Origin of the sequence: Staphylococcus sp. FSL W8-0056, assembly GCF_037963075.1 — a bacterium.
GTDB lineage: Bacteria > Bacillota > Bacilli > Staphylococcales > Staphylococcaceae > Staphylococcus > Staphylococcus aureus.
The window spans coordinates 1,730,140-1,785,466 of sequence record NZ_CP150142.1; the positions used below are offsets into that span (position 1 = coordinate 1,730,140).

General features: G+C 32.4%; 68 protein-coding genes and 6 pseudogenes (2 of these 74 running past the window's edge). 23 read left to right on the plus strand and 51 right to left on the minus strand.

Annotation, left to right across the window (positions count from 1 at the left end):
- From NSS86_RS08740 to NSS86_RS08885, 30 genes and pseudogenes are all read right to left on the minus strand, one after another.
- Window positions 1-528, minus strand: the start of a protein-coding gene (locus NSS86_RS08740) for a phage portal protein (protein WP_000025274.1). The gene continues 660 nt to the left of window position 1, outside the view; only the first 528 of its 1,188 coding nucleotides appear in the window; the start codon lies at window positions 526-528; its stop codon lies off the left edge, out of view.
- Between the two features lie 15 nt (window positions 529-543).
- A pseudogene (locus NSS86_RS08745) lies at window positions 544-2,204 on the minus strand (terminase large subunit).
- Window positions 2,201-2,545, minus strand: a complete 345-nt coding sequence (locus NSS86_RS08750; RefSeq protein WP_000402904.1) for a hypothetical protein — start codon at window positions 2,543-2,545, stop codon at window positions 2,201-2,203. Before NSS86_RS08750 ends, NSS86_RS08745 begins: the two are co-directional and overlap by 4 nt.
- A gap of 129 nt (window positions 2,546-2,674) precedes the next feature.
- A complete protein-coding gene (locus tag NSS86_RS08755) occupies window positions 2,675-2,974 on the minus strand; it encodes an HNH endonuclease (protein ID WP_000988336.1) in 300 nt (99 codons plus the stop codon).
- Window positions 2,975-3,205: 231 nt separating this feature from the next.
- Entirely contained in the window at window positions 3,206-3,622 is a 417-nt protein-coding gene (locus NSS86_RS08760; protein WP_000590122.1) for a hypothetical protein, read from the minus strand.
- A gap of 27 nt (window positions 3,623-3,649) precedes the next feature.
- Entirely contained in the window at window positions 3,650-3,850 is a 201-nt protein-coding gene (locus NSS86_RS08765; RefSeq protein ID WP_000265043.1) for a DUF1514 family protein, read from the minus strand.
- Window positions 3,850-3,999, minus strand: a complete 150-nt coding sequence (locus NSS86_RS08770) for a transcriptional activator RinB (RefSeq protein ID WP_000595264.1) — start codon at window positions 3,997-3,999, stop codon at window positions 3,850-3,852. The genes NSS86_RS08765 and NSS86_RS08770 overlap by 1 nt, the downstream gene beginning before the upstream one ends.
- On the minus strand, window positions 3,996-4,382 hold the full coding sequence (locus NSS86_RS08775; protein WP_000592207.1) for a hypothetical protein: 387 nt from the start codon (window positions 4,380-4,382) through the stop codon (window positions 3,996-3,998). Before NSS86_RS08775 ends, NSS86_RS08770 begins: the two co-directional genes overlap by 4 nt.
- Window positions 4,379-4,585, minus strand: coding sequence for a DUF1381 domain-containing protein (locus NSS86_RS08780; RefSeq protein WP_000195803.1), 207 nt, complete (start codon window positions 4,583-4,585; stop codon window positions 4,379-4,381). Before NSS86_RS08780 ends, NSS86_RS08775 begins: the two co-directional genes overlap by 4 nt.
- Window positions 4,582-4,827, minus strand: a complete 246-nt coding sequence (locus NSS86_RS08785; protein WP_001282074.1) for a hypothetical protein — start codon at window positions 4,825-4,827, stop codon at window positions 4,582-4,584. The genes NSS86_RS08780 and NSS86_RS08785 overlap by 4 nt, the downstream gene beginning before the upstream one ends.
- 36 nt (window positions 4,828-4,863) lie before the next feature.
- Window positions 4,864-5,400, minus strand: a complete 537-nt coding sequence (locus NSS86_RS08790) for a dUTP diphosphatase (RefSeq protein WP_001066448.1) — start codon at window positions 5,398-5,400, stop codon at window positions 4,864-4,866.
- Entirely contained in the window at window positions 5,393-5,563 is a 171-nt protein-coding gene (locus NSS86_RS08795; RefSeq protein ID WP_000714403.1) for a hypothetical protein, read from the minus strand. Before NSS86_RS08795 ends, NSS86_RS08790 begins: the two co-directional genes overlap by 8 nt.
- A complete protein-coding gene (locus NSS86_RS08800) occupies window positions 5,550-5,804 on the minus strand; it encodes a DUF1024 family protein (protein WP_001065097.1) in 255 nt (84 codons plus the stop codon). Before NSS86_RS08800 ends, NSS86_RS08795 begins: the two co-directional genes overlap by 14 nt.
- A 14-nt stretch (window positions 5,805-5,818) precedes the next feature.
- Window positions 5,819-6,061, minus strand: coding sequence for an SAV1978 family virulence-associated passenger protein (locus NSS86_RS08805; RefSeq protein ID WP_000131370.1), 243 nt, complete (start codon window positions 6,059-6,061; stop codon window positions 5,819-5,821).
- A 3-nt stretch (window positions 6,062-6,064) separates the two neighbouring features.
- Window positions 6,065-6,433: an SA1788 family PVL leukocidin-associated protein gene (locus tag NSS86_RS08810; RefSeq protein WP_000101288.1), complete on the minus strand. Its 369-nt coding sequence runs from the start codon at window positions 6,431-6,433 to the stop codon at window positions 6,065-6,067.
- Window positions 6,434-6,445: 12 nt separating this feature from the next.
- Window positions 6,446-6,848: pseudogene (locus NSS86_RS08815) on the minus strand (RusA family crossover junction endodeoxyribonuclease).
- 8 nt (window positions 6,849-6,856) lie between these two features.
- Entirely contained in the window at window positions 6,857-7,075 is a 219-nt protein-coding gene (locus NSS86_RS08820) for a hypothetical protein (RefSeq protein WP_000338530.1), read from the minus strand.
- 6 nt (window positions 7,076-7,081) lie between these two features.
- A pseudogene (locus NSS86_RS08825) lies at window positions 7,082-7,976 on the minus strand (DnaD domain-containing protein).
- A gap of 29 nt (window positions 7,977-8,005) precedes the next feature.
- Window positions 8,006-8,476, minus strand: a complete 471-nt coding sequence (ssb, locus tag NSS86_RS08830; protein WP_000934760.1) for a single-stranded DNA-binding protein — start codon at window positions 8,474-8,476, stop codon at window positions 8,006-8,008.
- Window positions 8,477-9,094: an MBL fold metallo-hydrolase gene (locus NSS86_RS08835; RefSeq protein WP_071665632.1), complete on the minus strand. Its 618-nt coding sequence runs from the start codon at window positions 9,092-9,094 to the stop codon at window positions 8,477-8,479.
- 80 nt (window positions 9,095-9,174) lie between these two features.
- On the minus strand, window positions 9,175-10,095 hold the full coding sequence (locus tag NSS86_RS08840; protein WP_000138475.1) for a recombinase RecT: 921 nt from the start codon (window positions 10,093-10,095) through the stop codon (window positions 9,175-9,177).
- A 1-nt stretch (window position 10,096) separates the two neighbouring features.
- A complete protein-coding gene (locus NSS86_RS08845; RefSeq protein WP_000700555.1) occupies window positions 10,097-12,040 on the minus strand; it encodes an AAA family ATPase in 1,944 nt (647 codons plus the stop codon).
- 8 nt (window positions 12,041-12,048) lie between these two features.
- On the minus strand, window positions 12,049-12,312 hold the full coding sequence (locus NSS86_RS08850; RefSeq protein ID WP_001205732.1) for a hypothetical protein: 264 nt from the start codon (window positions 12,310-12,312) through the stop codon (window positions 12,049-12,051).
- A gap of 8 nt (window positions 12,313-12,320) precedes the next feature.
- Window positions 12,321-12,581, minus strand: a complete 261-nt coding sequence (locus NSS86_RS08855) for a DUF1108 family protein (RefSeq protein ID WP_000291510.1) — start codon at window positions 12,579-12,581, stop codon at window positions 12,321-12,323.
- Window positions 12,582-12,585: 4 nt separating this feature from the next.
- A complete protein-coding gene (locus NSS86_RS08860; protein ID WP_000165371.1) occupies window positions 12,586-12,888 on the minus strand; it encodes a DUF2482 family protein in 303 nt (100 codons plus the stop codon).
- A 92-nt stretch (window positions 12,889-12,980) separates the two neighbouring features.
- Entirely contained in the window at window positions 12,981-13,142 is a 162-nt protein-coding gene (locus NSS86_RS08865) for a DUF1270 domain-containing protein (protein ID WP_000066025.1), read from the minus strand.
- Entirely contained in the window at window positions 13,139-13,459 is a 321-nt protein-coding gene (locus NSS86_RS08870; RefSeq protein WP_339302207.1) for a DUF771 domain-containing protein, read from the minus strand. The genes NSS86_RS08865 and NSS86_RS08870 overlap by 4 nt, the downstream gene beginning before the upstream one ends.
- Before the next feature lie 149 nt (window positions 13,460-13,608).
- Window positions 13,609-13,707, minus strand: a pseudogene (locus NSS86_RS08875) (hypothetical protein); the annotation flags it as partial.
- Between the two features lie 30 nt (window positions 13,708-13,737).
- Window positions 13,738-13,932, minus strand: a complete 195-nt coding sequence (locus NSS86_RS08880; RefSeq protein WP_000388066.1) for a hypothetical protein — start codon at window positions 13,930-13,932, stop codon at window positions 13,738-13,740.
- A 16-nt stretch (window positions 13,933-13,948) separates the two neighbouring features.
- Complete coding sequence (locus NSS86_RS08885) at window positions 13,949-14,701, minus strand: phage antirepressor KilAC domain-containing protein (protein WP_001148606.1); 753 nt, start codon at window positions 14,699-14,701, stop codon at window positions 13,949-13,951.
- 50 nt (window positions 14,702-14,751) lie between these two features.
- Between NSS86_RS08885 and NSS86_RS08890 the strand changes: the two genes are divergently transcribed.
- Complete coding sequence (locus NSS86_RS08890) at window positions 14,752-15,081, plus strand: hypothetical protein (RefSeq protein WP_000128907.1); 330 nt, start codon at window positions 14,752-14,754, stop codon at window positions 15,079-15,081.
- On the opposite strand, the gene NSS86_RS08895 is transcribed toward NSS86_RS08890, so the two are convergent.
- The 3 genes from NSS86_RS08895 to NSS86_RS08905 are packed head-to-tail and all read right to left on the minus strand — an operon-like array spanning window position 15,070 to window position 15,734.
- On the minus strand, window positions 15,070-15,285 hold the full coding sequence (locus NSS86_RS08895) for an MW1434 family type I TA system toxin (RefSeq protein WP_001025404.1): 216 nt from the start codon (window positions 15,283-15,285) through the stop codon (window positions 15,070-15,072). The two genes, NSS86_RS08890 and NSS86_RS08895, sit on opposite strands and share 12 nt — an antisense overlap.
- A gap of 15 nt (window positions 15,286-15,300) precedes the next feature.
- The gene (locus NSS86_RS08900; RefSeq protein ID WP_000854072.1) at window positions 15,301-15,564 is read right to left on the minus strand and encodes a helix-turn-helix transcriptional regulator; all 264 of its coding nucleotides are present in this window, start codon (window positions 15,562-15,564) and stop codon (window positions 15,301-15,303) included.
- Window positions 15,561-15,734 carry a hypothetical protein gene (locus tag NSS86_RS08905; RefSeq protein ID WP_001801500.1) on the minus strand — a complete coding sequence of 58 codons (174 nt, stop codon included), beginning with the start codon at window positions 15,732-15,734 and terminating at the stop codon, window positions 15,561-15,563. Before NSS86_RS08905 ends, NSS86_RS08900 begins: the two co-directional genes overlap by 4 nt.
- Between NSS86_RS08905 and NSS86_RS08910 the strand changes: the two genes are divergently transcribed.
- The 7 genes and pseudogenes from NSS86_RS08910 to sph form a co-directional block, all read left to right on the plus strand.
- Window positions 15,697-16,410, plus strand: a complete 714-nt coding sequence (locus NSS86_RS08910) for an XRE family transcriptional regulator (protein ID WP_001031454.1) — start codon at window positions 15,697-15,699, stop codon at window positions 16,408-16,410. The two genes, NSS86_RS08905 and NSS86_RS08910, sit on opposite strands and share 38 nt — an antisense overlap.
- Window positions 16,411-16,425: 15 nt before the next feature.
- Window positions 16,426-17,358 carry an exonuclease domain-containing protein gene (locus NSS86_RS08915; RefSeq protein WP_000759682.1) on the plus strand — a complete coding sequence of 311 codons (933 nt, stop codon included), beginning with the start codon at window positions 16,426-16,428 and terminating at the stop codon, window positions 17,356-17,358.
- 5 nt (window positions 17,359-17,363) lie between these two features.
- The gene (locus tag NSS86_RS08920) at window positions 17,364-17,705 is read left to right on the plus strand and encodes a hypothetical protein (protein ID WP_000591749.1); all 342 of its coding nucleotides are present in this window, start codon (window positions 17,364-17,366) and stop codon (window positions 17,703-17,705) included.
- A gap of 203 nt (window positions 17,706-17,908) precedes the next feature.
- Window positions 17,909-18,091, plus strand: coding sequence for a hypothetical protein (locus tag NSS86_RS08925; RefSeq protein ID WP_000705248.1), 183 nt, complete (start codon window positions 17,909-17,911; stop codon window positions 18,089-18,091).
- A gap of 99 nt (window positions 18,092-18,190) precedes the next feature.
- Complete coding sequence (locus NSS86_RS08930) at window positions 18,191-18,655, plus strand: hypothetical protein (RefSeq protein ID WP_000825947.1); 465 nt, start codon at window positions 18,191-18,193, stop codon at window positions 18,653-18,655.
- A gap of 58 nt (window positions 18,656-18,713) precedes the next feature.
- Window positions 18,714-19,751, plus strand: a complete 1,038-nt coding sequence (locus tag NSS86_RS08935) for a site-specific integrase (protein WP_000857191.1) — start codon at window positions 18,714-18,716, stop codon at window positions 19,749-19,751.
- Between the two features lie 56 nt (window positions 19,752-19,807).
- Window positions 19,808-20,632, plus strand: a pseudogene (gene sph, locus NSS86_RS08940) (sphingomyelin phosphodiesterase); the annotation flags it as partial.
- Between the two features lie 237 nt (window positions 20,633-20,869).
- Here the strand turns inward: sph and lukG are convergent.
- Window positions 20,870-21,886 (minus strand): bi-component leukocidin LukGH subunit G, encoded by a 1,017-nt coding sequence (gene lukG, locus NSS86_RS08945; RefSeq protein WP_000595392.1) that lies wholly within the window; start codon window positions 21,884-21,886, stop codon window positions 20,870-20,872.
- A gap of 21 nt (window positions 21,887-21,907) precedes the next feature.
- Entirely contained in the window at window positions 21,908-22,963 is a 1,056-nt protein-coding gene (lukH, locus tag NSS86_RS08950; RefSeq protein ID WP_000791411.1) for a bi-component leukocidin LukGH subunit H, read from the minus strand.
- A gap of 435 nt (window positions 22,964-23,398) precedes the next feature.
- Between lukH and NSS86_RS08955 the strand changes: the two genes are divergently transcribed.
- Window positions 23,399-24,622, plus strand: a complete 1,224-nt coding sequence (locus NSS86_RS08955; RefSeq protein WP_000206625.1) for an ArgE/DapE family deacylase — start codon at window positions 23,399-23,401, stop codon at window positions 24,620-24,622.
- 443 nt (window positions 24,623-25,065) lie between these two features.
- The gene (locus NSS86_RS08960; protein WP_001045079.1) at window positions 25,066-26,373 is read left to right on the plus strand and encodes a TrkH family potassium uptake protein; all 1,308 of its coding nucleotides are present in this window, start codon (window positions 25,066-25,068) and stop codon (window positions 26,371-26,373) included.
- Between the two features lie 539 nt (window positions 26,374-26,912).
- Here NSS86_RS08960 and groL read toward each other — a convergent pair.
- Window positions 26,913-28,529 carry a chaperonin GroEL gene (gene groL, locus NSS86_RS08965; protein ID WP_000240642.1) on the minus strand — a complete coding sequence of 539 codons (1,617 nt, stop codon included), beginning with the start codon at window positions 28,527-28,529 and terminating at the stop codon, window positions 26,913-26,915.
- A 75-nt stretch (window positions 28,530-28,604) separates the two neighbouring features.
- Window positions 28,605-28,889 carry a co-chaperone GroES gene (gene groES, locus NSS86_RS08970; protein ID WP_000917289.1) on the minus strand — a complete coding sequence of 95 codons (285 nt, stop codon included), beginning with the start codon at window positions 28,887-28,889 and terminating at the stop codon, window positions 28,605-28,607.
- Between the two features lie 174 nt (window positions 28,890-29,063).
- Between groES and mroQ the strand changes: the two genes are divergently transcribed.
- Window positions 29,064-29,807 (plus strand): CPBP family intramembrane glutamic endopeptidase MroQ, encoded by a 744-nt coding sequence (gene mroQ, locus NSS86_RS08975; protein WP_000197635.1) that lies wholly within the window; start codon window positions 29,064-29,066, stop codon window positions 29,805-29,807.
- Between the two features lie 24 nt (window positions 29,808-29,831).
- On the opposite strand, the gene NSS86_RS08980 is transcribed toward mroQ, so the two are convergent.
- Window positions 29,832-31,091, minus strand: a complete 1,260-nt coding sequence (locus NSS86_RS08980; protein WP_000120301.1) for an SdrH family protein — start codon at window positions 31,089-31,091, stop codon at window positions 29,832-29,834.
- Between the two features lie 196 nt (window positions 31,092-31,287).
- Between NSS86_RS08980 and NSS86_RS08985 the strand changes: the two genes are divergently transcribed.
- Window positions 31,288-31,914 (plus strand): nitroreductase family protein, encoded by a 627-nt coding sequence (locus NSS86_RS08985; protein WP_000522381.1) that lies wholly within the window; start codon window positions 31,288-31,290, stop codon window positions 31,912-31,914.
- Between the two features lie 360 nt (window positions 31,915-32,274).
- A complete protein-coding gene (locus NSS86_RS08990) occupies window positions 32,275-33,060 on the plus strand; it encodes a carbon-nitrogen family hydrolase (protein ID WP_000867951.1) in 786 nt (261 codons plus the stop codon).
- Between the two features lie 599 nt (window positions 33,061-33,659).
- Here the strand turns inward: NSS86_RS08990 and NSS86_RS08995 are convergent.
- A complete protein-coding gene (locus NSS86_RS08995) occupies window positions 33,660-33,794 on the minus strand; it encodes a delta-lysin family phenol-soluble modulin (protein ID WP_001549197.1) in 135 nt (44 codons plus the stop codon).
- 235 nt (window positions 33,795-34,029) lie between these two features.
- Between NSS86_RS08995 and NSS86_RS09000 the strand changes: the two genes are divergently transcribed.
- The 5 genes and pseudogenes from NSS86_RS09000 to NSS86_RS09020 all read left to right on the plus strand — a co-directional run bounded on the left by NSS86_RS09000 (window position 34,030) and on the right by NSS86_RS09020 (window position 36,968).
- A complete protein-coding gene (locus NSS86_RS09000; protein WP_001105696.1) occupies window positions 34,030-34,593 on the plus strand; it encodes an accessory gene regulator ArgB-like protein in 564 nt (187 codons plus the stop codon).
- A 2-nt stretch (window positions 34,594-34,595) separates the two neighbouring features.
- Window positions 34,596-34,739 carry a cyclic lactone autoinducer peptide gene (locus NSS86_RS09005; RefSeq protein ID WP_001094921.1) on the plus strand — a complete coding sequence of 48 codons (144 nt, stop codon included), beginning with the start codon at window positions 34,596-34,598 and terminating at the stop codon, window positions 34,737-34,739.
- A 29-nt stretch (window positions 34,740-34,768) separates the two neighbouring features.
- Window positions 34,769-36,052 carry a sensor histidine kinase gene (locus NSS86_RS09010; RefSeq protein ID WP_000447888.1) on the plus strand — a complete coding sequence of 428 codons (1,284 nt, stop codon included), beginning with the start codon at window positions 34,769-34,771 and terminating at the stop codon, window positions 36,050-36,052.
- Between the two features lie 18 nt (window positions 36,053-36,070).
- Window positions 36,071-36,787, plus strand: a complete 717-nt coding sequence (locus NSS86_RS09015; RefSeq protein WP_000688492.1) for a LytTR family DNA-binding domain-containing protein — start codon at window positions 36,071-36,073, stop codon at window positions 36,785-36,787.
- Between the two features lie 71 nt (window positions 36,788-36,858).
- A pseudogene (locus NSS86_RS09020) lies at window positions 36,859-36,968 on the plus strand (hypothetical protein).
- A 187-nt stretch (window positions 36,969-37,155) separates the two neighbouring features.
- Here the strand turns inward: NSS86_RS09020 and NSS86_RS09025 are convergent.
- The 7 genes from NSS86_RS09025 to NSS86_RS09055 form a co-directional block, all read right to left on the minus strand.
- Entirely contained in the window at window positions 37,156-38,115 is a 960-nt protein-coding gene (locus NSS86_RS09025) for a carbohydrate kinase (RefSeq protein WP_001253312.1), read from the minus strand.
- Entirely contained in the window at window positions 38,112-39,596 is a 1,485-nt protein-coding gene (locus NSS86_RS09030; RefSeq protein WP_000141431.1) for a glycoside hydrolase family 32 protein, read from the minus strand. The genes NSS86_RS09025 and NSS86_RS09030 overlap by 4 nt, the downstream gene beginning before the upstream one ends.
- Before the next feature lie 148 nt (window positions 39,597-39,744).
- Window positions 39,745-40,695: a LacI family DNA-binding transcriptional regulator gene (locus NSS86_RS09035; protein ID WP_000790331.1), complete on the minus strand. Its 951-nt coding sequence runs from the start codon at window positions 40,693-40,695 to the stop codon at window positions 39,745-39,747.
- A gap of 182 nt (window positions 40,696-40,877) precedes the next feature.
- Window positions 40,878-42,128: an ammonium transporter gene (locus tag NSS86_RS09040; protein WP_001052270.1), complete on the minus strand. Its 1,251-nt coding sequence runs from the start codon at window positions 42,126-42,128 to the stop codon at window positions 40,878-40,880.
- A 207-nt stretch (window positions 42,129-42,335) separates the two neighbouring features.
- Window positions 42,336-42,560, minus strand: a complete 225-nt coding sequence (locus tag NSS86_RS09045) for a sulfurtransferase TusA family protein (protein ID WP_000581076.1) — start codon at window positions 42,558-42,560, stop codon at window positions 42,336-42,338.
- A gap of 59 nt (window positions 42,561-42,619) precedes the next feature.
- Window positions 42,620-43,699 carry a YeeE/YedE family protein gene (locus NSS86_RS09050; protein WP_000266884.1) on the minus strand — a complete coding sequence of 360 codons (1,080 nt, stop codon included), beginning with the start codon at window positions 43,697-43,699 and terminating at the stop codon, window positions 42,620-42,622.
- 303 nt (window positions 43,700-44,002) lie between these two features.
- The gene (locus NSS86_RS09055; protein WP_001283612.1) at window positions 44,003-44,638 is read right to left on the minus strand and encodes a redox-sensing transcriptional repressor Rex; all 636 of its coding nucleotides are present in this window, start codon (window positions 44,636-44,638) and stop codon (window positions 44,003-44,005) included.
- 252 nt (window positions 44,639-44,890) lie between these two features.
- Here NSS86_RS09055 and abc-f point away from each other — a divergent pair, with 252 nt between their 5' ends.
- Window positions 44,891-46,819, plus strand: coding sequence for an ABC-F type ribosomal protection protein (gene abc-f, locus NSS86_RS09060; protein WP_000602057.1), 1,929 nt, complete (start codon window positions 44,891-44,893; stop codon window positions 46,817-46,819).
- Between the two features lie 144 nt (window positions 46,820-46,963).
- On the opposite strand, the gene NSS86_RS09065 is transcribed toward abc-f, so the two are convergent.
- Entirely contained in the window at window positions 46,964-47,092 is a 129-nt protein-coding gene (locus tag NSS86_RS09065) for a hypothetical protein (protein WP_001792272.1), read from the minus strand.
- Window positions 47,093-47,180: 88 nt separating this feature from the next.
- On the opposite strand from NSS86_RS09065, the gene NSS86_RS09070 reads away from it, so the two are divergent.
- The gene (locus tag NSS86_RS09070; RefSeq protein WP_000106332.1) at window positions 47,181-48,791 is read left to right on the plus strand and encodes a MutS family DNA mismatch repair protein; all 1,611 of its coding nucleotides are present in this window, start codon (window positions 47,181-47,183) and stop codon (window positions 48,789-48,791) included.
- Window positions 48,792-49,105: 314 nt separating this feature from the next.
- Here NSS86_RS09070 and tsaD read toward each other — a convergent pair whose 3' ends face one another.
- Genes tsaD through tsaE form a run of 4 tightly spaced genes read right to left on the minus strand, consistent with a single transcriptional unit; the run spans window position 49,106 to window position 51,665 of the window.
- The gene (gene tsaD, locus NSS86_RS09075; RefSeq protein ID WP_000159042.1) at window positions 49,106-50,131 is read right to left on the minus strand and encodes a tRNA (adenosine(37)-N6)-threonylcarbamoyltransferase complex transferase subunit TsaD; all 1,026 of its coding nucleotides are present in this window, start codon (window positions 50,129-50,131) and stop codon (window positions 49,106-49,108) included.
- Window positions 50,124-50,588, minus strand: a complete 465-nt coding sequence (gene rimI, locus NSS86_RS09080) for a ribosomal protein S18-alanine N-acetyltransferase (protein ID WP_000372758.1) — start codon at window positions 50,586-50,588, stop codon at window positions 50,124-50,126. The genes tsaD and rimI overlap by 8 nt, the downstream gene beginning before the upstream one ends.
- A complete protein-coding gene (tsaB, locus tag NSS86_RS09085) occupies window positions 50,561-51,223 on the minus strand; it encodes a tRNA (adenosine(37)-N6)-threonylcarbamoyltransferase complex dimerization subunit type 1 TsaB (protein WP_001086737.1) in 663 nt (220 codons plus the stop codon). Before tsaB ends, rimI begins: the two co-directional genes overlap by 28 nt.
- Window positions 51,204-51,665 carry a tRNA (adenosine(37)-N6)-threonylcarbamoyltransferase complex ATPase subunit type 1 TsaE gene (gene tsaE / locus NSS86_RS09090; protein ID WP_000590805.1) on the minus strand — a complete coding sequence of 154 codons (462 nt, stop codon included), beginning with the start codon at window positions 51,663-51,665 and terminating at the stop codon, window positions 51,204-51,206. Before tsaE ends, tsaB begins: the two co-directional genes overlap by 20 nt.
- A 37-nt stretch (window positions 51,666-51,702) precedes the next feature.
- On the opposite strand from tsaE, the gene NSS86_RS09095 reads away from it, so the two are divergent.
- From NSS86_RS09095 to ilvB, 3 genes are all read left to right on the plus strand, one after another.
- Window positions 51,703-51,858, plus strand: a complete 156-nt coding sequence (locus NSS86_RS09095; RefSeq protein ID WP_001789600.1) for a hypothetical protein — start codon at window positions 51,703-51,705, stop codon at window positions 51,856-51,858.
- A 317-nt stretch (window positions 51,859-52,175) separates the two neighbouring features.
- Window positions 52,176-53,864 carry a dihydroxy-acid dehydratase gene (gene ilvD, locus NSS86_RS09100; RefSeq protein ID WP_001255780.1) on the plus strand — a complete coding sequence of 563 codons (1,689 nt, stop codon included), beginning with the start codon at window positions 52,176-52,178 and terminating at the stop codon, window positions 53,862-53,864.
- Window positions 53,865-53,891: 27 nt separating this feature from the next.
- Window positions 53,892-55,327, plus strand: the 5' portion of a protein-coding gene (gene ilvB, locus NSS86_RS09105) for a biosynthetic-type acetolactate synthase large subunit (RefSeq protein WP_000047811.1). The gene runs 334 nt beyond the window's last position; the window shows 1,436 of its 1,770 coding nt (coding positions 1-1,436); its start codon is at window positions 53,892-53,894; the stop codon falls past the right edge of the window.

Genomic DNA, 55,327 nt, shown 5'->3' on the forward strand with positions numbered 1-55,327 from the left:
TTGTGCACCTATCATTCTTCCGAATATTTTCCCGTAATCTTCGAATAGACTTTCTACAAAGTGTGTCACTTTATTGTTGTTGTACTTTAAATATATGACCTCTTGCATTGTGAAAGTACGTTGATAAGTATAATCTTTAACCGTTACATCTTTGAATATATCATCATACAAAGCGTACTCTTCTCTGTAAAAGCTATCTGCGATAAGTAATTCTTTGCTGTCACTTACTACGATTAAAACCTCGTTATCATAAATTAGTTTATATATAACTTGTTGCCAAAAACTATCGCTTGATAAGTCAGTATTTGGTTTTATATTTAACTTGTAGTAAACATCATTCTTTTGAATTCTATTACCTTCCAATACTTTAAAATGACTTTGAGCGACAGCTCGCGCAACAAATTCAATACAACTATCAATCGCTAAACGTTTCACATACGCTTGTTGTGATAGATCTTCTATCATATCTAAATCAAGCATATATGTTATATCTTTCCTAGTTTTAAATATCTTTTCTAGAATACTCATGTCTCACCTCCTCTATTAGAAATCTATACTCATTAATGCATCAAGCGCTTTAGACATGTCTTTGTCTACTATATCGTCTGCTCTATATAATGCGTGAACAAAAGCCATGAACCCATCGGTTTTTCTTCTATTTTCATCTTTTTTAATATATTCTTTATTACCATCGGGTTTAACCTTTACTGCAACATTATTAGTAAACCAACGCATCAAAGGATTGTCTCCATATATTACGTTATGTTTCGCAAACATTGTATCGATACGTGGTGCAAGTAATCCATGTATTGCTTTTGGATTTCTAAGTACTTCAAGTTTTATGCCAGCATCCTCAAACGCACGTCTTACAATATCAGTTCTATAATTATCAGCTATGACTTTTTCAAGCCCATATTTTTCTCTAGCCTTTAAAAACCAATCAACTATATATTCAATTTCAATGACATCATCATCGACAATGGTCAATAATCCCATTTTTCCCATTCTTTAATAGGAGGTTCTAATTTGACATCATCCAAAAACCCTTGTCTTACAAACGAATGTCCTAACCAAATGTAATCATCGTTTTTTCGGAATAATAGCCCTACACTTGCAAAATCTCGAATGTTTGCAAAGTCTAAACCACCAATACACATTTGATTATCTAAATTTGGTATCTCTCTATTAGTCGCTAGTATTTCTTTCCATGGTGCTATTACTTTTTCAAGGTCAACTTCAGGCAAATTCATTCGCTTAGTCATGAATTCGGGCTTATTTGAACGGTTGAATGGTAAATCGTTATATTCTTCTTCAATCGTGCTTAGCAGTGTTTTAGCGTATTCTGATAACGGTTTATGTAACATTGGGTTCGCCTTTTCCCACGTCTGTCTGTCATCAACTTCTTTTGGATCGTCTAACTTACAATAAAAAGCAAACAATCTACTATTTTTAACCTTGCCACTTAATACACTTGCAATTTTGTGCTTCATTGCATCGATATAACCCTCTCTAACAAAACCATCAGTACTTATATAAAACGTTCTTCTATTTTTCTTTTTACCTAATCCACCACGTTTGACGTTTACCATTTCAGGACCAAAGAAATAATGAATTTCATCAAAAATAACACACCCCTCACGTCCACCGTCTTTGGTTTTTGTGTTTGATGTGTTATATCGAATAACCGATTTAGTTGCACGGTTTATTATTTTTGCTTTACTAACTTCATAAGGAGCTTTTGGCGTTTTACCCGTCTTATTTCGTTTGTTATCCATTAAAACGGTTCTGATTTCATCAAACGATGTTTTTGCTTGATCTTCACTATTAGCAACAATGGAGATGTGATATTCTTTAACTCCGTGTAAGGGCGTAGAAAGAAAATCACTAATAGCACTTATTAGACCGTTTTTCCCGCCTCCACGTCCCATGAAAATAGCAAATTCTGTAAAGAAAGCTTCATCTGTATTTTTATCTATAAGAAATATATTAGCTATGATAAACCTTTGAAATGGTAATGTTGGAAAATACCATTTTTCAATAAATTTGATACAATCCTCGATTTTCTGTTCATCAAAATATACATCATCTCGTGAATATATATGTTTTTGTAGATAATTAAAGAGATCAATTCTTTCTTTATTTAAAATTATCTTTCCTTGTTTCCACAAATTTATATATTCATCAACGTATTTATTACTAATCATAGGTAATCATCAGATGGCGTTTCTGTGTCTTCTTTCTCTTCGGGCAATAAATCCGATAATTGTTTGATTATTTTTTGATATGCAGCATCTCTAGCATTAAATAGTTTGGCTACTGGTCTTTCCCTTTCATATGGTGGCGCCTTTTCAGATTGAGTAAATAAATCATAGTCACCTTTTTCTTTTATGTCTTCCCACATGTAATCAAGCATTACACGTAGCCTTGCTGCTTGAATAATTAAACCATCAACTACTTTTAATTTATTGCTAGGTATGTCTTTATATAATACTTGCAGCCTTTCTTTTTCTTTAAGCACTAAGTTTTCATCAACTATAATCTCCATTTCATCACCTGCCTTAAAATGGTTATAAGAGGGGGGTTATACATGGATTTTTAAAATTATCGCGAAGTCGAGCCCCTGCCCGTTCCCCAAGTATTTTGATCGCTTTTGATTTTTTTGACCCGGGGGTATTTACCATTTTTCGTCTTTCCATTTATTTTCTTTTTTTATAAATCTCTTTTCTTTTTTGTTGTGACATTTAATACACAGTGTTTCTAAATTGTTTAAGTCATGAGCAAACTCCGGATGATGTTCTAGCGATAATATATGATCTACATCCAACGACTTACGCTTGCTTTTGTCATATGTCGTTAACTTGCCGTCTCTCTTACATTGTTGACATTCATAATTATCTCTTTCTAGCACTCTTTTTCTTGTTGTTTGCCATTCTTTAGACTTATAGAATCGTATGCGTTCGTCTTTAGTCATCATAATGTTTCACCTTATATAACTTAAGTAGTATCAAGACTCATCTATACTTGATGTGTAGTAATGTATTTACTATTAGTTTGAACATGTTCATACCTCATAAATAAAAAGACACATCACATAGTGATGCGCCTCTTGTTCATGCGTCGTATTAGCATTTAATAACTTTAAATATTAATCTGATACTAACATAATAAACTGTTTTAATGCGGACTTACATAGGGTAAAAGTCCGCTACACATAACCAATATACTTTGCTAACTTATCGATCAGTGCATTCCTTCTACGTAATATACTTGTCTTACTTGTACCAAAGTAATGTGCTATATCTTCCCATTCATAACAACCAATAGGACAATCCCAATATCTAAACCTTAATAACTCAAGCGTATCCTCATCACTTTCATCTATCAATCTATCTACACCGTTAACTATATTTCTTAATGTATTGTACCTGTTATCACTAAACTTCTTTATTGCACATCGTTCAATCGGGTTACCCGGCAAATTACTTTTGCCAGCTCCCGCATTATCTGGTTCATGACTTTCAAGTAATTCATATTCTCGCATCTTCAACTCTCTTCGATAGTTATCGATGTGCTGAATGTATTCTTCAAGCTTTTTGATATCGTGTTTCTCAATCTTTATCATTCAATGCAATACCTCCGATAATATAAATTACTTTTTAATATCGTTATTCATTCGCTTTAATTCAATCCTGTATTCTTTTAACCCGTTGTATCCTTTAGTTTTAACTACTTCATCAAGTAGATAATCATTCATATATCTGAGCGCTTGTATCTCCCTTGCACGATCACTATTAATACTGATACAAACTAATAGCAATATAGCAAATACAATAGTCATAGTAATCCACATCACTCACTTAACTCCGCTCGAAAGACGTAATCACTCGGCGCCTCTACATCATCATTAGCCGTCATCATAATATATACTTGCTCAGTTACATACTTACCTAACTCATACATCGCTAGTAAGAATAATAATCTTAGTATTTGCTTAATCATTTTTTATCTACCTTCTTTACTTCGTATAAGACCGGATATAAATTTAAAAAGTGTATTCTATATCCAATCGTCTTAACTTTTACTTTATCACCTACTTTTAACCTAGCTTGTATGTCTGCGCTATCAAACTTTCCTTTGAAGAATAAGTCTGAGTTTTCGATGACTTGTTTATCATCTAATACAATATAGAATTTGTCCTCTTTATCTTGTCTTTTGTTATATTTATCTGTAATTGTCCCTTGATGTACTTCTTTGTTTTGGTAACTAGCCACTGTATAGATAGGCAATGCGACAACAAGTAGCAATGCGGTTATACCGAATAATGACAGTATTCCAACAATAAAGATGTCGAACCCATCCATATTTTTAAGTTTTTTAATCATTTCCCACACTCCCTTATATTTTCAAACAACTGACCCACTTTAATAACTGCATCCCTTTTAACTTGTTTCTCGTACTTCTCTTTCGCTTCTTCTTTACTCTCTGCCTCAACAACTGTAAACCTTTGATTACTCTTAGCTTTAGTTATGTGTGTATGTTTACGTCCTGTTGAATCTTTGAATGTTGTGACTAAGTATTGTGTCATTCCTCATAGCTCCCTTGAACTTGTTTGAGCTTACTCATAAAAAACATTACTAAAAATGCTATTAAGATATGCGTCTTTTGATGTTTATAAGCAAATGTAGATATCATAAAGATAGTAGCAAGCATTAACATTTCATATATGTTTGTGTGTATAGTCTTTTTACTCTTAAGAAAAATAATTGCTATGCGATAAAAGAGATAAACGCCAAACCCTATTAAAAATATTTCTAACATGTCGCTCACTTCCCCAAAACCTCCTTGACTCGATCTAAGATGTCTTTACACGTATCCTTTTCCTGCGTCTGCTGTTCCATCTTGTCTTTCGTGGTTCCTTTTCATTTTCTTTTTGTATGCGTCAATGAGTTGGTCGATAGAATATAAGTTGTAAGCTATGTCTATCACTATTACAATTGCCAATTGGTCGGGATAAAATTCTTTGAATATTATCTGTGGTGTACTAACAACTGCGTCTTGAGCAAATTCTTTATCTTTAAAATTAAACATTTTGTGAAATTCTGTATTTTTAAAACTTGATTCAATCGCTTCTTTTATCTCTTCTGATGACACTCCTACTTGATTCGCAATACTCAATCCAAACGCCAACATGTCAGCTAATTCATCAAGTTGTACGTCTAACGGCTTACCTGGTTTCTTCTTCCAGTTCTTAAACGTTTCCAATGTATTAAACCATTCAAAGAATTCAACTACATATGCTATTTTGCTATCTCGTAAGTTCAGCGTTGGTATTCTATCGTCGAACTCCTTTTGTATTTGTAATAACTCTTGTAATTGATCAATTGTTAATGTGTTATTCATTTTCCTGTGCCTCCTCTACATTAATTTCATATTCATCATAATTAAATGATGCTTCAAATATCGCAATAAAATCCGCCTCAATTTCTGCTTCTTCTAAACTTTCAGCCTCGATAGTCTCTTCAATCATGCCAGCGTATGTGATTTGGACATTAAATTTCTTCATTTTCCTGCTCCTCCTCATATTTATAGACCACTTGACCCGTCATAATCCCTACTGCCTCATCAAGACCAATATCTTCTTTGAGTGCATCTTGCATAGCATTAGGTAAACCCTTAAGTATTTCATCAAACGCTTGCGCTTTCTTATATACGTCCTCAATCTCTTTTAGTAATCCCTCTGTGTCATTACCGTTATACGCACTAGCACTTATAACGGACTGTTCAATTTGTTCGCGGTTATTCATCATTTCCATCTCCTCTAAAATAAAGTTAGTTGCTTCTGTTTCTCGTATTCCAAACCATGTTGCTTTATATATATTTCTAGCTCTTCGGCTGTATCAAACGTCTTCTTTACGCCTTGCCAACCTGGTACGATATGCCCGTGAAAGTAATAATTGCCGTTTGCTACATGGATATGTGCCACTCGTTCGTTATCTTGATACAGATATCTCTTAGATCCAAAGAATTGATTTAGGTATTCTTTGCGTGCGTTATCTGTCATGATCTACTTCTTAACTTTCACGAATATGTCGTTTTCCATCAGGTAGCACGCATAACGTCCTCTTGGATGTTTCTGAGGCACATTAAACAAATGTGGCTTCTTTCTTCTTAGCTCAGCCTCTTTCTTTCGCTTTCTTTCCAATTTGCGTTCGAGTCTAGCTTGTTCCAGTCTTTCTATTGTTTTCTTTTCTCTGTACTCGCTTAAACGCGTACCTTCTGGTGCGTCCATTGCTTCATGTAGTTCCCAACCGTCTTTTACTCTCTTAGAAACCATTCCAGCGGTTATACCGTGACTTTCTATTAATTCCATTTCAGATTTGGTAAACCTATATGGTTTATCATTTATTGTTACAATCCTTGCTTTTCTCGCCATTTTATCCACCTCTTATATTTCTTCTATTCGTATGATTATTTTGGGCTCAATTCCATAACGCTTTGAGCTAGTTATTTCTGCAATTTGATTGTCATCTTTCCACAAATAATTGTTACAAGCGTCTAGAACTGTCTTCATCAAATTATCGATATCTGGTTTAGTTACTTTTAATTGTCCAATCGCTTGAGTTTTCTTTTTCTTCGACCATGATTTAGGTGGAGTAAAGTAAAACTCTAATTCAATTTTTAATGCATTTTCTAGATTTAGCTTTGGCATTTGATTTTGTAAATATTTTTTATGTTCTGTATATTTTGTAGGCATATATGTGTGCATATCTACCTTTTGTGCTAAAACGCGGTCGAGGCGAGCCCATAGGTGCCTCGAAAGTTTCGTTAAATTTAATTTCTATCTCCATGTAATCCCTCATATATATTCAAATAAGCTTGTTTGGTGTCCTAACTCCATTTGTTCATTATCAATAAGTGTTTTTAATTCATAATCATCTAAGTACCAACGTCGACCATTGAATTTTGTATGTTTTAATCCAACAACTAAATGCCGTCCATCTTTAAAATGTGGTGTAACTGAAAACATTTTGTTGCCGTCATGATCAAATAGATAGTATTTATCAAATGCATCCATTTTCAATCACTCCCATTTGCTATTTAGACGCTTAATAAAAGCTTCTCTGTCTTTCTCAAGGTTTTCCATCTACTTCCGGCGTTTTCGTTTCTCTCGTGCTGTCTGTGAGCCATTTGGGTGTTTTTTCTTTTGATTGTTTAACGAAAGGTTTATAATTTTGTTTTTTGCTTTCAAGTTGTTGCTTTTCAAATGCACGTACTTGTTCAATAGATTTCAAGTTTGCATTAAGCCAAGTATTCAAAATGCTTTTAGCATATCCCCAAGTAACCTTGTTTCTGTCTTTAGCGATTTTAAGTGATGCGGTAACTATTTCATCTGAATCATTTTCAAATGAATCAAGATAGTAATTTAAATCGTCTAAATTGTAAGGAGTTATGAAACCGAATCCGTTATCTTGGAAGAAGTCGAAGGCGGTTACCTTCTTCTTCTCATTATTCACATTCTTTTCATTATTATCTTTATTATCATTATTGTTTGTGTTGGTTTGATGTTGTTTTGATGTTGGGTTGATGTTTGACTGATGTTGTTTTGATGTTGGTTTGATGTCGTTTTGATGTTGGTTCCTGCCCTGCTCACTTTGATAAAAGTCATAATTGACAATGGTTATAAGGGTATATTTTGATGTTGTTTTGACTTCTAACATTCCATCACTCTCGAGTAAGTCAAGGAAGGTTTTCACTTTAAATCGTGACCAGTTAAAAAGGTCAGACAAGGTCAAAATAGATGTTAATCTTTGTCCTCTTTCAACGGTTACAATTTGGTTTCCTATAGGCACTTTTGCCTCTGAATGATTCGCTTCCATGAGTAAATATATCCATGCTTCGAACTTTGAAAATGTTCTCTTTTCTTTAAATAGCCAATGATTTTGAATTGAGCGATCAATACTTATCCAACCAGTCATATACACACCTCACTTTCAAACCGGTTAAATTAGAATGGTAAATCATCATCATTTAGTTCAATCGGACCATTTGCATTCGCAAACGGATTATCTTTTACTGGTTTGTTATTTGAATATTGCGATTGTCCACGTGTTTGTTGTACTTGTTGTTGATATAAATCTTGTTGAGTGTCATTTGAGTTTTTCGGTTCTAAAAATTGAATACTATCAGCAATAACTTCCGTAACGTATACACGTTGACCTTCCTTATTTTCATAGTTCCGCGTTTGTAACCTACCATCTACGCCCGCCAACGATCCTTTAGATAGGTATTTATTAACGTTCTCTGCTTGTTTTTTAAATACGATGATATTAATAAAGTCTGCCTCGCGCTCGCCTTGTGCATTTGTAAATGTACGGTTAACTGCTAATGTGAATGATGCTACATTTACACCACTTTGAGTGGTTCTTAATTCTGGGTCTCTAGTTAAACGACCAACTAATATTGTTCTGTTTAGCATTTATAAACCTCCAAAATAAACGGGCGCGCCCGTCACTTTTTGTATTTCACTTTTAATGTATTTTGCATTTGAATTTTGACTACTTAAATGAATTAAATGTATTTCTTCGAGTCTAGTTAAATCATTTGCTTTTAACATTCCGATAGCATGTTCTAAGCTAAAATGAGACTCCATAATTCTGTTTGCTAATGTGCTGTGCACACTGCCGTTTTTTATGTTTTCTTGCATTTGTTCATAGATATAATTAACTTCTAGCATCATGTGCGTAATGCCATTAAATTTGTATTTCAAATACTTTGTATCAGTAACATACAGAACCTTATAACCTAGTGTGCTTTGTAATAAGAAAGCCACAGGCTCGTTAGCATCATGTTCGATGTCAAACGGTAGAATTGACCATGTGCCTATTCGCAGCTCTTGCTTTGCCTTAATCGTGCATAAGCGATGACTTTCAAAATTCATAGCTTGTTGTGTTCCAGCAGTCATATAGCTGATTACACCATTGTCGACAAACTGCTTTGTATACTTTGCATGATCACCATGTTCGTGTGTGATAAGACACCCTGCTATATGTCTTGTTTTATATTTGAAATGCTTTTGAACACGTTCAAATTTTATACCTGCCTCAAATAGTAACGTAGTACGTCCATCATTTAAGACGTAGCAGTTACCACTTGAACCAGTTGCTATTGTTTCAATTAAAATGGCTCTTCTTCGCTTTCTTTTTCTGTTGCAGGTTCTTTTATTTCTTCAAAGTCAGATACATCAATAGGCTTATCATTTTCTAATTCTGTGTATTGTGCTTCTTCAAGAACTGGTTGTTCAAAGTCCAATTGTTCTTGATTTGCATTTTCTTCAACTTCTGCGTCCAACACTTCTTTGCGTTGACGTTGTTCGGATTCTTGTGCGTATTTGAAAAGATTGCTATCTGTTGATGTGTTGATATAACGTTTAGCAGCTCTATTGATAACTGTTTTTTTAGCCATTTCTTCTTTGAAATTATTATGTGTTTTAGAATTTTGTAATGCTTTTTCATCTTTAATCATTGATGACTGCATCCATGCTTGTTTAATTTGTTCAATAGTCATGACTTCAATATAGTTATCTCGTCCATCATTAAATACGATTGTGCAGTACGCACCGATAATGTTTTCTTTGTCGATGTTAAAGAAGTCTTGTTCGTGTTTAATCGCTTTGATACGTCCTGTTTCTCCCATTTCTTGCTTGAATGTATCGCCTTTATAAATCACTTGAGCAACAACATCTTGAGCACCTGCATCACGTTTTAACATCATTACATTACCGTGATAGCTACGTTGTAACTGCATTTTGTTGCCGTAAGGAATAAAGTAGCATTGATTTTTAGCTGGATTTAAACCTTGCGTTACCATGTCTAATAAGGCATTTGCTTTGCTTGTATCGTTACAACTCATTAATTTGTTATCTTGGCTGATTTGTAACCATGCTTGTTTCATGGCATTACTTGGTGAATAATCATTTGGCAATTCCAAATTGCCTTGTGACTCTAAAACTCTCACTTTGTTTAATACGTTGTCAGATACGTTCTTTTCTTGTACTAATTGTTGTTCAATAGTTTGTAATTTATTATTTTCAGTCATTTTATATAGTCTCCATTCTTAATTTTTTATCTTGTTCATTTACTATCAATTGAATTTGTTGTGATTCTGTTTTGATAAGCTCTGTTACTGATTCAGCATTATCAATAAATATTGGCGCTGTAACTTTAAAATGTTTTGATAGTGTGTTGATGATATCTAAGCCAACATTAATTCTTGAGGCGTTATTTAAACCGCTGTCATACTCGACACCATTAACCGTTGTTGAACATGTTTCTTCTAATTCGCCGTTAACTAAGGTATTGAATAGCTTAAATTCAGCAATATCAAATTCGTTATTGATGTTTTCAGTAAGCATTTTGACTTTTGTTGTTGTAAATTCTTTTAAGATATAAAGGTCATGTGAATACTTTTCTTTTTCATCCAATAATCTGTCTTCTTCATTTCTTAATTCAGAAATAACATCATCTAGATGTTTATTTGATTTTTCGATTGATATTGACACTTCAATTTCTGATTTTTCTTGAGTAAGTTCGCTTATTTTGTCATCTATTCCTGAAACTTTATCTTGAATAGTTTTCCTGATGTTAGAGCGTTTTTGATTAATCTCATTTATCTCTAACATTACTGCTTTGTATTCGTCAGTTTGCGTAACGTCAACGTGAGTTGTTTTCAACTTATTAATTTTGTTTTGTATTCTTGCTGAACGCTCTTCTGCTTCGTTGATTTTAATTTGTAAATTATTGTTGTCATCCTCTAATTTCTCGATAATTGGCTTTATTTTCTTGCCCTCTGAAATAATGTGATTGATAGATGTTTGTATTGTTTCTAATTCTTTCGATTTGTTTGCATTGAATTTCTGCAATGCTTTTTCTCTTACCTCACTCACTTGTTCAGCTGGTAACTGTTGACCACAACAACTACATACATTGTCATCAAGATATTCAAATTTTTGATTTTTAGCTTTTTCTAAATCACTTTTTAATCCTTTATGATTTTCTAATAATTGATTACGTCGATTTTCTTCATGTGTAATTTGTTGTTTGTTTTGCTTTAATCTTGTTTTAAGATTCGCAACCGTTCCATTTTCAACGTGTAGCTCATTTGTTAAAGCATGTATTTTGTTCTCATTACTGGCGCTATTATTAGCTTCTATGCGCTTCAATTCTGATTGTTTATCAGCTAATTGGTTACGCAAATTAATTTCTTCTGCACCGTTTTGAATATCTATACGCTCATTTTCAAGTTGCTCAATTTCTTGTTTTATGATTGTGTGTCTATCATTATCGAATTCCGGTACATCCTGCTTATTTTGTTGCGTTTGGTTAATACGTATCGGAATATCTTTGATATCTTTGTTAATCTGTTTTATCTTGTCTGTAAGAATCTTTTTCTTTGTTTCAATTTCGTGATCTCCAAGAATATTATTTAGTTCTTTAAAATCATCATTTGTTTTAATGACATCCTCATCATTGATTGGTTTAGCGATTTCAAACAACAAACTTCTTCGTTTCTTCCAATCTAGTAAGTTAAATGCTTGAGGGTTCGTAATTAACTTGAATACATCTTCATCAATCAGTTCATCAATACGAGCTTTATAATCCTTTACTTTTATTGATTCATCATTGATATATTGTTTCTTCGTTCGACTTCGTGAGTATTCCTTGCGATTCGTTTTTTGATTTATTGTGTATTTAGGATGTGACTCTTTTTTAAAAGTCGTAATTTTTCCGTCGATTTCAAATTCTGCGAAAACAGTCGGAATTAACTCATAATTTTCTTCGTTTTTTTCGTTTAAAGGTACAGGGTTAAATGATTTGGTTGAACCGTCTAAACCCTTATCGAAAAGCAGCCATTGTAATGCGGTTGCTGTTGTAGTCTTGCCAGTCGCATTATTGCCGTATATTTTTGCATCTTTACCGTCAAAGTTAAATTTTTCTTCTTTGATTCCAGCAAAGTTCGATATAGTTAACTTATTTATTTTCATATCTTTCCTCATGCTCCTTTTTTAATCTTCCGATGACCTCTTAGCACCTCGATAATTAAATTTTTTATTCGTTCATGGCTGTCTGGATTGATTTCATGTATCTGCACAAGCTTATTGTTTGTTTTGTAACTGTCGTGATAGTGCAAGAAATTAATCGATAAGTATCCGTGATGATTACGTTCAATTTCCAATAATGCTCGTTGGTTTGACAAAGTATATTCGTCGAATAACGTCTTAAAAATATTCAATATATTTCTTTCTGTATCTCTCATGCTTATACCTACCATTTCATGACTAAGTTAATTAGTCTGTCCTGTTCATCTGTGTTATTTTCAATCCATTCATAAATACTTTGTTTCAAAATATCTAAAGCTGTGTATAGATCGTTCTCGTCAGAAACTAGTAGCCCGTCAATTGAATTTCCTTCATGATCTAAAACGACTATTTCGACACTATATGCTCGCTTCTTAACTCTTAATTGAAAATCAAAGCCATCTACATTAAATATTTTTCGACATACGTCACCCGTTTTGTAATACATTGTTTTAGTCCTCCTTGTCGTCATCTATACCGAGAATTTTTTGTGATTTACACATTTGGAGAACATTGACAATATCTTTATAACTCTTAGTGCTATCCAATAAGTAAGCAAGATCAAAAGTATGACCAATCACAGAACTTGAACCTGCTAAATAATCTCCGTCGATAACTCCTATTGATGAGAAAAGCAAAATATCAAATTTACTTTCTCCCTTAATTTCTTTCGCTAATTCATACAATTCTGCCGTTTTTTCAGATAATAAGTCTTTTATTTCTTCCTGCGTCATGTCTTTATAGTTTTTAGTCATGGTTGACTTCCTCCTTGTTTCGTTTTATATTGAACGTAAGTTTATATTTCTAATTACATTACTGTTACTTGTTGGCGCAAGTAGCAGTTTTTTTATTCTTCATAAAAGTATTCTTTATAAAATATGAATGTTGCGATACTTGCGAATCCCGCAATTGACCATGCTGTAGTGAAGTACAACAATGGCATAAGCACAATCGCTAAGACTGTGAAGCATAATACTGCTACTAGGTAGCTTTTATAAATGTTGCTCATTTTATTCTCTCCTTATATATTTCATTGAAATGCTCAACGACGAATTTATTCATCTTTCTTGCGTTAAATCTCCAGCGATTAAAATTCTCATCTGGGTAATGCACAATTCCTTGCGCTCTTAGTTCTTTTTCAAATCTAGGATGAAATAGTAATCTGTCCTTGATAGTCTCATCAGATGCAATTTTTAATTTCTTCTTTAAGTCACTCATGTTCCATACAGGGTCTAATGAATAACCAATTAGCTCATCATATTCATCTTTTGTGATAAGTACATGTGTTTCAGGTATTGGAACGGTTACGTTTAATACATGTGGCATTTCTATCATTCCTTTCGTGTATAATGTTGTTATTTGCTAATAGTTTGTTCGGCGAACTTCAAAAGGCGACGAGCAGATTCAGTAGAATTTTCAGCATCTTTCGGTATGGTTAAAGATTTGTTGTTTAGATAGTCACTCAACGCCCTGATACTAATCACAGGTTTTCTAGTGTGCTTCTCAATCTTCCAAACCTTCCACGTCACAACTGCCATTGTGGTGAGGAGGGTTGTTTTGTATAGTGCGTTCATTTGTTTATGCTCCTTTGCATTTCCAAAAATTTAATATAATTTAAATTCGATACCATCTATTTGAATGTATAGATTATCTAAATCAGGGATTGCCTTTTTATATAAACCAAATCTTGATTTGATATCTGCTAATAAATAGGTATCTAAGTTACCAATTGATAATAGTCGTCTATTATTTGCTTCGTCATAGTAGTAATAGATGACTTTTTTGTTTTGAGCTTCCATTTGCTGTGCCCTCCTGTTAAGTTGTTTGTTTTTCTCCTAAAAACTTATTAACAAAGTATTGTTGTCCTTTGCCTGTTACTTTTGGCGTCTTACTAATTGATGTGTGACCGTCTGAATGTGTGATTGATGTTTCTTTAATTTCGAATAACTCACGTTCCATTGAATACTGTGTAGGCATGTTATAATCCACACCCTTGCGTTTAATAAGGAATCCGTTTTGACGTAACCACTCAAACAATCTGCGTTGCCCGATGTTTATACCGTTTTGTTTAATGATCTTTGCTAACTCTCCAACTAAAATTGATGTCTTAGTAGTAGCTACTGCATCTGCAAATACAATTTTTGGTTTATCACGTTCAATCTTTGTTTCTAATTGATTGATTGTGTTGTTAGCAATTTTTAAAGCACGTTGCATAATCATTTCTGGGCTATTCCATGCTTTTTCAACTTGGATGAAGTATTGTCTTGCACGTTTGCCAGGTTCACTACGTTGAATCATTGCAATCTCTTTTGCAGTGTCTAGTGTGAGTGCGTGGTCAGTTTGATTCTGACGACCTCCTAGTGGGTTATGGACAAAAATGTCCGTGACTATATAATCGATATTTTCTTCAAATCCGTAATCACTCATTCTTTCAAACCATTTTTTGTATGGAGTCTTAACCTCTAATGCTTGATGAAGTTCTCGACCGCTGATTGCGATTTCTCCATTTTCTTTTTCTTGTATGTTGAACATTTCGCCTATGTTCGATTTTGTTTGTAATGCTTGCATATTGTTTGTGCTCCTTTCTGCTATACTCCTATTAAGGAGGTGAATGACTTATGACTGATGAAGCTAAATTTGTCCTTTTACAACTTTATTCAATTTACCTTGATAGAATTGACGAAGGTATGTCTAAACGTTCTGCATCTTATTTCGGTAGTGATGAATCCTCATTTAACGCTTTCTTTTTAGGTTTTAATTTTGAAGACTATATCGATGCAGTTCTTGAATTAAAGCATAGAGATTTTGTAATTGCTTCTGCTGAAGATGGCGGTTTTCTTGAGATGGCTCTTTCTCGAGAAGGTATCGCCTACTCAGAATCAGAATCCAAAAAAGATTACAAAACACTTATGGGTTTAATTAGAGATTTGAAAAAATTAATAATCTAAAATCCAATCATCTGCTATTAAATCGTCTGCGCTAGGCTGCCACCTTCCGGCGGCGGTTTGTCTTTTTTTCTTATAGTGTCTAGATACGACTAGGCATTGATAACGCTGCAAATTAGTTGGTAATATCCCATACACATCTTGATTCTCTCTCCTTATACTTATTCCTTTCTCCATCGCTAGCTTCGTTGCTTCTTGAATGTTCATTTGTTATTCCTCCTATTAAGATGTTTGTTTTTCTTTAAATGCTAAAATAATTGATTTCTTTTTATCATTCGTAAATACGAAATTTTCGTATTCATTACCTAAAAAAATATCATCATATTTAACATTAAAAGCACTCATATACTTAGAAAGTAAACTATCTTTAATGTTTGTAGAGTCTTTTTCCATATTTTGAATTGTACGTGATGAGACCTTAAATAAATCTCCTAACTCTTTTTGAGTCAATCCGTAATCAGTCCTCAACTCTTTTAATGTTTTCATGTTGTCACCGCCTTTCGTAAACCTAATATAATACGAAATTTTCGTATTGTCAACATTAAATACGTTTTTTTCGTAAAAAACTTTACTATGATATGAAAATTTCGTATAATAAGAAAAAAGGAGGTAAGTAATATGAACAAAGAAAGAAATATTATTATAGCCAAAAACATTAGAAAATTTCTCAACGATTCAAATATGTCTCAAAAGAAACTTGCTGAACTCATTAACATAAAACCATCTACTTTAAGCGATTATTTAAATTTACGTTCCAACCCCTCTCACGGCGTTATACAAAGGATAGCTGATGTTTTCGAGGTTGGTAAAAGCGACATAGATACTACATACAAAGACGATAACGACATCACTTCCATATACAACAAACTCACACCTCCCCGCCAAGAAAACGTACTTAACTATGCAAATGAACAATTGGAAGAACAGAATTCTAAAGGAGATAACGTTGTAGATATTAATTCATATAAACAGGAGAAAACTCCAGTTAACGTCAATGGTTGCGTCTCTGCTGGTGTAGGAGAACGTTTACACGATGAAACGCTATTTACTGAAATGGTTAAAGGACCTATCCCCACACACGATTTAGCGTTAAAAGTAAATGGTGATTCTATGGAACCTATGTTTAAAGATGGCGAAATCATATTTGTGGAGAAAACTCACAATATAAAGAATGGACAAATTGGTATATTCATCATTGAAGAAGAAGCGTACGTTAAGAAAGTCTTTGTTGAAGATGATAGATTGACTCTAGTTTCACTAAATAAAGATTACGACGATCTACACTTTTATAGAAATGAAAGTGTGAGGTTAATTGGAAAAGTTATTTTATAAAAGGAGCACTTGCAAATGAAAAAATATGATATTGCAGTCTTAGACTTTGAAACTATGAATGAACATATGAACAGCCCTTGCGAAGTTGCTGTATCTTTAATTAAGGATTTATCAATAGTAAAAGTTTATTCATCTTATATTAATCCTCCTAATAATAGATATAACTTGAAAAACGCTAAAATACATAAAATACCTGAAGATGTCATATTAAAAGCACCTAAATATCCAGATATTTACCAAGAAATTCTCTATCTTTTAAAAGAATCACATTTAATTATTGCTCATAATGCACTTTTTGATATTTCAGTATTAAAAAATACTAATAATTATTATGACTTACCTGTTCCAAACTTCATGTATGTCGATAGTATAAATATCTTTAGAAGCTTCCACGCAATCTCTAGTTTTAAATTAGAAAATTTGTGTAGCTTATATGATATCGATAAAGAAAAATTACATTCTGCTAAATTTGACGTGCTAGCTTTATCGAAGATGTTGATATCACTCGCTAAAAACAATCAGCATTATAGTGTATTAAAATTAATACATTATATGCCTAAGCAATACATTAGATTTAGCAAATATTCTAACTCTCCAACTAAACTTTTCGATTCAGGATTTCAAAAAATTCATATGAAAATATCTGAGATTAATAAAATAGAAGTGGAAAGTGTAATCCCTATTTTAAAAGATAAAAATGTTGTTTTTACAGGTAATTTTGACACTGAAAAACAAGATTTAATGATATTAACTAGAAAGAAAGGAGCTTATATCAGAAGTGACGTAACTGCAAAAACAGATATTTTAGTCGAAGGTGTTCAAGATGATAAATATAAAGATGTGAACGGACTAGTTTCAAAACAACGAAAAGCTCGAGAATATGTTGGAAATGGTGCAAAAATTCAATTTTTAAATGAAGAAGACTTAATAAATTTAATAAAGGAATAATAACGATGATCAAAAAAATTTTTACAAAAAAGCATGTATTCTTAGTTATAGAAGATGAAAACCATAATCACAGTGATGCTGTTTTTGGAAAAAGTATATTACTTTCAATTTACGTCGGTGTGAATAAAAAGACTAATTCTAAATCAGGGAAATTTATATACCTTGACAGATCTAAAAGAATCGTTAGACAATCTGATATCACCAAAATAGAATCAGCTAACGAAAATGATGTAGATTTTTATAATTTACTGAAGAAAGAAAAGGAAATTGTTTATTCCAAAAATATAGTAGATAAATACAATTTAGCGAACTATATAATTTACTACGAAGTTAGTACTAAAGAATAAACCAATCCATTATTTCATAATACTAACCTTAAATTTACAGAGGTTTTAATTATGAAACATGAAAAAAGCAATCTTAACTTTAAGTCTTATATTTATTACCTACTACCTCACTTTTAAATATATGTGGATTAAAGAATTGAAGTATTAATTATGCTTATTTAAAAAAGACGTCTATTTCAGCAGTGTTTGAAAGGAAGTTTATAATGAAAATAACTAATTGCAAAATAAAAAGAGAAACTGTAATATACGAAGTTTTAACTAGTGGTAATCAACCATTCACTTATGAGTTACCTAAAGATTTATCGTCACATAATGCGCGTAAATACTTGGAATTTATTTCACAAAAATTAGATGGCGATAAGTTAACCAAAGAAGATTCATTATGATTTTACTAAACAAAAAAACGCCTACTAGTGTGAAAACGTATTGATTAATAGCGCCTATATGGAGTTTTAATATAAAAAGTAAGCAAAGGAGAAATGAGAATGAAAAGATTGTTAGGTTTATTATTAGTGAGCACGTTAGTGTTAAGTGCATGTGGAAATGATGAGAATCAGGAAGAATCTAAAAAAGAAGTTAAATCAAAAGAAAAGAAAATTGAGAAGGAAAAGGAAAATAAATCGAAAAAAGATAAGGAAAAAGAAGTTGCAACACAACAACAACCAGACAATCAAACCGTTGAACAACCCCAATCACAAGAGCAATCGGTTCAACAACCGCAACAACAGATACCACAAAATAGTGTTCCTCAGCAAAATGTCCAAGTTCAACAAAACAAAAAGCAAAAAGTTGATTTAAATAATATGCCTCCCACTGATTTTTCTACAGAGGGTATGTCTGAGCAGGCTCAAAAACAAATTGAAGAGCTTTCAATGCAAAAAGACTATCATGGTCTGTCACAAAGAGAATACAATGATAGAGTTTCTGAAATTATAAATAATGATAATTGATTCCACAGGGTAGCCCGCCTACCCTTATTATTTTTTGCCAATTTTGAGGAGGGAACGCATGAAAACACGTTGTTACGATGGTAAAAAATGGCAATATGAATTTAAGCATGAAGGAAAAAGATACCGTAAGAAAGGTTTTAGAACAAAGCGTGAAGCTAATTCTGCTGGACTAGACAAGTTAAATGAGTTAAGAAGTGGTTTTAATATAGATAACTATATAACTCTTGAAGAATACTTCGAAAATTGGATTAAAACATATAAACAACCTGTTGTTAAAGAAAATACCTACCGTCATTATAGAAATGCATTACAACATATACAAAAACATAAAATAGGTAAAATGGAGTTATCAAAGATAAATAGACAAGTTTATCAGAAATTCATAAACGACTATTCAAAAGAACACGCAAAAGAAACTATAAGAAAAACAAACGGTGCTATTCGGTCAGCTTTAGATGACGCATTATATGATGGACTTATTTTTAAAAACCCCGCTTATAAAGTTAATTATAAAGCCGGAAAACCTACGAAGTCAGAACAAGAAAAATTCATCTCGGTAACTGAATATGAAATACTAAAAGATCACGTCAGAAAGAAGAGAACTCGTTCATCATTAGCGCTATTCATAATGATTTGTACGGGTTGTCGTGTCAGTGGTGCAAGAAATATAAAGATTGAGCATATCAACCAAGTGAAAAACACTATATTTATTGACGAGCGAAAAACCAATACTTCCCCTAGATATATCAGTATCGCTAAATCTGATATGAAACACATTATGGACGTCATAAGTACATTTGCAATTAGCTATGATGGTTACATTTTCAAAGAAGGCGGATCTATAATTAACCTTCATGCTATCAATAATGCTTTGAAATCAGCCTGTAGAGTCAATAATATACCAATTATTACATCGCACGCATTAAGACACACTCATTGTTCTTATTTACTAGCAAAAGGTGTATCTATACATTACATTTCTAAAAGATTAGGTCATAAAAATATAGCAATAACTACATCTGTGTATTCTCATTTGTTAGAAGAAAAATTTAATGAAGAGGACAAAAAAACAACTAAAATTTTAGAAAGTATGTAATTTAGGGACCCATTAGGGAATCCAAACCCAATAAATACTGTTGTTACAAGGTTTCTATGTATCCAAACTGGGGACAATATAAACGCGCTGATTTAATCGGACAATCTTCTTATATTAAAAATAATGATGTCGTAATATTCAATGAAGCATTTGATAATGGTGCATCAGACAAATTATTAAGTAATGTGAAAAAAGAATATCCTTACCAAACACCTGTACTCGGTCATTCTCAATCAGGTTGGGACAAAACTGAAGGTAGCTACTCATCAACTGTTGCTGAAGATGGTGGCGTAGCGATTGTAAGTAAATATCCTATTAAAGAAAAAATCCAGCATGTTTTCAAAAGCGGTTGTGGATTCGATAATGATAGCAACAAAGGCTTTGTTTATACAAAAATAGAGAAAAATGGTAAGAACGTTCACGTTATCGGTACACATACACAATCTGAAGATTCACGTTGTGGTGCTGGACATGATCGAAAAATTAGAGCTGAACAAATGAAAGAAATCAGTGACTTTGTTAAAAAGAAAAATATCCCTAAAGATGAAACGGTATATATAGGTGGCGACCTTAATGTTAATAAAGGCACTCCAGAGTTCAAAGATATGCTTAAAAACTTGAATGTAAATGATGTTCTATATGCAGGTCATAATAGCACATGGGACCCTCAATCAAATTCAATTGCGAAATATAATTACCCTAATGGTAAACCAGAACATTTAGACTATATATTTACAGATAAAGATCATAAACAACCAAAACAATTAGTCAATGAAGTTGTGACTGAAAAACCTAAGCCATGGGATGTATATGCGTTCCCATATTACTACGTTTACAATGATTTTTCAGATCATTACCCAATCAAAGCCTATAGTAAATAGTGCTCAACTAACTAATAACTCGCTTCGTTCTAAAAGGACGAAGCGAGTTATATTGTTAAAATTTGAATTGACTTACATTTTAATAAAATCATCTTAACAACTTTAATTTTTCATTAATACAAGTCTTTACTCTACACTCAAACAAGATTCATACACTGCACATCATAATAAATCTATCTACTCAAATATAAATAAAAGTTACCTACTACATTCTATGTAGCAGGCAACTTTTATTACTTATTTCTTTTCATTATCATTAAGTACTTTTACAAACTTCACATCATGTGTCTTCCAATCAACTTCATATAATGCTGATAATTTTTCTTCTTTTTTATCTACATGGTTTTCACCAGACCAATAGCCCCAGAAACCATGGCGATTCCAATCTATTTTAAACTCATCCATTGATCTTTTATAATGAACAACAAATTGTGATTTACCTTTGTCTTTTTTATCATGTGACATAACAGCTAAAAATTCTGGATTAAACCCTTCAGACACAGTTACAGGCATTTTGTCTTTAGGTGTGAAATTATCTTTCGCCCATAAATTTCCATTTCGTGTTAAAGAAAAGATTTCACTTTTAGTTCTATTATCACTATCATTAGTTAATTGTCTCGTATGGTCATGTCCCATATTATTTATCAAATGTGCTTCTACTTTCCAACCTACACCTTTATGTGACGTAGATTGATCAAGTAATGTACGATATGATGGTTGTTGATAACTAATCGTCTCTGAATAATTACTCTCTTTTGTAATATTTCCAGTTAAGCCTCCACGATTAATCGAAAAATCTCCACCTGTTTTATAACCATACGTATATTTAACTTCTCTTGATTCATCCTGATTTTTTGGTGCAAAGTCAGTCACATTTGTATTGTTGTTGTCATCAACATTTTGAATTGAAACTGAATAAGATCCAGGCCATCTTAATGTACTATTCCAATAACCATTTGGGTCTAAAATTCTCAAACCACTACCAATTGTACCTTTTGCTTTAATAAATACTGTTTCTTTATCATAATTAGGTTCAGTTAAGAAATTAAATTGTAAGCTTTGAGTAATATTTTTTTGACTATCACTTGTTGTAGCTGTACGTGTATACATTTTAGTATCACCATCAAGATTCTTCTCAGAAACAGCTTTAATTTCAGAATTAATTTTTGCATAAGAAGTTGCCGGAAATACAGTTAATGCAGTAGATATTGCTAAACTACAAATTGTGATGTTTTTGTATAATTGTTTAATCATTAGTAATCCGCCCTTTCAATATTATCCTTCTTTATAAGGTTTATTGTCATCAGAATATTTATCAACGACTTTAACTGTTTTATTTTTCCAATCAACTTCATAAGTGACAATTAACCTTTGACCATCTTTATTTTTTTCTAAAATTGGAGGTGCATAATGTATTCCAGGTCTGTTTTTCAAAATATCTTGATTTCGTGTGTATGTTACTTCAAATTGCGTTTTCTCATTTGACTTTTCATTAGATAAATAAGTTAAAAATTCTGGATTAAAGCCACTTCTTACTAATGCTGGGTATCTATATTTTGAAGCAAAGCTTAGTTCAGGGTTTTCTACAGTAGCAATTCTCGTATTTCTATAGAATAATAATTCATCATTTCTATTTTTCACTTCTCCACCATACTTCAAGTCATTCGCAATAACTGACCAGTGTACATGCCAGTTATTATTTTTACCGCTGGCAATTGTGTCATAATTTTGCTGATTATAACTAATCGTTTTGGAGTAGCTATTTGATGAAGTTCGTCCAATACCTTTCGTTGAATCGAATTTACCACCTGAGCTATATGAAAATGTACTGTCTACTTTCGCAGTTGAAATTTTATTTTTCGGCAATTGGTCTAATATTTCAGTTTTACGATTTCTTTTTACTTGAAAATCTACATGGTACTCACTTGGATACTTTAACCAATTTGAATTTTTTTCTTCTTTATGAGATTCAAACTTTAAATTTGAATGAATTGAGCCTTGTTTTTTAACAAGTAATACATTCTTGTCATAAGTTGGATCATCGATAAAGTCGAATTGTAAATTTTGGAGTATATTTGTTTTCTCATCATATACTGTTTCAGTTCGTTTTGTGATTTTACCGTTTTTCCCAATATCATCAGGTACTGTTGAATTTTTATCTTTATTAGTAACATTACGTTTGTCTTTTTGTTGAGACTTATCAACATGTTCTTTCTTATTTTGATCTTGCGAGTCTTTATGAGCTGAATTTGCTTGAGTCGTTGCTGCTGATAACAATAAAATTGCACATGATAATGATGACGCTATTAAAACACGTTTTTTATTTTTCATTGTTATAACCTTCTTTCGTATGATTGATATTTGTTGATATGTATCGACATGTGAATAATATCACAAAAATAGAGAATATATATTTAACTATTTATTAAATGATTTTGTTAATATTATTAAATACTTTATCCTCTTTAAAAATAATGTGTGTACAAAGTCATTAATTTAGCAAATATTTTTATTTAGTAGTTAATAACCATCGATTTGAAATTTATATATAATTATTAGCTAAATAATATCCTGCATCTTTCTCATACAATTTACTATAAAATTAAGCATACCCGATATCAGTGTTAATAAGATCGTTGATACTAGACAGTTAATTTCATAGAACGAAATCAAATAACACGCTACTTTCTGCATTTTAAATTATGTTTAAGAATAAAAATTATGTTTATATAAATATATATACTACTTTGAAAAGGTGTGAGCTTAATGACAACTTTTAGTGAAAAAGAAAAAATTCAATTACTAGCAGATATTGTTGAACTACAAACTGAAAATAATAATGAAATAGACGTTTGTAATTATTTAAAAGATTTATTCGACAAGTACGATATTAAATCTGAAATTTTGAAAGTTAATGAACACCGCGCCAATATCGTTGCAGAAATCGGTAACGGCTCACCTATACTCGCATTGAGTGGTCATATGGATGTTGTTGATGCAGGAAATCAAGATAATTGGACTTATCCCCCTTTTCAACTCACAGAAAAAGCTGGCAAATTATACGGTCGAGGCACAACGGATATGAAAGGCGGTCTGATGGCTTTGGTCATCACACTCATTGAATTAAAAGAACAAAATCAATTGCCTCAAGGAACGATAAGATTACTAGCTACTGCTGGCGAAGAGAAAGAACAAGAAGGTGCCAAATTATTGGCTGATAAAGGCTATTTAGACGATGTAGATGGCTTAATTATTGCTGAACCAACTGGATCTGGAATTTATTATGCACATAAAGGGTCTATGTCATGTAAAGTAACTGCAACTGGCAAAGCTGTCCATAGCTCAGTTCCATTTATTGGTGACAATGCAATTGATACACTGCTTGAATTTTATAATCAATTTAAAGAAAAATATTCAGAGCTTAAAAAACATGATACTAAACATGAATTAGATGTTGCACCCATGTTCAAATCATTGATAGGAAAAGAAATTTCTGAAGAGGATGCAAATTATGCATCTGGTCTTACAGCTGTATGTTCGATTATAAATGGCGGCAAACAATTTAACTCTGTACCAGATGAAGCTTCACTTGAATTTAACGTAAGACCAGTTCCTGAGTATGATAACGACTTTATAGAATCGTTTTTCCAAAATATCATTAATGATGTGGATAGCAATAAGCTTTCACTCGATATTCCAAGCAATCACCGACCTGTAACAAGCGATAAAAATAGCAAATTAATTACTACGATTAAAGATGTAGCTTCTAGTTATGTAGAACAAGACGAAATATTTGTTTCAGCGCTTGTAGGTGCAACAGATGCCTCTAGTTTCTTAGGAGATAATAAGGACAATGTTGATTTAGCCATTTTTGGACCAGGTAATCCATTAATGGCACATCAAATCGATGAATATATTGAAAAAGATATGTACCTGAAATATATTGATATTTTTAAAGAGGCTTCCATTCAATATTTAAAAGAGAAATAAGAACGATGCTGTCAGCTGCCCTATTCGCGTGCTGGCAGTTTTTTATTGCGAATTTTAAGTTGATAGAAATAGCGATGAATATTGTTTGACTGTAAATATTCAAATATCAACAAGCACATTTTCATTGATTAAGTGATGTAAAACTGAAATTATGGTGGTGATTTGTCATACATATATTGCATTGTCTATTGAAATTGGGAATCCAATTTCTCTGTGTTGAGGCCCCCACCCCAACTTACATTGTTTGTAGAATTTCTTTTCGAAATTCTCTGTGTTGGGGCCCCCACCCCAACTTGCATTGTCTGTTGAAATTGGGAATCCAATTTCTCTGTGTTGGGGCCCCTGACTAGAATTGAAAAGTAATACACATCAGTAACATTTCTATTTTCATTTATGATATTATCTAATTATTAATTTATAATATAAAGGAGTATGCAATTAAAATGAACAAAGTCCACAAACCTTTATATTTTTATTTAATGCTTTTCTTCTCTACAACTATCATAGGTGCTCTTTTATTATATTTACCTTTCACTGGTAAAAAGCCAATATCTTTTTTAGATGCCCTATTTATAGCTTCAAGTGCATTTACAGTTACTGGCCTATCCCCAGTTGATATAGGATCACAGTTTAATATACTTGGTGAAATAGTAATACTATTATTAATTCAAATAGGTGGTCTGGGTATCGTGACCGTAACCCTATTGACACTAGTATTTTTAAATAGAAAGATATCAATGAAAAATAGATTCTTGATTATGGTTACATGGAATATTGACGAACCTGGTGGTGTTATTAAGCTAATTAAACACTTGGCTATTTATAGTTTAGTCACTGAATTAATTGGTATGATTTGTTTGTGTTTATCTTTTATACCAAAATTTGGTATAGGCAAAGGTTTATTTTTAAGCTTATTCACATCAGTATCAGCTTTTAATAATGCTGGATTTGCCCTTTTTAAGAATAACTTAATAGATTATTCTAGTGATCCAATTGTCATTATTACAATCTCAATACTCATAATATTTGGAGGTATTGGACATTTTGTCGTAATAGACTTTATTAATTGTAAAAAATTGAGTAAATTATCTTTACATTCTAAATTAGTCTTAACTACAACTAGTATCCTAATAATTATAGGAGCTATTACATTCTTTTTATTAGAACAGTTTAATACTATGCAACATATGGGACTAGTTGAAAAAATCGGAAATTCTTTTTTCCAATCAGTAACAACACGAACAGCGGGTTTTAACAGTATTGATATAGCAAGCATTAACAAATCTACCGCCTTAATGTTAATGTTACTTATGTTTATTGGTGGTGCCCCTCTCAGTGCAGCTGGAGGAATTAAAATAACTACTTTTGCAGTGGCGTTTATATTTGTTTTAAATTATATACGTAAAGAAAATAATGTTTCAGTATTCAATAAAGAAATATCTGACAAACATATAAAACTATCTATTGTTACCATTAATATCTCATTTCTATTTATCAGTATCATTACTTTTATATTATCGATAATTAATCCGAACATATCATTAATCAAGTTATTATTCGAAGTGGTTTCTGCATTCGGAACAGTCGGGTTAAGTATGAACCTTACCACAGAATATCATGGTATTACTAAAATAATTATTATATTCGTTATGCTTTGCGGTAAAGTAGGACTATTAACTTTATTAAGAACATTTATACCACCAAAAAGTCCTAAAAATTACCGCTACACTAAAGGACAAATTTATCTATAAAATAACTATCCATCTTTAACAAGAAATGAACTAGTGTTTTAATCTATTACATTTAAAAAACTACCTAAACAGGTAGTTTTTTGTTTTTTATTTATTTTAGGCCCATTAAATGTCTTATCTCTTTAATTAAGTAAAATGCACAAGTACACCTTTAAAAAGATTTACTCAAAACTAAACTATACCTAGTTAACCGCTTGTGATTAAGAAATTTTAAATGTGGTTTCTTTTAATTATGTCAACCACCCATAAGGATTTTAATCAAGCACTCATTCATTCCTGCACTCGCAATATGCATTACTTATAGAAGTGGATGCACTCTCATATTATGGCAATACCATAACTCCCGCACCATAATGATTTAAATACCATTATGAATCTCAATTACAAATTAGCACATAAAAAAGACGCCTCTCATAAGTTTAGTCAACTAATGGAAGGTGTCTTAAATTAAAATATTTTCATACGCTCTAATATTTATTTGGAACGAATCATACTCGTCTATCATGGAATGTTCTAGTTAGTCAAAACTAGAAACTGTTTTACATCATTCCCGGCATGCCACCCATGTTAGGTTGGTCATTATTTTTTTCTGGAATTGATGCTACAACCGCTTCAGTCGTTAAGAACATTGCTGCAACACTTGCAGCATGTTGTAATGCTGAGCGTGTTACTTTAGTTGGATCAACGATACCTGCTTCTAACATATTAACCCACTCGTTTGTAGCAGCGTTAAAACCAACACCCGGCTCTGCGTTTTTCAAACGTTCTACAATAACAGAACCTTCTAATCCTGCATTTTCAGCAATTTGACGAACTGGTGCAGTTAGTGCTTTAAGTACAATATTTACACCTGTTTCAATGTCACCTTCTGCTTCAATTTCACTTACTTTTTGGTAAACATTTACTAATGCAGTACCACCACCTGCAACAATACCTTCTTCAACTGCTGCACGTGTAGAATTTAATGCATCTTCAATACGTAATTTACGTTCTTTAAGCTCTGTTTCACTTGCTGCACCTACTTTAATAACTGCAACACCACCTGCTAATTTAGCTAAGCGCTCTTGTAATTTTTCACGATCAAAGTCAGATTCAGTTTCTTCAATTTGAGATTTCAATTGGCTTACACGTGCATCAATGCTGTTTTCGTCACCGTCACCATCAACAACAGTGGTATTATCTTTAGTTACTTCTACTTTACTTGCAGTACCTAACATATCAATTGATGCATCTTTTAAATCTAAGCCTAAATCATCAGTAATCACTTGCGCACCAGTTAAAATAGCTAAATCTTCTAACATTGCTTTACGACGATCACCGAAACCAGGCGCCTTTACTGCAACAGCTGTAAATGTGCCACGCATTCGGTTTAGCACGATATTTGTTAATGCATCGCCTTCAACTTCATCAGCTACAATTAAGATTGGACGATTAGATTGAACCACTTGTTCTAATAAAGGTAAGATATCTTGGAAAGACGAGATTTTCTTATCTGTTACTAAAATGTATGGGCGTTCTAATTCAGCAACCATTTTATCTGAATCAGTAACCATATATGGTGATTGATAACCACGATCAAATTGCATACCTTCAACCACTTCTAGTTCAGTGTTTAGTCCATTTGATTCTTCAATTGTAATGACACCATCGTTACCTACTTTTTCCATAGCTTCAGAAATATAACGTCCAATTTCTTCATCTGCTGCTGAAATCGCACCTACTTGCGCTATTTCATTTTTATTTTCAACTTTTTGAGAATTTTCATGTAATGCTTCTACAGCAACTTTAACTGCTTTGTCGATACCTTGACGTAAACCAACTGGGTTCGCACCACTTGTAACATTTTTCAAGCCTTCTTGAATCATTGCTTGAGCTAATACTGTTGCAGTTGTCGTACCGTCACCAGCAATTTCATTTGTCTTATTTGCAACTTCTTGAACTAGTTTAGCCCCCATATTTTCATATGGATCTTCTAATTCGATTTCTTTAGCAATCGTTACACCATCGTTCGTAATTAAAGGTGCTGTAAACTCTTTATCTAATACAACATTACGTCCTTTAGGACCAATCGTTACTTTAACTGCATTTGCTAATTGGTCTACACCACGTAACATTGCTTGACGTGCATCTTCAGAGAATTTCAATTGTTTAACCATAAATGATAAACCTCCATTTGTTTAGTCATATTTCATTTTCGTTCTTTACAATTTATCTATGAATTTAATTTTATATTATTCAATTACCGCTAAAATATCTTCTTCATTTAATACTAGATATGTTTCATTATCTCGTTTAACTTCTGTACCAGCATATTGTTGGAACACGACACGGTCCCCTTCTTTCACTTCAGGAGTCACTCTTGTACCATCATTTAATAGACGTCCAGTTCCTACTGCAACGATAACGCCTTCGTTTGATTTTTCTTTAGCACTATCAGTTAAAACAATACCACTTTTAGTTGTTTGTTCTTGTTCTTTTTTCTCAATAATCACACGATTTCCAATTGGTTTTAGCATGATTGTTCCTCCTTAAAAAACCTAAAGTTTAGCACTTAACATTAAAGAGTGCTAACATACATTTATAATAATCAAATTTGGTCAAAATTTCAAGTCATAACCTTTTAATTAAGTTTTGTAACTTCAAGTTATTTACGATAAAATAAATTATAAACAAATATTTGGAGGAAAATTATGACAAGATTATGGGCATCATTGCTAACTGTTATTATTTATATATTGTCTCAATTTTTACCGCTTCTCATTGTAAAAAAATTACCATTTGTACAATATAGTGGCATAGAACTGACTAAAGCAGTCATTTACATACAACTTGTTCTATTTTTAATCGCCGCCACGACGATTATTTTAATTAATTTAAAAATTAAAAATCCAACAAAATTAGAATTAGAAGTTAAAGAACCTAAAAAATATATCATTCCATGGGCATTGCTTGGATTTGCATTGGTAATGATTTATCAAATGGTAGTGAGCATTGTATTAACGCAAATTTATGGTGGACAACAAGTAAGTCCTAATACAGAAAAGCTAATTATTATTGCTCGAAAAATACCTATATTTATCTTCTTTGTATCTATTATCGGTCCTTTATTAGAAGAATACGTATTCAGAAAAGTAATCTTTGGAGAATTATTTAATGCGATTAAAGGTAATCGTATCGTAGCATTTATTATTGCTACAACAGTAAGTTCATTAATATTTGCATTAGCACATAATGATTTCAAATTTATTCCAGTTTATTTTGGTATGGGCGTCATTTTTTCATTAGCATATGTATGGACAAAACGGCTTGCTGTTCCAATTATTATCCATATGTTACAAAACGGATTTGTCGTTATATTCCAATTACTTAATCCTGAAGCTTTGAAAAAAGCCACGGAACAAGCGAATTTTATATATCACATTTTTATTCCATAATATAAAAAACGAATCACACACGGATTATCGTCGCTGTGATTCGTTTTTATTTTTCTTTTTATTTCGCTTTACAAATAAGAATAGCATGATTGAAAATACCACCATCATAGAACATACAATTGCTAGCCAACTTTTACTATATGCAGTTGACGCACTTTTCTTATTATCTTCTTGTTTTTTAACTACTGTAAAATCGTCTTTTTCATGCGGTTCAAATGAGCGTTGTTTTGAATCCGGCTTATCTTCGGGCTTTTTCAAATCTGGCATTGATCCAATTTCACCAGTAATTAATGCGAGTACTTGTTCATCTAAATTACGATAGTACCTTTCTGATTTCAATGGATTGAAATATTGGAATCTAAAGTAATTCGATTGCTGTTGTAATCCATTTAAATATGCATTTCCGCTGAAATTTTGTTTTCGAATAATATTATAAATGTCTTCATCAGTAACTTCTCCATAATCTTTGCCCAACTTATTAATTTGATTTAAAATATACGGATTATACTTGTAAGCCCCATTTGCCAAGGCTAAAAATCGTTGGGATACAAAATCATTACCAGTAGGATTTTGTGAGTTTCCTTGATTCCCATTTGGTTGCCATTGACCTTGATTAGATCCATCTGAAGCATTTGGGTTCCATGTTCCCCCATTTTTCGAGCCACCAGAATGATTTGAATCCCCAGGTTGATCGGGATCTGGTGACGGGTTAGGATTTGGCTTATTAGGGTCTGGTTTTGGATTCGGATTTGGCTTTGGTTTATCTGGATCTGGTTTTGGATCCGGATTTGGCTTTGGTTTATCTGGGTCTGGTTTTGGATTCGGATTTGGCTTTGGTTTATCTGGATCTGGTTTTGGATCCGGATTTGGCTTTGGTTTATCTGGGTCTGGTTTTGGATCCGGTTTTGGTTTCGGGTTATCTGGATCTGGTTTTGGATTCGGACTTGGGTTTTGGTTATTTGGGTCTGGTTTTGAATCTGTACTTGGGTTTTGGTTGTTTGAGTCTGGCTTCACATTATTCGAATCAGGATTAGCATCACGACTATTCGAACCTGTTCCTTCATTACCCGTTTGATTTGATTCGTGAGGTGTCCCAGTCTCATTATTATTCATTTCACTATTTACTGATGGTGAAGTTATATTATGATTCAAATTAGTAGTTGGTTTTTCTCCATTTAAGTTATCCTTTGCTTCAACTGTGTGCGTTGCAAGCCCTAAACTACTACTACTTAAAATTAAAATACTTGTTGAAAGTAACATTTTCTTAAACCAATGATATGACATTTCACGAGACACCTCCCTTTTTCATGTAAGTATTAATCTAAGTATAATAAATATGCGTTGAAAATGCATTTATATTTGGAATTTGAAAATGAATATTAATATTCTTGAAATTTTCGTAAATATTACTTTACAAGTCCGAGTATAAATTTTATACTTAGTCTATTAAGTATTCTTTACTAAAGAAGGAGCAATAATTATGGGCTTATTTAAAAAAGATAAAAAAGCAATGACTTTTGACAATGCAATGGAAGAAAGACGTTCAATATATAATTTGAAAGATTCGATATCAATTAGCGATGACGAATTAGAATCAATGATTGCACATGCAGTTAAACATGTTCCTTCATCATTTAATTCTCAATCAACTAGAATTGTTCTCTTGTTAAATGACAACAATAATAAATTTTGGGATAACACAAAAGCAATTTTAAAAGAAGTCATGGGAGAGAATCGTGATTTCGAGCCAACTGAACAAAAAATTGATAACTTCAAACATTCATACGGTACAATTTTGTTTTATGAAGATCAAGATGTTGTAAGTGGTTTACAAGAACAAATGCCAAACTACTATGATAATTTTGCAATATGGTCAACTCAAACAAATGCCATGCATCAATTTGCAATTTGGACTGCATTAGCTACTAAAGGCATAGGTGCTTCATTACAACACTATAATCCACTTGTCGATGAGATGACTTCAAAAGAATTTAATATTCCTAAAAGTTGGAAACTTATTGCTCAAATGCCATTTGGTGATATTCGTGAAGCTGCTGGCGAAAAAACATTTAATCCAGTGGAAGATCGTTTCGTAATAAAAAAATAATCAATATATTGTTAAGAATGGGACAGAAATGATAAAGAATCATTAGTTATTCATTATGTAGTAGTTCTTACACATTAGCCGCTGCTAATGTGCACTTAAGAATAGGAATACATGAGTAAAACTCATGTATAAGAAATACTAATTTCTAAAGAAAAAGTATTTCTTTATGTTAGAGCCCACCCCAACTTGCATTGTCTGTAGAAATTGGTGTTCCAATTTCTCTATGTTGGGGCCCCATCAACTACTGTCAATATAACATTGTAGAGCCTAGGACTTTGATTTTATGTCTTGGGCTCGTTTTTTGCGTTTCAACATAACTTTTAGTAAGTTATATATAAGATCTATCAAGGATGCGATGTTATGAAAGTCCAAATTTATCAATTACCGATTATTTTTGGAGATAGTTCTAAAAATGAAACTCAAATAACGCAATGGTTCGAAAAAAATATGAATGCTGAAGTAGATGTAGTCGTTTTACCTGAAATGTGGAATAATGGCTATGATTTAGAGCATTTAAATGAAAAAGCAGATAATAATCTAGGACAAAGTTTTTCATTTATTAAACATTTAGCTGAAAAATATAAAGTCGATATCGTAGCTGGGTCAGTTTCTAACATTAGAAACTATCAAATATTTAATACAGCTTTTAGTGTGAATAAAAGTGGCCAGCTGATTAATGAATACGACAAAGTTCATTTAGTTCCTATGTTAAGAGAGCATGAATTTTTAACCGCTGGCGAAAACGTAGCTGAACCCTTTCAATTGTCTGACGGTACTTATGTGACCCAACTTATCTGTTATGATTTACGTTTTCCAGAATTATTAAGATATCCTGCTCGTAGTGGTGCTAAAATTGCATTTTATGTGGCGCAATGGCCTATGTCACGTCTTCAACATTGGCATTCATTACTAAAGGCACGTGCAATTGAAAATAATATGTTTGTCATTGGAACTAATAGCACTGGATTCGATGGTAACACAGAATATGCTGGTCATTCGATAGTTATAAACCCAAATGGAGATTTAGTTGGAGAATTAAATGAATCCGCAGATATTTTGACTGTAGATTTAAACTTAAATGAAGTAGAACAGCAACGCGAAAATATACCTGTATTTAAAAGTATTAAATTAGATTTGTATAAATAAGAAGCGCCCGAAATAATATTTAACACATGTCATGACTAAACATAGATTTATGAGAGATTTTTCATAAGTCTATGTTTATTTTTTTATAATAGATAACTCAGTAAGAATCCATTTCGCCCTTTGCAAATGAATGATTTTCTTAATTAAATTGATTAATTTTTTGACCTTTTCCAACATTAGACTTATTCATATATTTTAACGGTGGGTCTCATAATGAGGATTAACTCTCCCCTTCTTTATTACAATAAAAAAGGCCGCGAGCTTGGGAGGGGCTCACGACCATACTTATTATTAAGGGAATGTTTTACAGTTATTTTTTCAATCTATTTTTGGGGATGTTATTAATTATGAAAAAAATTTTATTTATCAAATAATGATAAATCGATGTTGTTTACGATAGCTTACATGCTAGAAATAATTATCTGTAATGATAATTAAGAAAAATACATAGCACTGAGTCCAAGGAAACTAACTCTACTAGCAAATGTTACTCACTTGCTAATTTTACATGGTTATTAAGTTGGGATGGCTTAATAACTCATACTTTTAGTACTATACGAAGATAACAAATTTACAATGAAAGTAATTAATTATTCATCTTATTTTTTAGTGAATTTGTTCACTGTGTCGATAATCCATTTTACTAAGTCACCGATTGTTGAAATGATATCTTGTGCCATTGAAATCACTCCTTCCTTAATTAAGATAAAAATTCTTAAAATTAAACAACTCATCAACTATTTTCCATCACATCTCTGTGATCTAGTTATATTAAAACATGCTAAAAGCATTTATTTTCCAATTTTTCTTAACTAGTCGTTTTTTATTCTTAACTGTAAATTTTTTTATGTTAAAATATTAAATACAAATTACATTTAACAGTTAAGTATTTATTTCCTACAGTTAGGCAATATAATGATAAAAGATTGTACTAAATCGTATAATAACAGTGAGGAGAGTGGTGTAAAATTGAATTATTTTGATAACAAAATTGACCAGTTTGCCACGTATCTTCAAAAGAGAAATAACTTAGATCATATTCAATTTTTGCAAGTACGTTTAGGGATGCAAATTATAGTTGGTAATTTTTTTAAAATACTTGTAACATATAGTATTTCTATATTCTTAAGTGTATTTTTGTTTACCTTAGTTACACACTTATCCTATATGTTAATACGCTATAATGCACATGGTGCTCATGCAAAGTCTTCGATACTTTGTTACATACAAAGTATTTTAACATTTGTATTTGTACCTTATTTTCTAATTAATATAGACATTAATTTTACTTATTTACTGGCCTTATCTATTATAGGATTGATTTCCGTTGTTATTTATGCACCTGCAGCAACGAAAAAGCAACCTATACCAATAAAATTAGTAAAACGTAAAAAGTATTTATCTATAATTATGTATTTATTAGTTTTGATTCTATCCTTAATAATACATCCATTTTATGCTCAATTTATGTTATTAGGAATTTTAGTGGAATCTATTACATTATTACCTATTTTTTTCCCTAAGGAGGATTAATCATGAATACACTTGTTAATATGTTTTTTGATTTTATAATTAAATTAGCTAAAGCAATCGGAATTGTCGGTGGCGTAAACGCTTGCAGCAGTTTATTTGATGAACCTAAAGTACCCGCTGAATTAACGAATTTATACGACAAATAGTAAAAGTTATTTTAGAAAGTGTGTAGCATATGGAAACAATAAACAACTTAGCTATGGCCACTTTTCAATTAGTAATACTTTTTACAGTAGCCAAATTCATTTCCTTTGTTAAATTTAATTTAAGGGATTATTTTATTATAGTTGGAATTATAATTCCAACCATGTTTTTGTATTACTTCTATGGAAGTAGAGCCGTATTGATTCCAACTTTTTCATCTATCATATTTTTATTCTTTAAATTAAAGTACTATGCAATAGTAACAATTTTAGTGACCATGATCATAATGTATTTGAGTAATTTTGCAACAGTAGGTTTGTTTTTAACTTTAAGAAAATACACTACTGATCCTGCAATACTCTTACCATTATATATACTTTCTTTTTCATCAGTTTCATTATTAGCGACATATTTGGTAAGAATATCTCTAAAGAAATTTAAAAAATCATACTTATCTTTAAATAAAACTTATATGATTATAATTTCATTCGTATTATTTGCAACATTTGCATTTTTTTATATTTATTCTACAAATACAAGTTCAAACGGTGATAGCTTAATTCCATATGCACTTGTATTTATAGGATTAATAATTTTTATCTCTGTTGTAATACTTATAATGTCGCTTTTCACCCTTAAAGAGATGAAATACAAACGAAATCAAGAAGAAATTGAGACCTATTACGAATACACATTAAAGATTGAAGCAATTAATAATGAAATGCGCAAGTTCCGTCATGATTATGTCAATATCTTAACGACACTTTCAGAATACATTCGCGAAGATGACATGATTGGTCTACGCGCTTATTTCAATAAAAATATTGTACCTATGAAAGATAATTTGCAGATGAATGCTATTAAATTAAATGGTATCGAGAATCTTAAAGTACGTGAGATAAAAGGCTTAATTACTGCGAAAATTTTACGTGCACAAGAAATGAATATTCCAATTAGTATCGAAATACCCGATGAAGTAAGTAGCATTAACTTGAATATGATCGATTTAAGTCGCAGTATTGGTATTATTCTTGATAATGCAATTGAGGCATCAACTGAAATTGATGACCCTATCATTCGCGTTGCATTTATTGAAAGTGAAAATTCAGTAACGTTTATTGTTATGAATAAATGCGCTGATGATATACCACGCATTCATGAATTGTTCCAAGAAAGTTTTTCTACTAAAGGTGAAGGTCGTGGTTTAGGTCTATCAACTTTAAAAGAAATTGCTGATAATGCAGACAATGTCTTATTAGATACAATTATCGAAAATGGTTTCTTTATTCAAAAAGTTGAAATTATTAACAACTAGCCATAAGGATGTGAATGTATGAAAATTTTCATTTGCGAAGACGATCCAAAACAAAGAGAAAACATGGTTACCATTATTAAAAATTATATAATGATAGAAGAAAAGCCTATGGAAATTGCCCTCGCAACTGATAATCCTTATGAGGTGCTTGAGCAAGCTAAAAATATGAATGACATAGGCTGTTACTTTTTAGATATTCAACTTTCAACTGATATTAATGGTATCAAATTAGGCAGTGAAATTCGTAAGCATGACCCAGTTGGTAACATTATTTTCGTTACGAGTCACAGTGAACTTACCTATTTAACATTTGTCTACAAAGTTGCAGCGATGGATTTTATTTTTAAAGATGATCCAGCAGAATTAAGAACTCGAATTATAGATTGTTTAGAAACTGCACATACACGCTTACAATTGTTGTCTAAAGATAATAGCGTTGAAACGATTGAATTAAAACGTGGCAGTAATTCAGTGTATGTTCAATATGATGATATTATGTTTTTTGAATCATCAACAAAATCTCACAGACTCATTGCCCATTTAGATAACCGTCAAATTGAATTTTATGGTAATTTAAAAGAACTGAGTCAATTAGATGATCGTTTCTTTAGATGTCATAATAGCTTTGTCGTCAATCGCCATAATATTGAATCTATAGATTCGAAAGAGCGAATTGTCTATTTTAAAAATAAAGAACACTGCTATGCATCGGTGAGAAACGTTAAAAAAATATAATAAGATAATAAAGTCAGTTAACGGCGTATTCAATTGTAAATCTTGTTGGATTTTAACAAGATAACTAGCAAATGCACTGTATAGCTGGCTTTTTAATTGTTTAATAACAAAATTAAATATGACGCGTGAATTAAAAAATGATGTAACGTTTCTTTGTATACCTATTCCTATTACTACATAATTTATCAATTTCTATTTCACTCTACAATCCTATGGCGCAATTTTTAACAAAATATACTAAATTTGAAATTGACAGTTTCCATAAATAAAATGCTACAATTTCCTACCCCGTGAATCTTATTTTGTTTTAAAAAACAGTGTAGCACAAGATTCAACTTGTTTCCTACACTGTTTTATAAATGAATTATTTAAAATGCTTGTTCAACCTCTTGTAATGTTGGCAAACTATTAATGGCACCATACTTCGTTGTCACTATTGCAGCAACGCGATTGCTAAACGCTAAAATTTCCTCACCTTCATTTTCAAATAACTGAGTTAAATTTAACACATCGGTTGCTAAAATCCTGCTAATAACTGCACCAATAAAAGCATCCCCTGCCCCAGTTGTATCAACAGGTTTTACCTTATAGCCACTATGATAATGATTAATACCATTTTTCAAATATACGGCAGCACCATCTGCTCCCTTCGTATAAATGACTACAGTAACATTACCTGTAAATAATGATTGAATGGCTTCATTTTCATCATGAATACCTGTAATAAATTCTAATTCTTCATCTGAAACTTTTACAATATGCGCCAATGGCAAAAAGGTATGAATAGTTTGTCTTAAATCTTCAGCGTTATCCCATAATGGCAATCTTACATTAGGATCAAATACGACAGTACCATTTGCATTTAATGTTTTGGTAATCAATTGATAATGTGCATCTCTCATCGGACTATCGACCAAATCAACAGAACAAAAATGTACTACATCATTTTCATTCACATCAATATCATTCACAAAACTTGGTTCAAATAACATATCAGCAGAGGGCTTACGATAAAAAGAAAAATCTCGCTCGCCCGCTTCAGTCAAACTCACAAAAGCTAACGCAGTGTTTGCTTCATTCGTGCGATACACTTTTGATACATCTACACCAATACTTGATATCGTTTCAATAATGCTATCTCCAAATGCATCATTACCTAATTGTGTAATCATATACGCTTGTTGTCCTAACTTTTGAACTGTACAAGCTACATTGCATGGCGCGCCACCAATTTGCTTCGTAAATGTTTGAACATCTTTTAAATTCGCATTTGTAACATTTGGAATAAAATCAATTAACGCTTCTCCTATTGAAAATAGACGTCTCATTTATGTTCATCCTTTAAATCATATTTAGTAAATTGTAAATATACTTGCCCTGATTCTGTTGATGTTTTAATACCTAGTGCGTCTTCTGTCGGGAAAATTCGAGATGTCAAAACACGTTCCCCATCATTACAGAAAATTTCTATACTAGATGTATCAACAAAAATTTGTAATTGCTTTAATGGCGTGTCTAATATCGTACTACGCGTCGTACCTTCAACATTTGTCGGCAATAAACCACTGTCGCTGCGATCTAATGTTATTTTATTTTCACGCTTGTTATAAGCAATTAATGTTGAAGAAGTCTTAGATGTACGTAATTCAAAGTACACTTCGGTAGCATCATTATCCAAAATATCTATGATTAATTCATACTGTTTACCTTCATACGGATGTAATTTTCGAGTAAATTTATTTGCGTAGCCTAATGCTGTCTCTTTATTGTGACGTAATTTTTCCAACGCTGGATATGGACGTTGCTTAAGTTGACCATTTTCTACTTTTAATACACGAGGAATTGTTAAGCAATGGGCCCATCCTTCATTATCAGTAGGATATTCGATTTCCGGTAACCCCATCCATCCAATTAGTACTCGTCGGCCTTTTTCATCTAAAAATGTTTGAGGTGCATAGAAATCAAAGCCATTATCAAGCTCGACAAAATTTTCATGTTCATATGTTAACTTTTCAATATCAAACTTTCCAAGTATATAACCACTTTGATAAATATTTTTGAACTGATTGCCTTTTGGTTCAATACCTTGTGGACAAATAAGTATGACATCTTGATTATCTAAATTAAAGTAATCTGGGCATTCCCACATATATCCAAAATCATCTAACTCTGTATTTATTTCACCTAAATAATGCCAATTAATTATATCTTCAGTATTATAAAGTAATAATCGACCTTGCTGATCATTATTTTGTGCGCCAATGATTGCATAATATTTCTCACCATATTTAAAAACTTTAGGATCTCTAAAATGACTTGTATATCCTTCTGGTTGCTGGCTAATTACTGGCTTTGGAAACTTTTCAACTGAACCGTCTTCTTTCAATCGTGCGATCATCTGACTCGCATGTCGTTGCCAATGATTATCTCGATGATTTCCTGTGTACATATAATATAAATGCCCGTTATATTCAAAAGCGCTACCGCTATAAACACCATGGCTGTCATATTTAGTATCTGGATTTAATATTGGCCCTTCAGGTTTAAAGTTTATTAAGTCATCACTCGTGTAGTTATACCAATACTTTAAGCCATGTACTGCGCCTAATGGGAACCATTGATGTGAAACATAATACTTCCCTTTATAAAAAATAAGTCCGTTGGGATCATTTAATAAACCTGTTTCTGGTTGTATATGAAATTGTTGACGAAATTTTGATTGATCAACTTGTTGTTTTAATGTTTTAAAATACTCAGTATCAACGTCCTCGATTCGTTGATAACGTTCTTCTCTAGTCCATTCGGTCATAATATTTACCCAGTCCTCCTTTTATAATTTATGCTGTTAACAATTTATATTCTATTATAGCAAATTTTACCTACGTTCTTTAACTTTTAACCTATCCATTTATAGTTATATGGTATCGGTTCCACATTTGTTTTAAAAAATACAGCGTCTAAATATTAACATCTACTGTGACGCTATATGGCATATCTTGCTTTTTAAGCATCTGTTGTATCTCTTCCATCGCGCATTGGCCAGCTTCAAAATAATTATAATGAATTGTTTTTATCGATGGAGACACTAATTGTGTCATTGGGTCACCACCAAAACCATATATTTGATGTGGTTTCATAACATCATTTTTATCAGAATAATATTTATAGGCAGCTAATGCAATCGTATCAGTTGCTCCAACAACCGCATCTACTTGCTCCACATTTTCCAAAACATTTGCAACATCTTTTTGTGCTTCCACATAAGTAAAATTTGTTTCATGTATATTAGGTTTAATTTGGTATTTAGCTAACTGGTCAAGTAAACCACGTTTTCTATGTATACCAACTGCAATATCTTTTTCACTTACACTAAACACTTCAACTTGTTGATATCCCTGTTGACCAATCCATTCGCCTATAATTTGACCTGCTTTATAATCATCATGCACAATACTATGAAGTTGTTCATGTTGTTGACCAACAATAACGATTGGTACATTCATTTTATTAATGACTTCAATATGTCTCTCTGTTATGTCTGTAGCCATTAAAACAATACCATCTACTTTACTGCGTGCTAATGTTTCAAGCGCTTGTATTTCTGCTTCGATATTTAAACCTGTGTAATTTAAAATTAATTGTGATTCATATTTTTGGCATTGTTTTGCCAATCCTTTGATTGTTTCATCTACTGCATATGAATTCATTCTAGGTATAATGGCACCAATAAGGTGTGTTTGTCTCGCTCTTAAACTTTGAGCAAATTGATTCGGTTGATAGTCATGTTCTGCTATAATTCTTGTTAATTTTTCACTTGTTTTTTTACTGACAGATCCATTATTTAAAAATCTAGATACTGTGCTTTTTGAAACGCCTGCCAATTTGGCAATATCAGATATATTTTTCATACTTATTCACCTATCATTATTTGTGACACTTAGCCTTATTTTAGCATATGTGTAACCGCTTTAAATAATATTTCTGCTTCTTTCATAAAAAGATTTCAAAATAAAACTTTTGTATAACAAAATGTCCCAACATCAACCTTTAGTTAAATGTCAGGACAATGAATATTCTATGTAAATATATTCTAATATCGAATATGTTTATTGAATCTATTTAGCTCACCTTCAAAGTAAGCATGTTCACCGTGAACAATCTTGTCTAATCCTATATTCGTTTCTTGTTCCGTAACAGATAATGGTGTAATTAATTTAATTACTTTCGCAATAATAAACGTCATGACGATACTAAAAATTACAACTGCTGTTACACATAATATTTGTACAAGTATAATATGTATGTCACCAGTATAAATAAAGCCATTCTCAATGTCAGGATTGGCTTTTTTACTTTGGAAAACTGCTGTTAAAACAGCACCAATAATACCACCAACACCATGAATACCAAATGCATCTAATGCATCATGATATTTTAGTTTTACCTTGATGTAATTAATGACAATATAACAACAGATACCTCCTATTAAAGCCATTATTGTTGCACTAAGATATGTTACATATCCTGCTGCAGGAGTAATAACAACTAATCCTGCTAATGCACCGAGTAAAAGTCCAAGTAAACTTGTCGTCTTTTTAAAAATATATTCTAAAATTAACCAACCTATAGCACCTGCACTGGCTGAAATGACAGTATTTGTAAATGCAAGCATCGCAATATTATCAAATGTAAAAGCACTACCTACATTAAATCCATACCAACCAATCCACACGAATATACCGCCAATCAACGTAATGATAAGATTATGTGGTGTTGATTCAGAATGTTTGTTTCCTTTTCCAATCATAATAGCTAATACTAAACCAGAAACACCTGATGTAATATGAACAACCGTACCTCCAGCGAAATCTAATACACCGAGTTTATTAATCCAACCGCCGCCCCAAACCCAATGTGCTACTGGACTGTATACAAGAGCAGTCCATATTACTACGAATAATAAATAAGGAATAAACTTCATTTTCTCAGCGATTGAACCAGATAAAATAGAAATTGCAATCGTACAAAACATCATTTGAAATAACATAAACAAAGCGAAAGGAATATGTGGGCTAATATCTTCTTGAGTCGCAAAACCTACATGATTAAGAAAAGTATATTCCCAATTTCCGAACCATAAATTCCCATTCCCAAAACTAATTGTAAAACCAACTGTTATCCATACAAATGTAACAAGCACAATTGCTGCCATACTTTGCATGACAGTATTAAGCGCATTTTTAGATTGAACTAACCCACCATAAAATAAACTTAATCCTGGTGTCATTAACCAAACTAATAATGTACACAAAAACATAAATATCGTATCGTTAAGATTCATACTTACCACTCCCTTGTTTTCATAATAATCTGACAATTTATAAAAAGCAAAAATGCGTTAAGTTTTATTACATTTTTTGAAATAAAATATGCCACACTATATAAAAATGATTTCATGAACTAAAACAAAAAAGACTACTTACTCACTTTTAAATTAGCGGAAGTAGCCATAGAATCTAATATCTATTTTATTGTTAAAATGATAACGTTAAACTTTTTGAATTGTAATTGTCCATGAAGCATTATCAATTTGTTCATAGTTTGTTATAGGATAACCATTTTCTGCAGCCCAATTTGGAATGGCTTCCGTCGCTTGCGTGCAATCAAAATCAATTTTTAATTCATCTCCAGATTGCAATGTTGCCATTTTCTTTTGCGCTTCAATTAACGGAAATGGACATACCATTCCTACTGTACCTAATTCGTGTATCATAATTATTTCTCCTTTTCCAATCACTTTTATTTGATCAACATCATTTGCATAATAATCTTCTATACTATTTGCGTTTGCTGTTTAACCTTTGCGGATTGTTGTTGTACTTTTTTCATTGGACGAACAAAGATAAAATGACTCATTGTCCATACACCAACTATCATCGATGCTAGCGCAATCCATCCTTGCCAAGTCATCGTTGCCGTTTCAACCAAACCGTTACCGATAGAACAACCACCAGCAACTGACGCACCAAATCCCATACATATGCCACCAATGGCACTGTTTCGTATTGTAATCTTGTCTGGCAATCGCCATTTAAATTCTCTTGATCCTCTAGCTGCAATATATGAACCAATGAAAATTCCTAGAACTAAAAAGACACCCCAATCAATAAATTTAGTTTCACCTGTAATCAAAAAGTGTACTAAATTTGCTGAAGGCGTTGTTATACCTAAACCGTCATTTCTTCCAGTTGATGCACTCATTGGCCAAGCTAAGAGTGCGATAAGTCCAATTACAATTGCTGCAATAAATGGATGGTATCGTTTTTCGAAAAGGTAATATCTAATACCTGTATAACGTTGCTTTAGTTTTGGAACAGCAACTCGAACTTTCTTATTATTGAGTGTTCTTACAACTAGAAAAATGGTGATTATAGTTAATATAACGACTAATCCCCAAAACGGAATGCCAGTTGTTTGAGACATATCACTATTTACATTCGTTGGTTGATTAATTTTATCCATTACTGGCTTTAAAATCCCTGTTTTAGTGATTGCTGCAGTAACAGCATATAATACTAATGCAATCCAACTACCAATTAGCCCTTCACCAGCGCGATACCAAGTACCTGTTGCACACCCTCCAGCCAATACTATTCCAATTCCAAAAATAAAAGAACCTATAATTGTTCCCAATATTGGAAAACTATGTGCAGGAATTTGTAAAATATCTGTTGCCGTCAAAATCAATAATCCTATACTTTGAATAGTAATAGCGATTAATAATGCATAGAACATCTTATTATTCTTTTGCACATACATATCTCGAAAGCCACCTGTTAAACAAAATCTTGTTCTTTGCATGACAAAACCTAAGAGTCCCCCGACAATTAAGCCACTAAAAATCATCCACATAATCCTAACCCCTCATTTCCGATAAGTTTAGTATGTATTATAGGTGATGATTTTCTTGTTTTCAACCTTATACACAATATTTTTGATATTTATATTATATTCATATAAGGAAGGCGATTAATTACGATTCATCATTATATCTCTACGTGTTAATTTATTAACCTATACTATATTTATCAACACAACAGTTTTTCCTTTCATTTTCAAACATAACAGAAAAAGCCTGAGACATACTTAGTCCCAGACTGTTCTATAATTAATTAAAGATATAACAAGGTTAATCATTCAAAGCTAACATCACATTTATTCACTGTAATTTTTCATAAAGAATAATAATGACTGTAATTCTATACCTAAGTCAATTTGATGTACTTGCACATCTGAAGGCGTATTAATTCTACCAGGAGTGAAGTTTAAAATACCTTTCACACCAGCTTGGACGAGTTCATCTGCAACTTTCTGTGCAACTCTTTCTGGTGTAGTTAGAATCACAACATCTATTTCTTCCTTCTTCAATGTTGTTATTAATTCATCGTTATCTTTTACAATAACGTTCCCTATTTTCTGGCCAATAACATCTTCTTTTACGTCAAACGCTTCTGTAATCGTCATATCGTCATGTATTGAAAAGTTATATGTGAGCAAAGCTTTCCCTAGGTTCCCAACTCCGACAATTGCGATTTTGATCATGTCACTCTCGCTTAGTTCAGATTTAAAGAAATCCAATAAACTATCTATATTATATCCGTACCCTTTTTTACCTAATTCGCCAAAATATGAAAAGTCACGACGAATTGTTGCCGAGTCAATTTGTAACGCATCGCTAATCGCTTTTGAATTTACACGATCTATACCTTTAGATTTTAATGAACTGACAAATCTATAATATAACGGCAAACGTTTTAAAGTTGCTCGAGGAATTTTAACTTGGTCACTCATTCGCTATTTCCTCCTTCGTGTTTGAATGAATTATATCTATGTATTCAAACGAGTTAGAGCGTAATTGTTAGATTATTAAAAAACAAATAATTGATTACAATGAATACCTAAATATTATACATTATTGAATTTTAAAAATAAATATCTTAGTTTCAAGACGGCGTTTTATACTGTAAAATGGTTATTAATGTAATAATTACGACTTTTTTCATAAGTTAATAAAATTTGAGAAAGACGAAAGGTGAAGATCGAATGATACTTTTACAACTCAATCATATATCAAAATCGTTCGATGGTGAAGATATATTTACTGATGTTGATTTTGAAGTAAAAACTGGTGAACGAATTGGTATCGTAGGAAGAAATGGCGCCGGTAAATCAACATTGATGAAAATTATAGCTGGTGTAGAAAACTATGATTCTGGAAATGTGTCAAAAATTAAAAACTTAAAACTAGGTTATTTAACTCAACAAATGACTTTAAATTCTAATGCAACAGTTTTTGAAGAAATGTCAAAACCATTTGAACATATTAAACGAATGGAAAGCTTAATCAAAGAAGAAACAGATTGGTTATCAAAACATGCAAATGATTACGATAGTGATACATATAAAACACATATGTCCCGTTATGAATCTTTATCGAATCAATTTGAACAATTAGAAGGATATCAATATGAAAGTAAAATTAAAACAGTACTTCACGGGTTAAATTTTAGTGAAGAAGATTTCAATAAACCTATCAATGATTTTAGCGGCGGCCAAAAAACACGTTTATCTTTAGCTCAAATGCTATTAAACGAACCTGATTTATTACTTTTAGATGAACCTACTAACCACTTAGATTTAGAAACGACAAAGTGGCTTGAAGATTATCTACGTTATTTTAAAGGTGCAATCGTCATCATCAGCCATGATCGTTACTTTTTAGATAAAATAGTTACTCAAATTTATGATGTGGCTTTAGGTGATGTCAAACGCTATGTTGGTAATTACGAGGAATTTATACAGCAACGGGATTTATATTATCAAAAACGAATGCAAGAATATGAAAGTCAACAAGCAGAAATAAAACGATTAGAAACTTTTGTTGAGAAAAATATTACCCGTGCTTCAACAAGTGGAATGGCAAAAAGTAGACGTAAGATTTTAGAAAAAATGGAACGCATTGATAAACCAATGTTAGATGCCAAAAGTGCAAATATTCAATTTGGCTTTGACCGGAATACAGGTAATGACGTCATGCATGTAAAAAATTTAGAAATCGGTTATCAAACTGCAATTACCAAACCTATCAGTATAGAGGTCTCTAAAGGCGATCATATAGCAATCATTGGGCCAAATGGTATTGGAAAATCGACCTTAATTAAAACTATTGCTAATCAACAAAAAGCGCTTAATGGCGATATTACTTTCGGCGCAAATTTACAAATTGGTTATTATGATCAAAAGCAAGCAGAATTTAAATCTAGTAAAACGATTTTAGATTATGTGTGGGATCAATATCCGTTAATGAATGAAAAAGATATTCGAGCAGTTCTTGGACGTTTCTTATTTGTACAAGACGATGTTAAAAAGATAATTAATGATTTATCTGGTGGTGAAAAAGCACGTTTACAACTAGCACTACTTATGTTGCAACGTGACAATGTACTTATTTTAGATGAACCTACCAACCACCTCGATATAGATTCAAAAGAAATGTTAGAGCAAGCACTCCAACATTTTGAAGGAACAATACTATTTGTTTCCCATGATCGTTACTTTATTAACCAATTAGCAAACAAGGTATTTGATTTAACAATTGATGGCGGAAAGATGTATTTAGGAGATTATCAATATTACATTGAAAAAGTTGAGGAAGCCGAAGCGTTGAAAGCGCACCAAGAAGAACAGTCAGTTAACGTACAAGCACATAAAAAGTCTATGGAACAATCGTCGTATCATAACCAAAAAGAACAAAGACGTGAACAACGCAAACTTGAACGACAAATATCCGAGTGTGAAAATGAAATAGAAACTTTAGAGACTACTATCTTACAAATAGACGAGCAATTAACCCAACCAGAAGTGTATAACAATCCACAAAAAGCAAACGAATTAGCTATCCAAAAACAAGATAGCGAACAAAAATTAGAACACGCTATGTCTAAATGGGAAGAATTACAACAAAAACTATAAAAATATACATAACTCTAACTGTAAATTCGCTATAGTTAGAGTTATTTTTTTACAAATTTTAATTTTTTTTATTCACAATAAAAACGCTGATATTATAGCTATCCACAGACTTATCCTAGTTATCCACAAGTAAATTAACACTAATCAATTATTTATTTTCTGTTTTCCCACCTGATATCCACAATAAATGACGTTATCAACACCTTTTATCCACAAGTTATTCACTCTTTGTTGATAAGTACGCATGTTCTCTATTGACATTGTTTTTATCAAAATTCATTGTTAAGACACTTTCTTTATGAAATAATAATATTATTGAAGTATATTTTTATTATTATTAAAAATAAATAAGGAGATACTTATGAGCACAAATCAAACATTTTTAATATTTGTTATAGCAATTATTCTACTTACATCTGTAATAGGAATTGTTGGACGATACATGAGTCGTCAACGTCTATTAAAATCTATGGAAACATTATGGCAAACGATTTCTCCATTAGAAGCTTTTATCAGACCGAACTCACATTTCGACTATGAGTATAAGCTCTACAAGGAAAAATTTGAATCACATTCATTAGTTGATGATAAAACTTGGTCCGACTTAAATATGAATGCAATTTTTCATAAGATGAATTATAATTTAACAGCTATTGGTGAAATGAAGCTATATGCCTGTTTACGTGGAATGCTTTCAATTACGAACAAATCATTACTTAGTTTATTTAATGATAATGCTGAATTTAGAAAAAACGTAACATATCATTTAGCTTTGATTGGTAAAACTGTTTATCCAACATTTCCAGACCAAATCACACCGGTAAAACGTCAAAATATATTGTTTCTATGCCCGTTTTTACCAGTTATCTCATTTGCAGTTATATTTATTAATTCACAAGTTGGTATTTTATTATTTCTTATGAGTTGCCTATTTAATATCATTTTATCAGCAACTTTAAAGCGTACATATGAGGATGACTTAAAATCTATCTTTTATGCATCCAATGTTTTAAAACAAGGCTATACTATCTCAAAAATTAAACATGCTCCACAACCTGAAGTCAATTTTAAGCAATTTAGAACAGCACGTCATTTAACGAGTGTTTTAGCTGAAGTTAATGATGAAGATATCGGAGCTATGGTAATTAAACTAGTTAAACTTATTTTCATGCTTGATTATGTTTTATTTCATTCAATTCAAAAAAGCTATACAACACATATGAATGAGCTTAAAAATTGTTTCGATTACATAGCTGAATTAGATAATCATTATGCATTAGCAATGTATCGTAGAACGCTAGAATGTTATACTGAACCACAAATTGATGATACAAATGATGGCATAGTATTCTCTGAGTTAACACATCCACTCATAGCAGATGCAGTAGCCAATGATTTCTCACTTTCACAAAATATACTGTTAACTGGGTCTAATGCTTCGGGTAAATCAACATTTATGAAATCCATAGCAATAAACATTATTCTTGCATCGGCTATACAAACAGTTACCGCAAGCAAATTTGTATATCAACCTGGAATTGTGTTCACGTCAATGGCAAATGCCGATGATGTGTTATCAGGCGATAGTTATTTTATGGCTGAATTAAAATCTATTAAGCGAATTGTTGAAATTCCAGATAATCAAAAAATATACTGCTTTATCGATGAAATTTTTAAAGGTACCAACACAACTGAACGAATTGCCGCTTCAGAATCAGTACTATCATTTTTACATGAAAAATCTAACTTTAGAGTTATTGCAGCAACACATGATATTGAGTTAGCTGAACTCTTAAAACAACGTTATGAAAATTATCATTTCAATGAGGTAATAGAAAATAATAACATACATTTTGATTACAAAATTAAGCCTGGCAAAGCAAATACTCGTAATGCCATCGAATTATTAAAAATCACTTCATTTCCAGCAAAAATATATGAACGAGCAAAAGATAATGTTTCCAATGGTTAGCATGAATCTTGAACATCAATCAATGTTCAAGTCGCAACATTGTTATATTGACAGTCTTTGACTAAATGAAAATACGCTTGTAATAAGTTTTTTCAATACTAGTCCGGGGGCCCCAATACAGAGGCTGGCGGAAAGTCAGCTTACAATAATGTGCAAGTTGGCAGAATCCCAACATAATAAATCATTAGTGGTTCTTTATCTTTTCTGTCTCACTCCCCTAATTGCAATATAAAAACGTCAGCTATCACATGACAGAAGACTATGAACAGTTTCAATAATGTTCATCGTAATCATGTTAATAACTGACGTTTATTTTATTCTGCAGAATACTCTTCTAAATCTATATTGCTGTGCCCATTTAATGCTAAATCAGCAAATCGACCTTGCTGATACAAATAGTGGCCGGCAACGCCTATCATTGCAGCATTATCTGTGCATAATTTAGGACTTGGGATAGTTAATTGAATGTCATTGACTTTGCATTGATCCGCTAAAGATTGACGTAATCCTTTATTACTCGCCACGCCACCAGCAACAATTAATCGCTGAACACTATATTCTTTACAAGCTTGAATAGCTTTAAACGTAAGCACCTCTACAACACTATTTTGAAAGCTCGTTGCTACGTTAGCTTCAATGATTGGAATATTTTTTTGTCGTTGATTGTGAAGTTGATTGATCACGGCACTTTTCAACCCACTAAAACTAAAATCATAACTATCTTTATCCAACCAAACACGAGGGAATGAATAAGTATCTTCACCTTCAGCAGCCAACCGATCAACTTGTGGACCACCTGGATAATTTAAACCAATTGTTCGTGCCACTTTATCATAAGCCTCACCTACTGCGTCATCTCGTGTTTCACCAATGACTTCAAATGATAAATGATCTTTCATATAAACTAATTCAGTATGTCCACCTGAAACAATAAGTGCAATTAGCGGGAATGTTAATGGCTCTTCTATGTGATTAGCATATATATGTCCTGCAATATGATGAACAGGAATAAGTGGCTTATCGTAAGCAAATGCCAATGCTTTGGCTGCATTAACACCTATTAGTAACGCACCAATTAGTCCAGGGCCTTCTGTAACCGCTATGGCATCAATATCTTCCATTGATACATCGGCATCCACTAGAGCCTCGTTTATTGTTGTTGTTATACCTTCAACGTGATGTCTACTTGCCACTTCGGGAACGACACCGCCAAATCGTTTATGACTTTCAATCTGACTTAAAACTGTATTTGATAAAATATCTCTGCCATTTTTTATAACACTAACGCTTGTTTCATCACAACTTGTTTCAACAGCTAGTATTAATATATCTTTAGTCATTTAAATTCACCCACATAACCATTGCGTCCTCACCTTCACCATAATAATTTTTACGTTTACCACCATATTGAAATCCTAAATTTTCATATACATGTTGTGCCACTTTATTATTAACTCTTACTTCTAAACTCATCACATCACAAGTGTGACTTGCATAGTTTATTCCGTATTTTAAAAGCATTTGACCTAAACCATAGCCTCTATAATTATCATCGATTGCAACTGTTGTAATTTGAGCTTGATCGATAACAATCCATAAACCTAAATAACCAATAATTTGTTGTTCAAATTCTAAGACAAAATATTTCGCAAAGTTATTTTGCTCTATTTCATGATAAAATGCGTCAATTGTCCAAGAACTGTCATTGAAACTCCGACGCTCAAGATCAAAGACTTGTGGCACATCTTCTTTAGTCATCTCTCTAATGTTTAATTGTTCTTTTGACTGTTGATCCAATTTCGTTCCGCCTCAGCTAATTTATGGTATTTAGGAGTAAATGTATGTACGTCTGTAGGTTTATCTATCAATTGATACATGACTGATGCATTTGGTAGCTGCGCAATCACTTCACCTTGTAATTCATCTTGTAATTTTATAGTATCTTTCCCAATATAAATAAATGGTTGGTTTAAATCTTCTAAAAAAGCTCGCAATGCCTCTATCGACATATATTGATCTTCTAAAATAGTCACTAATTGACCATTTTGCCACTGGAATATGCCTGTATAAACTGCTTGTCGTCTTGCATCAAACACAGGAACCAATAATTTATCAGTATGATCGATTGTTGCTGCCAATGCCTTTAATGATGAAACACCATATAATTTAACATCTAACGCATACGCTAATGTTTTAGCAACAGTAACACCGATACGTAAGCCAGTATATGAACCAGGACCTTCAGCAACAATAATCGCATCTAATTGCTGTTTAGCTATTTTGCTCTGCTCAAATAGCTGACTAATCGCAGGCATTAATTGCACTGAATGATTTTGTTTAGAATCCGTAGTTATTTCAGCTAAAACTTCATCGTTTTGCATCAATGCTACTGATAATGGTTGATTCGATGTATCAATGAGCAGCGAATTCATGGATAATTGCCTCCTTAATTTGTTCATAATGTTCTCCTTGCGCGAACAACTCAATTTGTCTTGTATTTTCAGATATTGTTGAAATGTTAATAGATAAATGCGTCGCTGGAAGTAAATCTTTTATAAATTGACTCCATTCAATAACAGTAATTGCCTGATCTTCGAAAAATTCATCAAACCCTAAATCTTCATCAGAATCTTCTAAGCGATAACAATCCATATGATGCAATTTTAAATTTTTACCCCTATATGATTTAATGATGTTAAATGTCGGGGAATTAATCGTACGTCTTACACCAAGAGCTTTTCCTATAAATTGCGTTAACGTTGTTTTACCTGCTCCTAAATCTCCGTTAAGTAAAATCAAATCACCACTTTTCAATTGCTCAACTAAAAACATAGCAAATTGATTCATTTCATCTAAATTATTTATCTTTATCAATGTTGATTCTCCTATATTATGCTTTTCATTCATAAAAATGATTATCCATTGTTCAATCGTATCTAACTTTATATTTAACCTTTATATTGTAACAAATTTCAACTTAAATTTCTTATCTTTGAAACAGATTATCTATTCAAAGTTAATTGTAAGAAAATTTAAAATATTTGTTGACATACTAAAGCAGATATAGTAAATTAAATTTATCAAATTTTTAGACAATTCTAACTATTAAAGTGATATATACCATTCACGGAAGGAGTATAATAAAATGCTTAATCAATATACTGAACATCAACCGACAACTTCAAATATTATTATTTTATTATACTCTTTAGGACTCGAACGTTAGTAAATATTTACTAAACGCTTTAAGTCCTATTTCTGTTTGAATGGGACTTGTAAACGTCCCAATAATATTGGGACGTTTTTTTATGTTTTATCTTTCAATTACTTATTTTTATTACTATAAAACATGATTAATCATTAAAATTTACGGGGGAATTTACTATGCGAAGCGACATGATCAAAAAAGGAGATCACCAAGCACCAGCAAGAAGTCTTTTACATGCCACGGGCGCGCTAAAAAGTCCAACTGATATGAACAAACCATTTGTAGCTATTTGTAACTCTTATATTGATATTGTTCCTGGACATGTTCACTTGAGAGAGCTTGCAGATATAGCTAAAGAAGCAATTAGAGAAGCCGGTGCCATTCCATTTGAATTCAATACAATTGGTGTTGATGATGGAATAGCTATGGGACATATCGGAATGCGATATTCTCTACCATCACGTGAAATTATTGCAGATGCAGCTGAAACTGTAATTAACGCTCATTGGTTTGACGGCGTATTTTACATTCCTAATTGTGACAAGATTACACCCGGTATGATTTTAGCAGCCATGAGGACAAACGTACCAGCTATCTTTTGCTCTGGTGGACCAATGAAAGCTGGCTTATCTGCACATGGAAAAGCATTAACACTTTCATCAATGTTTGAAGCAGTCGGCGCATTTAAAGAAGGATCGATTTCTAAAGAAGAATTTTTAGATATGGAACAAAATGCCTGCCCTACTTGTGGTTCATGTGCTGGGATGTTTACTGCAAATTCAATGAACTGTTTGATGGAAGTTTTAGGTCTAGCATTACCATACAACGGTACTGCACTTGCAGTCAGTGATCAGCGACGCGAAATGATTCGCCAAGCAGCTTTTAAATTAGTTGAAAATATTAAAAATGATTTAAAACCACGTGATATCGTTACTCGCGAAGCAATTGATGATGCATTTGCACTTGATATGGCTATGGGTGGTTCAACAAACACGGTACTGCATACGTTAGCCATTGCCAATGAAGCTGGTATTGATTATGACTTAGAGCGCATTAATGCTATTGCCAAACGCACGCCATATTTATCAAAAATAGCACCTAGTTCATCGTATTCAATGCATGATGTGCATGAAGCTGGTGGCGTCCCAGCAATTATTAATGAATTGATGAAGAAAGATGGCACGTTACACCCAGATAGAATCACAGTTACTGGCAAAACGTTACGTGAAAATAACGAAGGCAAAGAAATTAAGAACTTTGATGTCATTCACCCTCTTGATGCACCATATGATGCACAAGGCGGTTTATCTATCTTATTTGGTAATATCGCCCCTAAAGGCGCAGTTATTAAAGTTGGCGGCGTTGATCCATCTATCAAAACATTTACTGGGAAAGCAATTTGTTTCAATTCGCATGATGAAGCTGTTGAAGCAATAGACAATCGTACCGTTCGTGCAGGCCACGTCGTTGTCATTAGATATGAAGGACCTAAAGGTGGACCAGGTATGCCTGAAATGTTAGCACCTACTTCCTCTATTGTTGGTCGCGGCTTAGGTAAAGATGTTGCATTAATTACTGATGGGCGTTTTTCCGGTGCCACAAGAGGTATTGCAGTTGGTCATATTTCCCCTGAAGCTGCATCTGGTGGACCAATTGCCTTAATTGAAGATGGAGATGAGATTACTATTGATTTAACAAATCGTACATTAAACGTAAACCAGCCTGAAGATGTTCTAGCGCGTCGCCGAGAATCTTTAACACCGTTTAAAGCGAAAGTAAAAACAGGTTATCTAGCTCGTTATACTGCCCTAGTAACTAGCGCAAATACAGGTGGCGTCATGCAAGTCCCTGAGAATTTAATTTAATTTATTTTTATATTGGAGATGGTTAAAATGTCTAAAACTCAACATGAAGTAAACCAAAATATTGACCCTTTAAAAATGGCTGAATCACTTGAACTTGAACAACTAAATGAAAAAACTTTAAATGACATGCGTTCAGGATCAGAAGTGCTAGTAGAAGCTCTACTTAAAGAAAATGTGGATTATTTATTCGGTTATCCTGGTGGTGCCGTACTACCTTTATACGACACATTTTATGATGGTAAAATCAAACATATTTTAGCAAGACACGAACAAGGTGCTGTTCATGCTGCAGAAGGTTATGCACGTGTATCTGGTAAAACTGGCGTCGTTGTAGTTACAAGCGGTCCAGGTGCAACTAATGTAATGACAGGTATTACGGATGCACATTGCGACTCTTTACCTCTAGTTGTATTCACTGGACAAGTTGCTACACCAGGCATTGGTAAAGATGCATTCCAAGAAGCGGATATTCTATCTATGACTTCACCAATTACAAAACAAAATTATCAAGTGAAACGTGTTGAAGATATCCCTAAAATCGTACACGAAGCTTTCCATGTAGCTAATTCTGGACGCAAAGGTCCTGTAGTGATTGATTTTCCAAAAGATATGGGTGTTTTAGCTACAAATGTGGATTTATGCGACGAAATCAATATTCCAGGTTATGAAGTTGTTACAGAACCAGAAAATAAAGACATTGACACTTTCATCTCACTTTTAAAAGAAGCGAAAAAGCCTGTCGTATTAGCCGGCGCAGGTATTAATCAATCAAAATCAAATCAATTATTAACACAGTTTGTTAATAAACATCAAATCCCAACAGTTACTACTTTACTAGGTCTAGGTGCTGTACCTTATGAGGATACACTATTTTTAGGTATGGGAGGTATGCATGGTTCTTATGCTAGTAACATGGCATTAACTGAGTGTGATTTACTCATTAATTTAGGTAGCCGCTTCGATGATAGATTAGCAAGCAAACCTGATGCCTTTGCACCTAACGCCAAAATTGTACATGTAGATATTGATCCTTCAGAAATCAATAAAGTTATTCATGTAGATTTAGGTATTATTGCAGACTGTAAAAGATTTTTAGAATGTTTAAATGATAAAAATGTTGAGACTATAGAACACAGTGACTGGGTTAAACATTGTCAAAATAATAAGCAGAAACACCCATTTAAACTTGGTGAAGAAGATCAAGTATTTTGTAAGCCACAACAAACAATCGAATATATCGGCAAAATTACAAATGGTGAAGCAATTGTTACTACAGACGTGGGACAACATCAAATGTGGGCAGCTCAATTTTATCCATTTAAAAATCACGGACAATGGGTTACAAGCGGTGGTTTAGGAACAATGGGATTCGGTATTCCTTCGTCAATTGGTGCCAAATTAGCTAATCCTGATAAAACAGTCGTATGTTTCGTCGGTGACGGTGGTTTCCAAATGACAAACCA

What these genes read in the sequence shown, in the direction of transcription:
- NSS86_RS08750 (WP_000402904.1), bottom strand. Translation starts at nt 2,545, where the DNA reads ATGGAGATTATAGTTGATGAAAACTTAGTGCTTAAAGAAAAAGAAAGG.
- NSS86_RS08755 (WP_000988336.1), bottom strand. Translation starts at nt 2,974, where the DNA reads ATGATGACTAAAGACGAACGCATACGATTCTATAAGTCTAAAGAATGG.
- NSS86_RS08760 (WP_000590122.1), bottom strand. Translation starts at nt 3,622, where the DNA reads ATGATAAAGATTGAGAAACACGATATCAAAAAGCTTGAAGAATACATT.
- NSS86_RS08765 (WP_000265043.1), bottom strand. Translation starts at nt 3,850, where the DNA reads ATGTGGATTACTATGACTATTGTATTTGCTATATTGCTATTAGTTTGT.
- NSS86_RS08770 (WP_000595264.1), bottom strand. Translation starts at nt 3,999, where the DNA reads ATGATTAAGCAAATACTAAGATTATTATTCTTACTAGCGATGTATGAG.
- NSS86_RS08775 (WP_000592207.1), bottom strand. Translation starts at nt 4,382, where the DNA reads ATGATTAAAAAACTTAAAAATATGGATGGGTTCGACATCTTTATTGTT.
- NSS86_RS08780 (WP_000195803.1), bottom strand. Translation starts at nt 4,585, where the DNA reads ATGACACAATACTTAGTCACAACATTCAAAGATTCAACAGGACGTAAA.
- NSS86_RS08790 (WP_001066448.1), bottom strand. Translation starts at nt 5,400, where the DNA reads ATGAATAACACATTAACAATTGATCAATTACAAGAGTTATTACAAATA.
- NSS86_RS08795 (WP_000714403.1), bottom strand. Translation starts at nt 5,563, where the DNA reads ATGAAGAAATTTAATGTCCAAATCACATACGCTGGCATGATTGAAGAG.
- NSS86_RS08800 (WP_001065097.1), bottom strand. Translation starts at nt 5,804, where the DNA reads ATGAATAACCGCGAACAAATTGAACAGTCCGTTATAAGTGCTAGTGCG.
- NSS86_RS08805 (WP_000131370.1), bottom strand. Translation starts at nt 6,061, where the DNA reads ATGACAGATAACGCACGCAAAGAATACCTAAATCAATTCTTTGGATCT.
- NSS86_RS08810 (WP_000101288.1), bottom strand. Translation starts at nt 6,433, where the DNA reads ATGGCGAGAAAAGCAAGGATTGTAACAATAAATGATAAACCATATAGG.
- NSS86_RS08820 (WP_000338530.1), bottom strand. Translation starts at nt 7,075, where the DNA reads ATGGATGCATTTGATAAATACTATCTATTTGATCATGACGGCAACAAA.
- ssb (WP_000934760.1), bottom strand. Translation starts at nt 8,476, where the DNA reads ATGCTAAACAGAACAATATTAGTTGGTCGTTTAACTAGAGACCCAGAA.
- NSS86_RS08840 (WP_000138475.1), bottom strand. Translation starts at nt 10,095, where the DNA reads ATGACTGAAAATAATAAATTACAAACTATTGAACAACAATTAGTACAA.
- NSS86_RS08845 (WP_000700555.1), bottom strand. Translation starts at nt 12,040, where the DNA reads ATGAAAATAAATAAGTTAACTATATCGAACTTTGCTGGAATCAAAGAA.
- NSS86_RS08850 (WP_001205732.1), bottom strand. Translation starts at nt 12,312, where the DNA reads ATGAGAGATACAGAAAGAAATATATTGAATATTTTTAAGACGTTATTC.
- NSS86_RS08855 (WP_000291510.1), bottom strand. Translation starts at nt 12,581, where the DNA reads ATGTATTACAAAACGGGTGACGTATGTCGAAAAATATTTAATGTAGAT.
- NSS86_RS08860 (WP_000165371.1), bottom strand. Translation starts at nt 12,888, where the DNA reads ATGACTAAAAACTATAAAGACATGACGCAGGAAGAAATAAAAGACTTA.
- NSS86_RS08865 (WP_000066025.1), bottom strand. Translation starts at nt 13,142, where the DNA reads ATGAGCAACATTTATAAAAGCTACCTAGTAGCAGTATTATGCTTCACA.
- NSS86_RS08870 (WP_339302207.1), bottom strand. Translation starts at nt 13,459, where the DNA reads ATGCCACATGTATTAAACGTAACCGTTCCAATACCTGAAACACATGTA.
- NSS86_RS08880 (WP_000388066.1), bottom strand. Translation starts at nt 13,932, where the DNA reads ATGGAAGCTCAAAACAAAAAAGTCATCTATTACTACTATGACGAAGCA.
- NSS86_RS08885 (WP_001148606.1), bottom strand. Translation starts at nt 14,701, where the DNA reads ATGCAAGCATTACAAACAAAATCGAACATAGGCGAAATGTTCAACATA.
- NSS86_RS08890 (WP_000128907.1), top strand. Translation starts at nt 14,752, where the DNA reads ATGACTGATGAAGCTAAATTTGTCCTTTTACAACTTTATTCAATTTAC.
- NSS86_RS08895 (WP_001025404.1), bottom strand. Translation starts at nt 15,285, where the DNA reads ATGAACATTCAAGAAGCAACGAAGCTAGCGATGGAGAAAGGAATAAGT.
- NSS86_RS08900 (WP_000854072.1), bottom strand. Translation starts at nt 15,564, where the DNA reads ATGAAAACATTAAAAGAGTTGAGGACTGATTACGGATTGACTCAAAAA.
- NSS86_RS08910 (WP_001031454.1), top strand. Translation starts at nt 15,697, where the DNA reads ATGAACAAAGAAAGAAATATTATTATAGCCAAAAACATTAGAAAATTT.
- NSS86_RS08905 (WP_001801500.1), bottom strand. Translation starts at nt 15,734, where the DNA reads ATGTTTTTGGCTATAATAATATTTCTTTCTTTGTTCATATTACTTACC.
- NSS86_RS08915 (WP_000759682.1), top strand. Translation starts at nt 16,426, where the DNA reads ATGAAAAAATATGATATTGCAGTCTTAGACTTTGAAACTATGAATGAA.
- NSS86_RS08920 (WP_000591749.1), top strand. Translation starts at nt 17,364, where the DNA reads ATGATCAAAAAAATTTTTACAAAAAAGCATGTATTCTTAGTTATAGAA.
- NSS86_RS08925 (WP_000705248.1), top strand. Translation starts at nt 17,909, where the DNA reads ATGAAAATAACTAATTGCAAAATAAAAAGAGAAACTGTAATATACGAA.
- NSS86_RS08930 (WP_000825947.1), top strand. Translation starts at nt 18,191, where the DNA reads ATGAAAAGATTGTTAGGTTTATTATTAGTGAGCACGTTAGTGTTAAGT.
- NSS86_RS08935 (WP_000857191.1), top strand. Translation starts at nt 18,714, where the DNA reads ATGAAAACACGTTGTTACGATGGTAAAAAATGGCAATATGAATTTAAG.
- lukG (WP_000595392.1), bottom strand. Translation starts at nt 21,886, where the DNA reads ATGATTAAACAATTATACAAAAACATCACAATTTGTAGTTTAGCAATA.
- lukH (WP_000791411.1), bottom strand. Translation starts at nt 22,963, where the DNA reads ATGAAAAATAAAAAACGTGTTTTAATAGCGTCATCATTATCATGTGCA.
- NSS86_RS08955 (WP_000206625.1), top strand. Translation starts at nt 23,399, where the DNA reads ATGACAACTTTTAGTGAAAAAGAAAAAATTCAATTACTAGCAGATATT.
- NSS86_RS08960 (WP_001045079.1), top strand. Translation starts at nt 25,066, where the DNA reads ATGAACAAAGTCCACAAACCTTTATATTTTTATTTAATGCTTTTCTTC.
- groL (WP_000240642.1), bottom strand. Translation starts at nt 28,529, where the DNA reads ATGGTTAAACAATTGAAATTCTCTGAAGATGCACGTCAAGCAATGTTA.
- groES (WP_000917289.1), bottom strand. Translation starts at nt 28,889, where the DNA reads ATGCTAAAACCAATTGGAAATCGTGTGATTATTGAGAAAAAAGAACAA.
- mroQ (WP_000197635.1), top strand. Translation starts at nt 29,064, where the DNA reads ATGACAAGATTATGGGCATCATTGCTAACTGTTATTATTTATATATTG.
- NSS86_RS08980 (WP_000120301.1), bottom strand. Translation starts at nt 31,091, where the DNA reads ATGTCATATCATTGGTTTAAGAAAATGTTACTTTCAACAAGTATTTTA.
- NSS86_RS08985 (WP_000522381.1), top strand. Translation starts at nt 31,288, where the DNA reads ATGGGCTTATTTAAAAAAGATAAAAAAGCAATGACTTTTGACAATGCA.
- NSS86_RS08990 (WP_000867951.1), top strand. Translation starts at nt 32,275, where the DNA reads ATGAAAGTCCAAATTTATCAATTACCGATTATTTTTGGAGATAGTTCT.
- NSS86_RS08995 (WP_001549197.1), bottom strand. Translation starts at nt 33,794, where the DNA reads ATGAGTTGTTTAATTTTAAGAATTTTTATCTTAATTAAGGAAGGAGTG.
- NSS86_RS09005 (WP_001094921.1), top strand. Translation starts at nt 34,596, where the DNA reads ATGAATACACTTGTTAATATGTTTTTTGATTTTATAATTAAATTAGCT.
- NSS86_RS09010 (WP_000447888.1), top strand. Translation starts at nt 34,769, where the DNA reads ATGGAAACAATAAACAACTTAGCTATGGCCACTTTTCAATTAGTAATA.
- NSS86_RS09015 (WP_000688492.1), top strand. Translation starts at nt 36,071, where the DNA reads ATGAAAATTTTCATTTGCGAAGACGATCCAAAACAAAGAGAAAACATG.
- NSS86_RS09025 (WP_001253312.1), bottom strand. Translation starts at nt 38,115, where the DNA reads ATGAGACGTCTATTTTCAATAGGAGAAGCGTTAATTGATTTTATTCCA.
- NSS86_RS09030 (WP_000141431.1), bottom strand. Translation starts at nt 39,596, where the DNA reads ATGACCGAATGGACTAGAGAAGAACGTTATCAACGAATCGAGGACGTT.
- NSS86_RS09035 (WP_000790331.1), bottom strand. Translation starts at nt 40,695, where the DNA reads ATGAAAAATATATCTGATATTGCCAAATTGGCAGGCGTTTCAAAAAGC.
- NSS86_RS09040 (WP_001052270.1), bottom strand. Translation starts at nt 42,128, where the DNA reads ATGAATCTTAACGATACGATATTTATGTTTTTGTGTACATTATTAGTT.
- NSS86_RS09045 (WP_000581076.1), bottom strand. Translation starts at nt 42,560, where the DNA reads ATGATACACGAATTAGGTACAGTAGGAATGGTATGTCCATTTCCGTTA.
- NSS86_RS09050 (WP_000266884.1), bottom strand. Translation starts at nt 43,699, where the DNA reads ATGTGGATGATTTTTAGTGGCTTAATTGTCGGGGGACTCTTAGGTTTT.
- NSS86_RS09055 (WP_001283612.1), bottom strand. Translation starts at nt 44,638, where the DNA reads ATGAGTGACCAAGTTAAAATTCCTCGAGCAACTTTAAAACGTTTGCCG.
- abc-f (WP_000602057.1), top strand. Translation starts at nt 44,891, where the DNA reads ATGATACTTTTACAACTCAATCATATATCAAAATCGTTCGATGGTGAA.
- NSS86_RS09070 (WP_000106332.1), top strand. Translation starts at nt 47,181, where the DNA reads ATGAGCACAAATCAAACATTTTTAATATTTGTTATAGCAATTATTCTA.
- tsaD (WP_000159042.1), bottom strand. Translation starts at nt 50,131, where the DNA reads ATGACTAAAGATATATTAATACTAGCTGTTGAAACAAGTTGTGATGAA.
- tsaB (WP_001086737.1), bottom strand. Translation starts at nt 51,223, where the DNA reads ATGAATTCGCTGCTCATTGATACATCGAATCAACCATTATCAGTAGCA.
- NSS86_RS09095 (WP_001789600.1), top strand. Translation starts at nt 51,703, where the DNA reads ATGATTATCCATTGTTCAATCGTATCTAACTTTATATTTAACCTTTAT.
- ilvD (WP_001255780.1), top strand. Translation starts at nt 52,176, where the DNA reads ATGCGAAGCGACATGATCAAAAAAGGAGATCACCAAGCACCAGCAAGA.